General features: G+C 45.0%; 64 protein-coding genes and 2 pseudogenes (2 of these 66 cut by a window edge). 11 read left to right on the top strand and 55 right to left on the bottom strand.

Annotated features, from left to right (window positions below; genetic code table 11):
- The 30 genes and pseudogenes from LJF29_RS08225 to LJF29_RS08075 all read right to left on the bottom strand — a co-directional run.
- On the bottom strand, positions 1-1323 hold the 5' portion of the coding sequence (locus LJF29_RS08225; protein WP_420709690.1) for a terminase. Its footprint begins 792 nt before the window's first position; only the first 1323 of its 2115 coding nucleotides appear in the window; the start codon lies at positions 1321-1323; the stop codon falls past the left edge of the window.
- Between the two features lie 2 nt (positions 1324-1325).
- Positions 1326-1598: a hypothetical protein gene (locus LJF29_RS08215; protein WP_010333913.1), complete on the bottom strand. Its 273-nt coding sequence runs from the start codon at positions 1596-1598 to the stop codon at positions 1326-1328.
- Entirely contained in the window at positions 1595-2173 is a 579-nt protein-coding gene (locus LJF29_RS08210; protein WP_229147965.1) for a YmfQ family protein, read from the bottom strand. The genes LJF29_RS08215 and LJF29_RS08210 overlap by 4 nt, the downstream gene beginning before the upstream one ends.
- On the bottom strand, positions 2157-3203 hold the full coding sequence (locus LJF29_RS08205; RefSeq protein WP_229147963.1) for a baseplate J/gp47 family protein: 1047 nt from the start codon (positions 3201-3203) through the stop codon (positions 2157-2159). Before LJF29_RS08205 ends, LJF29_RS08210 begins: the two co-directional genes overlap by 17 nt.
- On the bottom strand, positions 3196-3621 hold the full coding sequence (locus LJF29_RS08200; protein ID WP_229147961.1) for a DUF2634 domain-containing protein: 426 nt from the start codon (positions 3619-3621) through the stop codon (positions 3196-3198). The genes LJF29_RS08205 and LJF29_RS08200 overlap by 8 nt, the downstream gene beginning before the upstream one ends.
- Positions 3622-3678: 57 nt before the next feature.
- Positions 3679-3945, bottom strand: a complete 267-nt coding sequence (locus LJF29_RS08195; RefSeq protein ID WP_010333909.1) for a DUF2577 family protein — start codon at positions 3943-3945, stop codon at positions 3679-3681.
- A complete protein-coding gene (locus tag LJF29_RS08190) occupies positions 3945-4922 on the bottom strand; it encodes an XkdQ/YqbQ family protein (protein WP_229147960.1) in 978 nt (325 codons plus the stop codon). Before LJF29_RS08190 ends, LJF29_RS08195 begins: the two co-directional genes overlap by 1 nt.
- Before the next feature lie 15 nt (positions 4923-4937).
- A complete protein-coding gene (locus LJF29_RS08185) occupies positions 4938-5597 on the bottom strand; it encodes a LysM peptidoglycan-binding domain-containing protein (protein WP_229147958.1) in 660 nt (219 codons plus the stop codon).
- Complete coding sequence (locus tag LJF29_RS08180) at positions 5590-9903, bottom strand: transglycosylase SLT domain-containing protein (protein ID WP_229147957.1); 4314 nt, start codon at positions 9901-9903, stop codon at positions 5590-5592. Before LJF29_RS08180 ends, LJF29_RS08185 begins: the two co-directional genes overlap by 8 nt.
- Positions 9904-9913: 10 nt before the next feature.
- Entirely contained in the window at positions 9914-10051 is a 138-nt protein-coding gene (locus tag LJF29_RS08175; protein ID WP_072566146.1) for a hypothetical protein, read from the bottom strand.
- A 41-nt stretch (positions 10052-10092) separates the two neighbouring features.
- Positions 10093-10539 (bottom strand): phage tail assembly chaperone, encoded by a 447-nt coding sequence (locus LJF29_RS08170; RefSeq protein WP_003327445.1) that lies wholly within the window; start codon positions 10537-10539, stop codon positions 10093-10095.
- Positions 10540-10628: 89 nt separating this feature from the next.
- Positions 10629-11072 (bottom strand): phage tail tube protein, encoded by a 444-nt coding sequence (locus LJF29_RS08165; RefSeq protein ID WP_003220592.1) that lies wholly within the window; start codon positions 11070-11072, stop codon positions 10629-10631.
- Position 11073: 1 nt separating this feature from the next.
- A complete protein-coding gene (locus LJF29_RS08160; protein WP_229147956.1) occupies positions 11074-12474 on the bottom strand; it encodes a phage tail sheath family protein in 1401 nt (466 codons plus the stop codon).
- Positions 12474-12686 carry a hypothetical protein gene (locus tag LJF29_RS08155; protein WP_168747505.1) on the bottom strand — a complete coding sequence of 71 codons (213 nt, stop codon included), beginning with the start codon at positions 12684-12686 and terminating at the stop codon, positions 12474-12476. The genes LJF29_RS08160 and LJF29_RS08155 overlap by 1 nt, the downstream gene beginning before the upstream one ends.
- A 2-nt stretch (positions 12687-12688) precedes the next feature.
- Positions 12689-13129 (bottom strand): phage tail terminator family protein, encoded by a 441-nt coding sequence (locus LJF29_RS08150; RefSeq protein ID WP_010333903.1) that lies wholly within the window; start codon positions 13127-13129, stop codon positions 12689-12691.
- Between the two features lie 12 nt (positions 13130-13141).
- Positions 13142-13630: an HK97 gp10 family phage protein gene (locus LJF29_RS08145; protein WP_229147954.1), complete on the bottom strand. Its 489-nt coding sequence runs from the start codon at positions 13628-13630 to the stop codon at positions 13142-13144.
- Entirely contained in the window at positions 13627-13983 is a 357-nt protein-coding gene (locus LJF29_RS08140) for a YqbH/XkdH family protein (RefSeq protein ID WP_010333901.1), read from the bottom strand. The genes LJF29_RS08145 and LJF29_RS08140 overlap by 4 nt, the downstream gene beginning before the upstream one ends.
- The gene (locus tag LJF29_RS08135; RefSeq protein WP_229147953.1) at positions 13980-14363 is read right to left on the bottom strand and encodes a DUF3199 family protein; all 384 of its coding nucleotides are present in this window, start codon (positions 14361-14363) and stop codon (positions 13980-13982) included. The genes LJF29_RS08140 and LJF29_RS08135 overlap by 4 nt, the downstream gene beginning before the upstream one ends.
- Positions 14364-14386: 23 nt before the next feature.
- A pseudogene (locus tag LJF29_RS08130) lies at positions 14387-15325 on the bottom strand (phage major capsid protein); the annotation flags it as partial.
- Positions 15326-15346: 21 nt separating this feature from the next.
- Positions 15347-16174 carry an XkdF-like putative serine protease domain-containing protein gene (locus tag LJF29_RS08125; protein WP_010333898.1) on the bottom strand — a complete coding sequence of 276 codons (828 nt, stop codon included), beginning with the start codon at positions 16172-16174 and terminating at the stop codon, positions 15347-15349.
- 19 nt (positions 16175-16193) lie between these two features.
- Positions 16194-17684, bottom strand: coding sequence for a phage portal protein (locus tag LJF29_RS08120; protein ID WP_229147951.1), 1491 nt, complete (start codon positions 17682-17684; stop codon positions 16194-16196).
- Positions 17685-18986, bottom strand: a complete 1302-nt coding sequence (locus LJF29_RS08115) for a PBSX family phage terminase large subunit (RefSeq protein ID WP_168747501.1) — start codon at positions 18984-18986, stop codon at positions 17685-17687. It lies immediately after the preceding gene.
- The gene (locus LJF29_RS08110) at positions 18983-19774 is read right to left on the bottom strand and encodes a terminase small subunit (protein ID WP_229147948.1); all 792 of its coding nucleotides are present in this window, start codon (positions 19772-19774) and stop codon (positions 18983-18985) included. Before LJF29_RS08110 ends, LJF29_RS08115 begins: the two co-directional genes overlap by 4 nt.
- A gap of 116 nt (positions 19775-19890) precedes the next feature.
- On the bottom strand, positions 19891-20400 hold the full coding sequence (locus tag LJF29_RS08105; protein ID WP_229147944.1) for a sigma-70 family RNA polymerase sigma factor: 510 nt from the start codon (positions 20398-20400) through the stop codon (positions 19891-19893).
- A gap of 117 nt (positions 20401-20517) precedes the next feature.
- Positions 20518-20724, bottom strand: a complete 207-nt coding sequence (locus LJF29_RS08100; RefSeq protein ID WP_229147943.1) for an XtrA/YqaO family protein — start codon at positions 20722-20724, stop codon at positions 20518-20520.
- Complete coding sequence (locus LJF29_RS08095) at positions 20711-21061, bottom strand: phage portal protein (RefSeq protein ID WP_267496007.1); 351 nt, start codon at positions 21059-21061, stop codon at positions 20711-20713. The genes LJF29_RS08100 and LJF29_RS08095 overlap by 14 nt, the downstream gene beginning before the upstream one ends.
- A gap of 93 nt (positions 21062-21154) precedes the next feature.
- Positions 21155-21322: a hypothetical protein gene (locus tag LJF29_RS08090; RefSeq protein ID WP_168747496.1), complete on the bottom strand. Its 168-nt coding sequence runs from the start codon at positions 21320-21322 to the stop codon at positions 21155-21157.
- Positions 21322-22122 carry an ATP-binding protein gene (locus tag LJF29_RS08085; RefSeq protein WP_229147940.1) on the bottom strand — a complete coding sequence of 267 codons (801 nt, stop codon included), beginning with the start codon at positions 22120-22122 and terminating at the stop codon, positions 21322-21324. Before LJF29_RS08085 ends, LJF29_RS08090 begins: the two co-directional genes overlap by 1 nt.
- Entirely contained in the window at positions 22022-22858 is an 837-nt protein-coding gene (locus LJF29_RS08080) for a phage portal protein (RefSeq protein WP_229147938.1), read from the bottom strand. Before LJF29_RS08080 ends, LJF29_RS08085 begins: the two co-directional genes overlap by 101 nt.
- A complete protein-coding gene (locus tag LJF29_RS08075; RefSeq protein WP_229147937.1) occupies positions 22845-23024 on the bottom strand; it encodes a hypothetical protein in 180 nt (59 codons plus the stop codon). Before LJF29_RS08075 ends, LJF29_RS08080 begins: the two co-directional genes overlap by 14 nt.
- Positions 23025-23202: 178 nt before the next feature.
- Between LJF29_RS08075 and xre the strand changes: the two genes are divergently transcribed.
- Together xre and LJF29_RS08065 are read left to right on the top strand one after the other, a co-directional pair.
- The gene (gene xre, locus LJF29_RS08070; protein WP_229147935.1) at positions 23203-23544 is read left to right on the top strand and encodes an HTH-type transcriptional regulator Xre; all 342 of its coding nucleotides are present in this window, start codon (positions 23203-23205) and stop codon (positions 23542-23544) included.
- A 163-nt stretch (positions 23545-23707) separates the two neighbouring features.
- Positions 23708-24304, top strand: coding sequence for an ImmA/IrrE family metallo-endopeptidase (locus tag LJF29_RS08065; protein WP_229147932.1), 597 nt, complete (start codon positions 23708-23710; stop codon positions 24302-24304).
- 44 nt (positions 24305-24348) lie between these two features.
- Here the strand turns inward: LJF29_RS08065 and LJF29_RS08060 are convergent, their stop codons facing one another.
- Positions 24349-25185 carry a manganese catalase family protein gene (locus tag LJF29_RS08060; protein ID WP_010333883.1) on the bottom strand — a complete coding sequence of 279 codons (837 nt, stop codon included), beginning with the start codon at positions 25183-25185 and terminating at the stop codon, positions 24349-24351.
- Positions 25186-25252: 67 nt separating this feature from the next.
- Positions 25253-25864, bottom strand: coding sequence for a poly-gamma-glutamate hydrolase family protein (locus LJF29_RS08055; protein ID WP_229147927.1), 612 nt, complete (start codon positions 25862-25864; stop codon positions 25253-25255).
- A gap of 502 nt (positions 25865-26366) precedes the next feature.
- Between LJF29_RS08055 and LJF29_RS08050 the strand changes: the two genes are divergently transcribed.
- The gene (locus tag LJF29_RS08050) at positions 26367-26594 is read left to right on the top strand and encodes a hypothetical protein (RefSeq protein ID WP_024121050.1); all 228 of its coding nucleotides are present in this window, start codon (positions 26367-26369) and stop codon (positions 26592-26594) included.
- A gap of 243 nt (positions 26595-26837) precedes the next feature.
- On the opposite strand, the gene LJF29_RS08045 is transcribed toward LJF29_RS08050, so the two are convergent.
- The gene (locus LJF29_RS08045) at positions 26838-27782 is read right to left on the bottom strand and encodes an N-acetylmuramoyl-L-alanine amidase (RefSeq protein ID WP_229147926.1); all 945 of its coding nucleotides are present in this window, start codon (positions 27780-27782) and stop codon (positions 26838-26840) included.
- An 80-nt stretch (positions 27783-27862) separates the two neighbouring features.
- Here LJF29_RS08045 and LJF29_RS08040 point away from each other — a divergent pair.
- Positions 27863-28015, top strand: a pseudogene (locus tag LJF29_RS08040) (YciI family protein); the annotation flags it as partial.
- Positions 28016-28056: 41 nt separating this feature from the next.
- Here the strand turns inward: LJF29_RS08040 and phrA are convergent.
- Positions 28057-28191: a phosphatase RapA inhibitor PhrA gene (gene phrA / locus LJF29_RS08035; RefSeq protein WP_010333880.1), complete on the bottom strand. Its 135-nt coding sequence runs from the start codon at positions 28189-28191 to the stop codon at positions 28057-28059.
- Positions 28181-29317 (bottom strand): response regulator aspartate phosphatase RapA, encoded by a 1137-nt coding sequence (gene rapA, locus LJF29_RS08030; protein WP_079288553.1) that lies wholly within the window; start codon positions 29315-29317, stop codon positions 28181-28183. Before rapA ends, phrA begins: the two co-directional genes overlap by 11 nt.
- 202 nt (positions 29318-29519) lie before the next feature.
- On the opposite strand from rapA, the gene LJF29_RS08025 reads away from it, so the two are divergent.
- Together LJF29_RS08025 and LJF29_RS08020 are read left to right on the top strand one after the other, a co-directional pair.
- Positions 29520-29984 carry a DinB family protein gene (locus LJF29_RS08025; protein WP_229147925.1) on the top strand — a complete coding sequence of 155 codons (465 nt, stop codon included), beginning with the start codon at positions 29520-29522 and terminating at the stop codon, positions 29982-29984.
- A gap of 342 nt (positions 29985-30326) precedes the next feature.
- Positions 30327-31091: a sulfite exporter TauE/SafE family protein gene (locus tag LJF29_RS08020; protein ID WP_044156273.1), complete on the top strand. Its 765-nt coding sequence runs from the start codon at positions 30327-30329 to the stop codon at positions 31089-31091.
- Positions 31092-31128: 37 nt separating this feature from the next.
- Here the strand turns inward: LJF29_RS08020 and LJF29_RS08015 are convergent, their stop codons facing one another.
- From LJF29_RS08015 to LJF29_RS07955, 13 genes are all read right to left on the bottom strand, one after another.
- A complete protein-coding gene (locus tag LJF29_RS08015) occupies positions 31129-32622 on the bottom strand; it encodes a UxaA family hydrolase (protein WP_229147923.1) in 1494 nt (497 codons plus the stop codon).
- Positions 32619-34058 carry a tagaturonate reductase gene (locus LJF29_RS08010; RefSeq protein WP_229147922.1) on the bottom strand — a complete coding sequence of 480 codons (1440 nt, stop codon included), beginning with the start codon at positions 34056-34058 and terminating at the stop codon, positions 32619-32621. The genes LJF29_RS08015 and LJF29_RS08010 overlap by 4 nt, the downstream gene beginning before the upstream one ends.
- Positions 34059-34136: 78 nt before the next feature.
- Positions 34137-35138: a LacI family DNA-binding transcriptional regulator gene (locus LJF29_RS08005; protein ID WP_229147920.1), complete on the bottom strand. Its 1002-nt coding sequence runs from the start codon at positions 35136-35138 to the stop codon at positions 34137-34139.
- 87 nt (positions 35139-35225) lie between these two features.
- Positions 35226-36494, bottom strand: coding sequence for an MFS transporter (locus tag LJF29_RS08000; RefSeq protein WP_229147919.1), 1269 nt, complete (start codon positions 36492-36494; stop codon positions 35226-35228).
- A 45-nt stretch (positions 36495-36539) separates the two neighbouring features.
- Entirely contained in the window at positions 36540-37376 is an 837-nt protein-coding gene (locus tag LJF29_RS07995; protein WP_229147915.1) for an SDR family oxidoreductase, read from the bottom strand.
- Positions 37373-38452: a mannonate dehydratase gene (gene uxuA, locus LJF29_RS07990; protein WP_229147913.1), complete on the bottom strand. Its 1080-nt coding sequence runs from the start codon at positions 38450-38452 to the stop codon at positions 37373-37375. The genes LJF29_RS07995 and uxuA overlap by 4 nt, the downstream gene beginning before the upstream one ends.
- A gap of 23 nt (positions 38453-38475) precedes the next feature.
- Complete coding sequence (locus LJF29_RS07985; protein WP_229147912.1) at positions 38476-39495, bottom strand: zinc-binding alcohol dehydrogenase family protein; 1020 nt, start codon at positions 39493-39495, stop codon at positions 38476-38478.
- A gap of 4 nt (positions 39496-39499) precedes the next feature.
- Entirely contained in the window at positions 39500-40513 is a 1014-nt protein-coding gene (gene allD / locus LJF29_RS07980) for an ureidoglycolate dehydrogenase (RefSeq protein ID WP_229147911.1), read from the bottom strand.
- A gap of 100 nt (positions 40514-40613) precedes the next feature.
- Positions 40614-41993: an MFS transporter gene (locus LJF29_RS07975; protein WP_029441212.1), complete on the bottom strand. Its 1380-nt coding sequence runs from the start codon at positions 41991-41993 to the stop codon at positions 40614-40616.
- 78 nt (positions 41994-42071) lie between these two features.
- Entirely contained in the window at positions 42072-43493 is a 1422-nt protein-coding gene (gene uxaC, locus LJF29_RS07970; RefSeq protein WP_229147909.1) for a glucuronate isomerase, read from the bottom strand.
- A 197-nt stretch (positions 43494-43690) separates the two neighbouring features.
- The gene (locus tag LJF29_RS07965; RefSeq protein WP_229147908.1) at positions 43691-44869 is read right to left on the bottom strand and encodes an NAD(P)/FAD-dependent oxidoreductase; all 1179 of its coding nucleotides are present in this window, start codon (positions 44867-44869) and stop codon (positions 43691-43693) included.
- A gap of 39 nt (positions 44870-44908) precedes the next feature.
- Positions 44909-45325 carry a DUF1641 domain-containing protein gene (locus LJF29_RS07960; protein ID WP_010333866.1) on the bottom strand — a complete coding sequence of 139 codons (417 nt, stop codon included), beginning with the start codon at positions 45323-45325 and terminating at the stop codon, positions 44909-44911.
- Positions 45326-45681: 356 nt separating this feature from the next.
- Complete coding sequence (locus tag LJF29_RS07955) at positions 45682-46212, bottom strand: cupin domain-containing protein (RefSeq protein WP_420709689.1); 531 nt, start codon at positions 46210-46212, stop codon at positions 45682-45684.
- 128 nt (positions 46213-46340) lie between these two features.
- On the opposite strand from LJF29_RS07955, the gene LJF29_RS07950 reads away from it, so the two are divergent.
- The 3 genes from LJF29_RS07950 (at position 46341) to LJF29_RS07940 (ending at position 48939) form a co-directional block, all read left to right on the top strand.
- Positions 46341-47312 carry a multidrug resistance efflux transporter family protein gene (locus LJF29_RS07950; protein ID WP_229147905.1) on the top strand — a complete coding sequence of 324 codons (972 nt, stop codon included), beginning with the start codon at positions 46341-46343 and terminating at the stop codon, positions 47310-47312.
- A 122-nt stretch (positions 47313-47434) separates the two neighbouring features.
- A complete protein-coding gene (locus tag LJF29_RS07945; protein ID WP_229147903.1) occupies positions 47435-48187 on the top strand; it encodes a phosphate ABC transporter ATP-binding protein in 753 nt (250 codons plus the stop codon).
- Entirely contained in the window at positions 48187-48939 is a 753-nt protein-coding gene (locus LJF29_RS07940; protein WP_229147901.1) for an ABC transporter permease, read from the top strand. Before LJF29_RS07945 ends, LJF29_RS07940 begins: the two co-directional genes overlap by 1 nt.
- Positions 48940-48981: 42 nt before the next feature.
- On the opposite strand, the gene LJF29_RS07935 is transcribed toward LJF29_RS07940, so the two are convergent.
- Positions 48982-49794, bottom strand: a complete 813-nt coding sequence (locus LJF29_RS07935) for a uroporphyrinogen-III synthase (RefSeq protein WP_229147900.1) — start codon at positions 49792-49794, stop codon at positions 48982-48984.
- A 181-nt stretch (positions 49795-49975) separates the two neighbouring features.
- Between LJF29_RS07935 and LJF29_RS07930 the strand changes: the two genes are divergently transcribed.
- Entirely contained in the window at positions 49976-50161 is a 186-nt protein-coding gene (locus LJF29_RS07930) for a hypothetical protein (protein ID WP_010333860.1), read from the top strand.
- A 37-nt stretch (positions 50162-50198) separates the two neighbouring features.
- Here LJF29_RS07930 and LJF29_RS07925 read toward each other — a convergent pair whose 3' ends face one another.
- On the bottom strand, positions 50199-51377 hold the full coding sequence (locus tag LJF29_RS07925) for a macrolide family glycosyltransferase (protein ID WP_229147899.1): 1179 nt from the start codon (positions 51375-51377) through the stop codon (positions 50199-50201).
- A 22-nt stretch (positions 51378-51399) separates the two neighbouring features.
- Positions 51400-52590 carry a cytochrome P450 gene (locus tag LJF29_RS07920; RefSeq protein ID WP_229147897.1) on the bottom strand — a complete coding sequence of 397 codons (1191 nt, stop codon included), beginning with the start codon at positions 52588-52590 and terminating at the stop codon, positions 51400-51402.
- A 364-nt stretch (positions 52591-52954) separates the two neighbouring features.
- Here LJF29_RS07920 and LJF29_RS07915 point away from each other — a divergent pair, with 364 nt between their 5' ends.
- Positions 52955-53233 carry a hypothetical protein gene (locus LJF29_RS07915; RefSeq protein ID WP_010333857.1) on the top strand — a complete coding sequence of 93 codons (279 nt, stop codon included), beginning with the start codon at positions 52955-52957 and terminating at the stop codon, positions 53231-53233.
- A gap of 30 nt (positions 53234-53263) precedes the next feature.
- On the opposite strand, the gene LJF29_RS07910 is transcribed toward LJF29_RS07915, so the two are convergent.
- The 4 genes from LJF29_RS07910 to fdhF all read right to left on the bottom strand — a co-directional run.
- On the bottom strand, positions 53264-53890 hold the full coding sequence (locus LJF29_RS07910; protein WP_229147890.1) for an NUDIX hydrolase: 627 nt from the start codon (positions 53888-53890) through the stop codon (positions 53264-53266).
- 72 nt (positions 53891-53962) lie between these two features.
- On the bottom strand, positions 53963-54604 hold the full coding sequence (locus LJF29_RS07905) for a DUF4352 domain-containing protein (RefSeq protein ID WP_229147889.1): 642 nt from the start codon (positions 54602-54604) through the stop codon (positions 53963-53965).
- Positions 54605-54801: 197 nt separating this feature from the next.
- Positions 54802-55362 carry a DUF1641 domain-containing protein gene (locus tag LJF29_RS07900; protein ID WP_010333854.1) on the bottom strand — a complete coding sequence of 187 codons (561 nt, stop codon included), beginning with the start codon at positions 55360-55362 and terminating at the stop codon, positions 54802-54804.
- Positions 55355-56314: the end of a formate dehydrogenase subunit alpha gene (gene fdhF, locus LJF29_RS07895; RefSeq protein ID WP_229147888.1), read on the bottom strand. The gene runs 1998 nt beyond the window's last position; the window shows 960 of its 2958 coding nt (coding positions 1999-2958); its start codon lies beyond the right edge, outside the window — the gene reads right to left on this strand; the stop codon is at positions 55355-55357. The genes LJF29_RS07900 and fdhF overlap by 8 nt, the downstream gene beginning before the upstream one ends.

Here is a 56314-nt window from a genome sequence, read left to right as displayed (position 1 = left end):
TACTGCTTTATCTGCCTTACTTTGTGACCCGATCTCACTTTCAACTTTATTCCACCCTTGCCATCCTAAATTACCATCAACATAGTTAGTAAACATGTTATTCTTATAATCAATAGCGACTACGTACCCAAAAGTTCCATTCCCATTACTATCAGTAGCTGTAAAATGAAAAAATCCTCTTGTAGATAATGCAGAAGGTGCATTAGTCGGTTTTCCAGTAGAATAAAAAGTTCCAAACTTCTTCCCCGTTTGAACAATTTTACTAAGAAAATCATCTGCGTCGCCTATTGAAACTAGAACCCCGCCCGCATCGTTCGTAATTTTAGACAATTGACCAGCATTCCATTTGTTCCGTTCCTCTGTCGTAATATGAGCTGTTGAGTCCATGGCATGATTAGAAACTTTAGACTGTGCTCCCACAGTTGTTTCTAGTTCTATCCACTCAGACCAATTCCCTCCGGATATTGTCTTTCGATAAGTTTTATTTGTATTATCAAAAGCAATAATCTGACCGTAATCCCCGGCAACATTGATTGTCCATATGCCCCTGACCGAAGTACCTGGACCATTTAACGTTTTTGACATCGAGGTGAAATGAACCATACCAGTGTTCTTCGGAACAATTTCATGGAAATCATCTGTTTCGCTTAAGTTTATCTTTGCTTGACCGTTATCTGCTGTTACTTTAAAAAGTTGGCTATTATTCCAATTGTCTTTTTCTGCTTGTGTAACGTGTATGTCCGACTTCCCCGCATGAACATTAACTTTCTCTTGCGCTCCTTCTGTATTCTCCAATTCAACCCAATCTGACCACTTATTATTAGCCAGCGATTTACGAAACGTTTTATTATCATAAGTCATTACTATTACGTGCCCATATGATTTGCCCACACTACACGTCCAGAATCCTCGTCCTCCACTCGGTGGAGCATTAGCTGCTGATTTATCATATGAGAAATACGTCAATGTCGGGTAATTTTGAAGCTCAGTGTGAAAATCAGTCGTTAAGTTAAACATCGGCTGACCATTGTCATCAGATATTTTTGACAACTGCGCACCATTCCATTTCATTCGCTCATCTTCTGTAATATGCCGCACCTGATTTTGCTCATGTTCATCAAAATCCGTCTTGGACGCCTGCTGTACATTATCCACATTCCCCAGCCCGACTTGCGCCTTTGTTGTGTTGTGGGGGTTGTTCATATCGTTTTTGTGGGCGGCCAGGTCGGTATGGGCGTCTTTTATGCCTTTTTCCCAGCGGTTGACGTCATCTTCGTTAATGGGATCGTCCGGAAGCCAGTCTGTTTTTTCTTCGTATGCCATGTTTACACCACCTCAAAGGTAAATCTGAAATCAAGTGTTCTGTTTTCGCTGACGTCCAGGTCTGTTTTTCTTTCTGTAATGACATTGCCCAGTTCGTCAAAAATTTGTACCGTTTCGATATGTTTAATATCTTCCTCACGTTTTGTCAGAACAGTCACTTTTGCACCGTCAATGGTGAGCTCCACTATTTCTGTTTCTTGGCCGTTAAGCAGCACGTGATGAATCCTGCTTTTCAGATCGGCAGCTGTGCGTTCTCTGTATATGGTTGAAATCAAGTTAAGACCACCTCATTATTGTTAAGGGTGACAGAATAACCGACCTTCAGCTCACTGGCTGTTCGGTATCTTCGATGATTCAGGATGACTGTGTCCTTTATTTTGAGCGTCTCATTTAATCCGCCTCTGAGCGTATACGCCAGATGTGCCGGCTTCATATTTTCCAATGCTTCGATCAGCTCATTCATGTGCTGGAGATCATCAATATTGATGTCTACATTAAAGCGGTATTCACCGGGCAGCAGGCGGACTTGTGCCGACGGGTTTTTTAAGAAACGATTCACCGCTTGCTCAATGGCCCGGTATGTGATTGGCGGAATGTTCGACATTTTTGAAATGAGCCTCAATCGCCTGATTTCATCGGTGTCTCCCGATTCCCGCGGCACGTTTAAAATCTTTTCCCAGCGGCTGAGCCCCCATGTTGCTGTTGGCACAAATAACTGGTCTGTCAGATCAAATATGCTGTTATTTTGTTGTTCAAACTCAGGCGCCTCCGCTTTCAGCAGCTCCGACATTTCTTTAAGGCTAGTGAGAAACGGAGGCAGATACGCTGTCATGTCATCTTGTTTGCTCAATGATCTTCACCTGCCCAAGCTTAGGAATTTCCACGTCGCTCAGCACTAAATTTTCGGAAGTGCCGTTGATTTTAATATTGGAATAATCACTGACAGCCGGCGAATTATAGACGATATTATTAATTTGAGAAAGGCGGATGACATTGTCTTCGAACGCCATTTTCTTAAAGAGATTTAAAACGCCCTTCTCAATTTCTGACTTCACTTCATCAATTGAGTGATTGATCTCTGGCAGCACCTCGGCAGAAATCTCAACTTCCTTCCAGACCGCGCTTTCCACTGTGACAACGGCTCCGATTGGCGCCTGCCCCTCGCCCTGACCGGGCTCAGGGTCAATATAGTCTTTCACTTTTTGAATTAAGATTTCAGAAGCCGGCTCAAGGTTGGCATTCGTGACGACAATTTTAACCGTCCCGTCTCCGTTCCAAAGCGGAAAGATCTTCGCCTTCCCTACTCCGTCCACTTCTTCAGCCCATTCTTTGTAATGCATTTTGTTAGCGCTGACAGCCTCGCGACGAACCCTCGTAAAATATCGTTCTCTTAAACTATCGTCTCCTTCTTCTTCACGCCCTGGAATTAGAATTTCTTTGACAATCGCTTTTTCCAATCCCGGGATAGTATCCAGTGACAACAGATTGCGTCCGGTCAAATTGGCGTTTCCTGCTTCTCCCGGCGTTTCACAGACCAGCGTCCCGTCTCCTGTATATTGAAAATAAAGATTATCCACGTAGAAGCGGGAGCCTTCAGGAATTCTGACACCAGCTGTGAACTCTCCTGCTCTCACTGCCTTTGTTGCAGCTGTCCGTTCAATCCCCGCTTCCGCAGCGCGCCGGTCCAAAAACTCTCCTTGCGCGGTATCAGAAAACACAAGCTCGAGCACGGTGTCCAGCCATATATACGACTTCGCAAGCTCGGCTGCCGCCGGGGCTAATGCGTTATAAATGACGCTGCCTTCTCTTGTGTCAATGTCCGCGGAGATGCTGTTCAGCATACGCTCCATTATCTCTTCAAAGGTCTGATTTTCAAACATCTGCGCCAATCGCCTCCTCAATCTCAAGCGATCCTTCATCTGTCTCGACTACAAAGGAAACATGAAACGCATCGCCTTTTTTTTCTATCTCAAAATCTGTTACAGCGGAAATCCGGTCATCATAAACAAGTGCCTCTTCTATGAGCCTTGGAATCTCCATTTTTTTGTAGGCATCAGTCGTCTCATGATCTGTAAGCACGTCCTGCAGCTCATTTCCGACATTATGGCTGTATACGGAATACGCGTATCGTTCAGTTTGTAAGGCGATATACACAAACTGTCTGATTGCTTCAAGCCCGGTAATCAGCTCATTTGTAATTCTTCCGTTTTCAAAATCTATTTTGTATGTTTTAGAGGTTTCAATGACTTCGCTGTCATCTTCGATATCCTTAAACTCCACTTCTGGTGTCAGGGCCATGATGCCCACTCCTTTTTACAAGCTAAATAAAAACCCCTTCATGCCGAAGCGGTTTGTCTATACTTTATCTAAAATAAAAAACGATTGCCCGCCAGTCAGAGCCGCGGTCATGACGCGATCCCCCGGCTCGAGTGCATCGTCTCCTCCGGACTGCATCCGTTTTGGGATGATGAGGGCGTCAGCCGGTATGATCAGTTTGCTGTTTTCTTTTAATTTGATTTCAACAGGAGAAACAGAAACCACCTCAGCGGGGAGCAGCTCCACCGGAGATTCAGCATCAACCGCACCGACGGCCAAATGTTTAATGGCTTCACTCAGTCTCATCAGGAAACCCCTTCCGGCATCGTATTCTTTTCGACTACATCAATGGTCATCGTATGTTTCGTTCCTTTAAACTCGTGCCGATCTGTATCTACCCAGTAGGTTTTCTTAATCCCGGCCTCCGGAATGGAAATATAAACAGGCAAGCCGCTCTGCACTTCTGGAATGCCGACTGCCTGAATATTTTTCAGTTCTTTTTTTACGCCCTTTTTTTCGGCGAGGCGTACGTCAGCTCTCTGCTGAAGCTGCGCCTGGTTAATATCGTCTGTTACAGTCTCCGTATATTGAAGCACGCCGTATTTGTTTAAGCCTGAACTGTCCTTCGCAGACGCTTTATACGTCTTATTGTCCTTCTGCCGACGGAGCACCACCCGTGTTGCCGTGTCGTTTATAGACGTGCTGTATTGGTAGCCCGTAATATTGACTCCGGTTTCCAGCACCCATACCTCTGCCGGATCTGGCCAAGCGCGCAGGCCGAGCTTTCCTTTTTCCGAATACAGCTGATAATTCCGTCCTGTCTGGCTTTTCGTCTGTTTCAACGCTTTTAAGATGATGTCATACAGGGTCGTATCATTTTTAATGACAAGGCTTTTGATCGTATGGCCTGTGTTCGCAATCGAGGCTGTCGGTATCTGAAAATCATTGGCAATCCTCCTGATCATCTGGTCAGCACGCTGGTTGGAAAACACGTACACATCCTGATTTTTGACCAGATATTGCAGCATATCGTAAGCACTGAAGGCAAGCGTATGTTCATCAGGCGTTCGGGCGAAGACGGTCCCGCGGAAAAGCTCTTTTCCCTTCCACTTAAACAAGACGGTATCTCCTTCTGTGACGCTGTAATACGTTTGGTCGCCCTGTTTGATGACGATGGTCGCTTCTATGGAGCGCGGCGCCTGAAAGCGGTGCCCCTCCAGCGATACGCTTTCCGCTACCAGCTCAAGCCATTCTGTATCTTTAATGACAAACAATTCTATCATCATACATCACCTGTCTCATTGCGGTATCTTTAATTTTTGGCCGGGAAAAATCCAGTGGCCCGGCTGCCTGATATTTCGTTTGCTTCGTTTAATCATGGCTGTTTTATTGGCATTCCAAATTTTGCGCCATTGCGTGCTGTTCCCGTAAAATCTGCCGGCAATGTCCCAAAGCGTGTCCCCCTTTTTCACTGTATAGGTTTTCGGAGACGCCTTCGACGGGCGTTTTGCCTTTGTTTTTTTCTTCTGCTTGATTTTTCGGGGTGATGCGGTTTTGTATTCTTTTAATTGAATATCAAACGAGCGATCACCGATATCCTGCTGACCTTCGCTATAGGAAAAACCTTCAATGCTGCAAGTCAGATTCACTTTAGTTCCCGTAATCAAAAACTGGACCGGTTTTTTGGCCTTCATCCATTTTTCAATTCTTGTTATCGCATTTTCTGGCGACGGGAAGTTTTGATATTCTGCTATCGGACTGTATTTCTTCGGAAAAAACGAAGAGAACGAAATTTCTTTCGCTCCCTGTTCGTCAATAAATGTAAGGTCACCAAACTTGGCTACTTTAACCGTCTCATTCTGAACCGTATTTGAAATATTCAGCTGGTCGGGAAGAACGGGGAGCCGCAGCTTGTCCTTCCCTTGTGAAATCCAAAATTCATATACGGATTTAGTCAAACGCAACGACTCCCTTCGTTCCAATATTGATATCCTTTTGCAGTTCGTCTATTAGCGCCTGCTTGATTTTCGCTGCAAGGGTTTCGGCGTCTTGTCCATTATGGAAGTGCTGGTCACCGTTAAATTGAATATATATCTCTTTTGATCCCGAAACTGCTGCCGTTGGCCGGCTAGCTGAAGTAACAGCGGAAACTTGTCCTGATGAAAGCTCAGACTGCTGAGTTTGTGATGGATCTGTTACTTCCATTCCTAAAGCTTGGGCTGCTCTCTGAAGGAGGTAGCGGCCGCGAATCCCCCGCTCCTCCGGAATGATCCATTCCCGCTTGTTTCCTTCACCGACACGGGCAATTTGTTCTTTTGTGATCAGTCCGCCGTTGGCATATCCAACATACGGTCCGCCACGTCTCAAGCTTTTAATACCAGGCACATTGTCAATTGAGCCGTATCTGCTTTTAATGTAGCCGATCGCTGCAGCAGCGTTGTGAATCGGGTTTCTAATGTTACCCATGCCCGGCGCTTTATGTGCATTAAAAGTGGTCGGGACTGTCTGCATGAGCCCTTGGGATGGATTTCCCGCCTTCGCATTGCTATCCCACAGGTTAATAGAATTCGGGTTGCCCCCTGATTCATACTGTGCAATCGTCATTAATCCCGAGAGCCAGCTCAATGGTGTTTTTGTGGCCATCATTGCAGCCATAAGCCACTGTTTCACATTTCCTCCCACTGCTCCCATTCCGGAATAAGCAGCAGCCAGTGAACCGGCTTGCTTTTCAGCGTATTTTTTCACATCGACAGAATCCAGGCCTTTTACAACACCAACAGAGGCAAAGCGGCCAAGACTCATCATAACTCGAGAAGGCGAATGAATATCCAGCTCTTCACGGAATGCCTTCTCAACTTTTTTGGCCAGTTCCTTGGCAGCCTCATGGACTTCACTTGCTTTTGAAGTCATACCTGATACAAAATTCCCGATCATACCGGTTCCCCAGCCGTTTGATGATTCTTTAGATCGCAAAAACGGCTTATTCACATGTGTATTTACATATTGATCAGTACCGGTTTGGGAACTATTTTGTCCTGAAGCAAACCCTTTGATTGTACCGCTTCCCCATGATGAAGATTTGTTTACAGTAGCTTGGAACGGTGTTTTGACTTTTGATTGTAAAAAGCCGTCTGTTCCGGTTGCTGTGCCATTCTGACCATTGGCATAACCATTGACCACTTGTTTTCCGTAATTCGGAGAGTAGGAAATCAAATTTTTCATAGGCTGGCCAACATTTTTTTGTTTCCAAGCGTCCATAGAAATTACATTATCGCCAATACCTTGATCGAAGCCTTGTGTGAACCGTTGGCCTAAAGAAGCTGCCTGTTCATTAAGACTCGATGTATCAACAGTAGGAGATACAGTAGCGGAAACTGTTGCTCCGCCGGCTAATGGTGAAACAGCAGTTTCTCCACCTGCAGATGAAGCAGAAGCCATGTCGTCAACAACGCTCATTCCCAGTTTAGAAGCAGCCTGAGAAAGAAGCATTTTACCACGGCCTTTGTTGTTATCAACTGGGATCACAAACTCTTTACCCGCTTCACCAATCCATGAAATGGTTGGTTTCGTAATATAGCCGCCCGTCGCGTTCGTTTCAGTTTCAAGAACGCTTTTTTGTTTAGGAAAAATACTTGTTGGCGCTGATGACTGCGACTGAACAAGACCAGCAATTCCTCCGCTAGCGCTAGAATTTTTACCAGATGAAGACTTACTGGATTTCTTTGTTGTTAATCCAGTAGCTTCCTCACCTCTTCCTATAAGATTGCCTATGAGCTCCCCTCCGGCGTCAGCTAATCCTTTTAGCTTAATGACCCACCAGAAGGTATCTTCAAACTTTGTCTTAATTCCGTCAGCGATATCACCTAATGGCTCACCAACATTTTTACGGAACCAAGTTTCAACGCCTTCCCATGCGTCTTTAACTGCTGTTATAGCTGACTCAAATTTTTCCGAAATAGATTTTTTGGCATCTTCCACTTTTGAGACAATTGGATCCCAAACATTTTCACTAAACCATGTCGAAACTGCACTCCATGTGTCAGAAATCCACGTCCATGCTTCGTTAATCTTTGTCCAGATCCAGTTTGCTGCATTAGTGACAGCATCACTTACCGGTGTCCACACATTTTCCATAAACCAAGTTGAGACTGTAGACCATAATTCGGAGATAAATGTCCATGCTTCATTAAGCTTTGTCCATACCCACGTGGCGGCAGCCGTCACCGCATTACTTAGTGGATTCCACACATTATCCATGAACCAAGTGGAGACAGTGGACCATAATTCGGAAATAAATGTCCACGCTTCATTAATTTTCGTCCATATCCACAATGCCGCTGTAGTCACAGCATCACTTACGGGCGTCCACACATTATCCATGAACCAAGTGGAGACAGTGGACCATGTGTCTGAGATCCAAGTCCAAGCGTCATTTATTTTTGTCCAAATCCAATCAGCAGCATCCGTGACACCGTCAACTAATGGATTCCAGACATTATCCATAAACCAAGTTGAAACAATATTCCAGAGAGCTTGGATGCCATCCCAAGCAAATAAAAAGGCACCTACCACTAAATTTATGATCGGAACTGCCGTGTTATAAATAGGTGTCCATACGTTATCCACAAACCAGGATGACACGTCATTCCAGGTATCAGTCAGCCATTTCTTAGCATCCTCGAATTTTTCAGTGATCTTATCAATCTTATCGCCAGCCCAATCACTAACAGGGGTCCAGACATTATCCGTAAACCAATCCGAGAAATCAGACCAAGTATCGCTTATCCAATCGACAGCATTTTTTGCACCGTCAACAATTCCATCCCATGCTTTCGAAGCGCCACCATCATCAAACCATTTGCCAATGGATGATCCTATATCAGAACCCCCAATACCACCTGCGATACTGCCGACAACTCCGCCGGCAGCAGTGCCGACAACAGGAACAACAGAACCGATGGCTGCCCCTGCGGCTCCTCCTGCAGCAGCTCCGCCAAGATTCCCCGCAAAAGAACCGACTTTCTCACCCGCATTTTCTTTGTTCATCCCGAGTAAATCGGTTGCAGCTAATGCAGTTCCCACAAGAGGGATACCTTTCGCAAATTTCCCCAAACCTTTTAAAGGCGTTAAAACTTTCCCCCATTTTGATGAGTCGGTGGCAGCGGATCTCATGCTTCCGAGCCAATTTCTGAACTTAGAACCAGAATTTCTTCCGCTTGTGGCATTTTCTCCTGATGCACCGCTCTGACGTCTTCGTAATACCTCGCCTGGAACTCTCAGTGTTCGTCCTGAAGTCCCTGCACTTGTCGGACTTTTTCTTTTTTTATATCTTTTGTTGGCTTTGCTTTCAGAGCTACTACCTCCGCACCCACAGCAGCAGCAACAGCATCTCTGCCCAGTGTTGCGTTTATCAACTTTCTCATTACTCTGCGTATTCCCAGGCGCATGATCTGGGGTATTTTCTTCATTATCATTCTTTTTCAACCAAGGAATTTTTTCAAATAACGAGTCAAGTATCGTTTCTATCACTTTATCTTTAAAAGCTGTTCCGAAGTCTTCTAATGTTTGCATAAACCAATTCTTTTTTTCTTCCGGTTTCTTCTCGTTGATCTTATCAGCAGCTAATTTTTCTTTAGCGATAATATTAACTGTATATGTTTTTTCAAAATGGCTTAAAAGGGCTGTAATTCGATTAACAGTTTTTGTTATTTCATCAACCACTTTTAATTTAACTGTATACGTTTTTTCAAAATGGCTTAAAAGGGCTGTAATTCGATTAACGGTTTTTGTTATTTCATCAATCACTTTTAATTTAACTGAATACCCATTTTTAAGGTTCTTTTGCAAATATCCCAATATTCGTTTTGTAGCTGGGGTGATTTGATCATTGACGAAAAGACCGACTGAAAACTGATTATCGCTCAACATTTTTCTTATTTTTTTATAAGCATCTGTTACATGTTCAATTAAACTTACATTAATGTTTCTTTCTTTCGGGAGCCGTTTTAGCCTATGCTCAATAACATCAAGTCCGGCAGTAGCCTGGTCATCAAGAACTACTTTAACTTCAAGTGATTTTGCAAATTTTAAAACAATATAGTCATTGATCTTTCTCAATTTGTAAAAGGCTTGGTCCTCTGCCTTAATACTGATTTTGATTTGTCGATTAATGGTTTTCACCTTTTTTTCGACCATTTGAAACCCTTTATGAATTCGTTTTAACTTTTTAGAAACTTTATCTTCCAGGTCAAAACGAGCTGTCAATTTAGCGATATTATGTACCTCCTTTCCTCGATTCTTTTTCCATTAATTCAAGCTTATATCCAATCAGTCCATACAAAAGCGCCTTAAAGTTTCTGGGCGCTTCATACAGTTCTAATAAATCCGATGGAGAATAATGAAGCTCGTGCATCGCATAGTAGAGATACACGGCTTCTTTATGCCCATCCTTGATTAGTTTTTTACTTCTTCTTCCAGATCCTCTAATTCATCTTCGAAACCATTAATCTCAATCGCTTTGTTGAGCCAGTTTGCGTATTCGCCTCCAACTGAAAGGACGCGTTTCGCAACTTCTACCGGGTCGGCCGTTTTGTAAGCTTCTCGAAGCTCTTTTGAACGGAAGTCCGGATAAACGGTTGATTCAACTGCGATTCGGGCATAAAAGCGCTGGCTGTCTAAATCTTTTACACGGCCTCTGCCTTTGACATTTTTATAAGTTGTTGTTTCTTTCTCTAATTCATCAATGCGCTCCGTCGTGATCGCTTTAAATATAAATGGTACGATGTCCCCTTTTTTATCAACAAAACGCTTAGAGATCGGCACTTTGATTTCTTCGGCTTCGATTGTTTTTCCCGGCATAAAAAAGGAAAGATCATATACGTTTTCGTTCTTCTCGCTCATGTAAAAAACTCCCTTATCTTTAAATTGATTTCATCATTAAAAAACAGACCTTTCTGAGAAAGGTCTGCGTATGGCTTGTTCAGTTTTAATTAAAACGTGTCAGAAAGCTTTTCAGGCACGTCGAAGTCTTCAAATGTAAACGGAACTTCTTCCTCTAACGCTTCTGAATCAACATCGAGGCTGGCGATTTTGGCGGAGTCGAAGTTAACATCGTAAAGTGTGACTCGTTCTGTGCCTCTTCCGGAGGACTTATCATCCAGCACAGCTTGCAGCGTAAAGTAAGGATCACTGCCTTTTTTGACGTAGTCCATCATCAGAATGACAAATTTTGATGTGACTTTGTAGAATGTCGCTGTGCCTGTTCCGTTTGCGCCTGTTGTTTTATGGCCTGTCATGCGGCGGCCCATAATGTTTACTTCAGACTTGTTTTTCTCCACATTTGCTTCAAATGTTTTGATATGCGCCATTTCTTCTCCATCGAGAAATAAGCGTCCTTCTTTACCTGAAATCGTGTTTTGCGCTTTTAATGCCATATTAGTTTACCTCCACATTAAAGTAGAATTTTTCTGCTGCGTCGACAGGCTGTACAGCCAGGTCAATCAAGAAGCCGTCACGATCCTCATTCATTGAAATTGTGATATCTTCATCAGAATCAAAACCGGTAATGCCGCCCGCATCCTGAAGCGTTGTCATGTATTGCGTAATCATCGTTTTCACATACTGAAGTCCGTCTTCAGACGCCGGAATATCGCTTCCGCTGCCTTTTCTTGATTTAATTAAGGCTTTCAGCTCGCGTGTTAAATCGTTATTGACGGCGTCTAAGACACGGACGATTTTGTTTTTAGCAAACTTCTTGTTTTTCTCAGCCGTAAACGTGACAAGTGAGTTAATGTCTTTTTCAACGCTTACCGATTTATCACGGGCGTCAAATGTGAATAAAAATTCGCCTTTGCCTAAGCGTTCCACAATCGTGTCGTGGTCAAGGCGGTTTAAGACATCAACGGCTCCTTCATACTCCACAAATGTCAGCGATTGGTTAAAGGTTGCTCCCGCACTTGCGCCTGCTACCCAAGCTGTTGCTTTGTCCGGTGTCACTTCTGTTCCGTCTTCCAGCAGCACACCTTCTGTCACGTTGATGATGCCTTCATAGTCACCGCTGTAGTTAGCTGTAACCCCTTGGACTTTTTGCCCTTGGCCGTCACGCAGACGCTTAATGAATGCGGCAAAGGTCGCCTTCAGCTGATCTCCTTCTGCAACCGGCAAAGCGATGACATCAAAGCTCTCCGTTTCAGCCGCAGCCAAGAAATCGGTATATTCTGAGTTGACCGGGGCTTTATCTGTACCGCCGGATAAACGGATTCCCGCAGATGCGTTCAGCGTCTCGGCAGCCGTGTCTCCCTCTGATCCAGTCAGCGGAATTGAAGAGGAAAGATCTCCTGTTCCGGTAAATGTCACATAGCCGTTCGCTGTTAACTCTTCAGCTTTTTTGACAGTCTGTTTATCCACTTCTGATTCATCCATATACGTTGTGACATCAAATGCCGCTGCATCCAGTACATTTTCATTGATGCGGATGATGATGTCATTCCCTTTTGATCCGCCGTATAAAGCAGTCGCTTTAACGCCTTCGGCAATATCGGCAGATGCTCTGACGCCTTCAGTGAGACGGTACATCAATACCGTTTTCGCGTTTTTCTTCGCTTCACGCAACAGCAATAAAGATGGATCGTCGATGCTGAGACCCACTTTTTTGTTTAAATCCTCCACGCTTGAAATGGAGACGAATGTTTTCGCTTCGCCCCAGCTTGATGCAACCGGAAGTGCGACCGTCCCCCGTTCACCAAGTGACACCCGTTCCTGTGCCGTCGTTTTAAAATTGAAATAAATGCCTGCACGTTCCTTTTCTGTTCCTGCTGTAAATGTTCCGCCATTCATTATTGCATGACCTCCTTAGTTAAAAATGTTTGTATCAATTGACTGGCCTCTGATTTCGCCAGACGTGTTTTGTCCACGCCAAATAAAGCCCCCTGAAGGATCTCCGGCTTAACGCCGAACAGCTCCTTTGCGTGCTTGATCAAATCCGCTGTATCAAAAAGAGCTTCCCGGCTCTCTGTATGTACAGCCTTCGCTTGTTTCTGCTTTGCCACCGCTACTTCACCCCGCTGTTCATGTCGATATCCTGTAAGACAGGCTGTTCTGTTTTGTGATAATAATATCGGCTGCTCCACCTGATCACCATGACCGCCTCGCCCCTGTCTCCTACCCTCGTCTCGATTCGGGTGATGCGAACCATATCCCCCGTCTTCTCACCGGATTCACTGAGCAGCGGAACCATATTTCTCGCTTCTCTGATGGCATCCGCGAGCCTGTCCGCTTCATCCAGCGCCTGCACGGAGTCAAGATGAAACAGCTTCACATTGAGACTGTAGGTTTTTTTAAATGTGGAGACCGTATCTGTTTCTTCAAAAACAGATGGCGCAGGGACATATAAAGACGGCACTTGAAACTGATCAGGCAGCTGGCTTTCATAAATGGGAACAGACCACTGGCTGTACAAAAAAGCCATGATCGATCCTGTTTCGCTGTTCATCCCGCTCCTCCTTTACATCTTTTTCAGCCACTGGCGCAATTTATGTTCCATTGATGTTGCAAATAGCTTTTCATATAGAAGCAGTGCATGCTCCCAATAGCCCGTACCGGGTATCCATTTTTTCTTAAGTGCCATGCCTGTGGAAGAAGCCGGATCATAGATAAACCGCGAGCCTTGAAAATGCCCCGGCACCCATCTCACATCGTCTCCTTTTGACGTCCAGTGTCCGTCATTGAGAAAAGAGGCATATTCAAGCTGGGTCCCGACCTCAAGTGAGAGTCCGCCGCTTTGTACCATCCAGAGGTTGTCCTCTGAGCCTTTCTGAAAGGAGCTGAGCAGTTTTTCTGTATCTATCGTTTGCGCGCTGAGGAGTTCAGATTGTACGATCTCCAGAAAATCTTGCCCGCACTCTTCAAGCCACCGGGAAGCCTCGCGGGAAAAACCGCCGGATGCCGCTTCTTTTAACGATGCGTTCAGCTGTTTAAGTCCCGCTATCTTCATAGACTTTCATCCCTGACAGCGATGACTTCCCAATGATGGTGTCTGATCTTTTTTGGCAGCTTCAGAATATAGCTGTTGTGTTGCCAAATGATTTTGTCGTTCATACGGATATCCGAAGACCCTGGAAAATGGACAAGAAAGCTGTGGTACACGGTTTGATCAGGCTCTTCCTGAATCAGCTGCTGCGTTTTTTCTGTAAAGTAGCAGGGGACATTTTCTTCATCGGGTGTATCCGGATATGAAAATACCGGCTGAAGCTTGTCCGCCGGAATCCCGAATCGTCCCGCCAGCGGCGACTGCGCTGTTTCATGATAAATATCACAGCGATGGATCAGCATCTGCTGATAGCTCATAACGACCGCACCTTCAATCTGGCGGACTCCGGAACATAATCCGGTTGGATAAACTCTTCCAGCAAATGATACACATCGGGCTTTTGAATACCGGCTTCACCGGAAACCGTGTAGGAGTAATCCCCCATTTTCTCAGACTGATAGCTTGATGCCGCTGATTCGTCGCTGTTTACTAGCGCAAAGTATTGGGCGAGCTTCAGCAAAGCTAATTTTGCCTTTTCAGGAAGCGGATCGTAGACGCTGTCTGTAAAGCTGTGCCCTGTAATGAGGGCAGCTTCCGATTCCGCCTCGATGATATCCTGCGCCAGCAGTTCTTCCGGCCTGTTTTTCACCTGTTCATAGACCGAATAAGAAACGATGTCAGTCGGTTCGATGAGCATATAAGCTGGCCACCCCATTTCTATTATTCTTTTACGTTAATTAATTTAGCGCAGGCATCCTCTTCCTCGAATTTGCTGTCCAGCTTGGCTGTTAAGACAATGATGAACTTACGGGAGCGGATATCCTTGTCGACTTCGATTCGAATATTGCGCGAAAAGCCGAGAATGATATTTTTCGGATGTGTCAGAATGATATCAGACGCATCATATTGCGCGTCTCCCTCTCCGACTGCGTACGGCTGGATATTGGATACCCCTTTTACCGGTACGCCGAATGCTGTGGACAAGCCGCCTTGAACAGCCTGGTCCCCAAGATTTGTCTGACGGTCCGCCACGCGGTCCTTCCATTCAATTTCTAAGCCGTGAGAGGTATAGAATCTGAATTCCTGAGGGATGCGCAAATATTTTGGCGGAACAGCCTTTAAGCCTTTTTTAAATGTCGCTCTGGACAGTTCTTCACCGTTCATATCGACGATGTGGGACACTGCTTGTTTACGGATCCCGTCAAGCTGCGCCAGGTATGGATCTTTTGATGCGGTATCTCCGTTTACGATCAGCTCTTCAATATCAACTGCCGCCCGCTCTGCTAAAATTTGCATGATCGTTTGCTGCAGTCCGCCTTTTTCGATATTGTTTTCGAGCGTGTCGTACGTAATGTTAATTTCCGCAATGACTTCCTTTGTGTTCAGCTGGACAGTGCTGGTCGTCGGAACCGTCAGCTCGTCTGTTGTCAGCGCCTTTCCTTCTTGAGCTGCACGTAAGATACGCTGGCCGAAGCCGATTTTCTCAAATTTTTGTGAATCGTTTTCCATTTGAATCACGCGGGATTCACTGAAAATGGTCGGCGTGTTTTGCACCATGCGGATAAAAGCTGATGCTTGTGCAGGGTTCATGAGCCCGCCGCTTTTTAAAGCAGAAAGCGACATTTCCGCTTTCCGAATGATCTCTTGATTTCTCAATTGATTTCCTCCTCTTTGACTGGTTTACAGCAGTCCGCTCCAGATTGTTTTTTTGACTTGCTCTGTATTGCCGGCCGCATCGTCCGCCGTCTGTTTAGAGGCTCCCCGAGCTTTTTCCAGGGCTTCAATGCGTTCGATCAGCGGGGCAATCATGTCCTCAACGAGCTTCTTCAGGCGCTCGTCATCTCCCGTCTGCTCCGGTTTTTCCTCTGTTTCTGTGTTTTTTTCAATGGTCTCCAGCCGTTTGAGCAACGGATACAGCGCATGCTCGATTGATTCCCTCATGTCTTCTTTCCTCATGTCTTCAGTCTCCTTTCCTGTTTTGTCGGCCAGCAGCTGCTTGAACACGCTTAAGAATCCGGCTTTTTCAACCGGTTCTTCTTCATGTACATCCGCAGTGCCCGCCATGCTGTAGCCGGTGATGATGCCGGCTTTGATCTGTTCCCACACCTCATCTGACGCTCTTGTCACAAGCACCCACGAGCCCTTTGTAATCCGTTTTGTTCCGATGATAAAATCATCGGGCGCAACATAGGATTCAACGACCACGCCTGTGCCGCCTTCAAAGCTGTGATTAATATCAATCTCCCGCGCGTCTGCAAGAAAGCCATGCGCCGCTTTTTCAATTTCTTCTGCGGTCATATAGTCGCCGTGGGCATCTGGAACATCAGGCTCATACACAATTCCGTATACAAGCTTTTGTTCATCCTGCTCGCTTTTCGTAAACAGCCGAACCTTTTTTTCAAATGACGGAGGTTCGGCTGACTTCGTAAAGAAAAATTCTGTCTGGTTTGCCGCCTTGTCCACATAGCTGACAAAGCTGATTTTGGCATTTTTCAATTCCCGCGCCACCTGCTTGATTCACCTCCCTTCAGGACGTTTTGATATCTTCGATGCTGTCCTTCAGCTCCTGCATAAGTGCTGTCAGATTCGTCTTTTCAGCATCCTGTCCGGCAGGGCGTTTGTAAACGTCCTCAGGCCACTCCTCAAGCGTTTTGCCGAGCACCCGTCCGGCAAGGTCTCGTAAATCATTTGGCGAAACGGCTCCAGCCGTAATAAAAGGACCGAGCACTTTCGCAATCTCAAGCGGATCACGAAAGTCCGGTCCTTTTAATGTCAGCCTCACATCATGAAGATTCAGCTCCGGCAAAAGCAGTGTGTTCAATTTGTTGACAAGCGTTTTCCGCTCTGGCTGAAACACCTGCTCCTCCGTAATTTTTCTCGCTGTATCAGCCGTAGCCCGGTTGTATTCCTGAGCTTCTCCCGTATAAAGCGGGGGCAGACGGAAAGCAGAGCGCAGCTTATTTCTGCTTTTTTCATCATATTCAAGAAACAAGGCGTCGTTTTGCAGGATTTCCGCAAGAGATTTGATCTCCACAGAAACCGGCGTGATATCTTCACCGCCGTGTAGATCCTTCTCCTTCGCGATGCCTTCCGCCTCAATCAAAAGAAATTTATGGGCGTTTTCCACACCTTCAAGGTCATTCATGTACGCCTGCAGCTCCCGGTAAGACGCTTCAGACAGCATCCCGTTTTCCACTGTAATCGCAGCGGGTACGTGACGCCCCTGCTTAAAGTACATAAAATTGAGCTCTTCCGCTTTCCGGGCGCCGTATAAATTGACGATATTGCCTACCCAGCGGGGCACGCCGTATACGCCGCTTCCGATTTTAAGATGGATCACTTCATTTGCTTGGTGCTTTTCAGCCAGTGTGCTGACATATTCGCCCGTGCGCATGTCCATTTTTCGAGGATCGCCGTATTCTTTGAAAAATACTTTTTTTCCATTGATCATCTGGACAAATTTCCGAAACCGTTTCTGCCTTTTGATTCTCTTCACTTTTCCGTTTTCTTCATACATAAAAGATACTTCGACAGGCTCGCCGGCTCCGCATACGCGCATATATTTCACATCCAAATATTCAATGCCGGCCGGTTTTCCCATCCCGTCGCGAAGCACTTCCATAAAGCCATTTCCGGTTTTTTCCCTGTCCTCGATGGCATAGCCTAAAATCATTTCAGCAGATTCATCAAAGTGAAGGCATTTGTAAAAGGCTTCAAGTCTGGCCCAGTCTTTTTCCGCCTTTTTCTTTTTCTCCTGGTCGACATCCGTGGCATTGACATCAAACGTGTACTCCACATCAAAACCAAAACCAGTAATATTCACTCTGTACGCATCAATGCATTGCTGAAGAATGGTTGAGTATTCAGCAATTGTTTTGAGCTCGGTGATATTGTAGGGCGGAGCGATGATATCCTCTCCGTACAAATCAGAAAAGTCGTCTTCATAAATTTGCTTTGTCTGAGGAGCAGATGCATTGGCTTTTAAAACGGTTGCTCTGACTGTTTGATTGTGCGGCATTTATGACCTTCTCCTTTCTCGGTTCGGACGGATTCGTTTTTGCGCTGTCTCCTTCACATCTGCGACCTCATAATCATCAAGCGCATACCAAATGGCAGAAAGCGTATGCGGATCGATCGTGAATTCATCCTCAATCAGCGCACCGTTTTTATCTTTGGCATACGTCAGTGTCTTGAGCTCATAGATGACATTTTCACAGCGGTCCGAACAGAAAATTTTTTTGAAGCGTTTGACCTTTTTGGTATATTGAAGCCTGGAGCCGGGAAACTTTCTGGCTCCGACCATCCGAAACCCCTGCTGGCGGAAATATTGAATGCTTTTCGGCTCAGCGGAGTCGGCTTTGATCATTTCCTGTGTTTCAAGCAATTCCCGCAGCTCCTCAGCCGTCCTGTCATCTGTCATTTTGTTTTTATAATACTCCCAATAAATGTAGAGATATTTCTTATCAGGATCGACGGCGAGACGGACAACAGCATTGTAGGATTCTTCAAAACCAAAATCCATGCCCGTGCGAAGGATTGGCTGGCTGATGGCCGCAATATGCTCTTCGATAAGGTCGTGCGGGAGCACCTCAAACTGCGGCAGCACCCTGATTCCATTAACGCCGAACCTTCCTTTTCGGGCAATTCGGTAAAGGTCTGGATCATACTCCCTCAGTCCGTCAAGCTGCCTGATATAGCTTTCCGGGAGAAAGAGGTTGTCGTTTGCCGTGGAATGATGATAATACGTATCTCCCCTGACAAGTGTCCGCTTTTCGTAAAGCTCGCTGTCATCCAGCACAAACCGCTGATTGCGTTCATCCCGAAAAAAATGCCGGTATGTCCAATTGGAGGTGCCGACGGGATTGGTGGTGCAAATCATGTGCAGCTTCAGCTCAGGGTGGCGCAGACGGCCGATTAATTCCTTAAAGCCTTCATACTTCACCTCAGAGCACTCTTCAATCCATATTAATGAAATGTTGTGAACAGATTTCAGCTTCGCCGGGTTGTCCATTCCTTTGAACATGATCCGGCTGCCGTTTTGAAACCGCAGCTGAAGCGGGGAAGAAAGTGCTGCGGCTGCCTTCGTGAGACCAAGCTCTTCAATCACCTCTTCAAATAAAGCGAAGGTCGAATCCCGGTGGGTATCGAACACCTCGCGGACGACGAGCGCCGTCCGCTTTTCCTTCAGCAGCTTTAATACGATTTTCAATGCGGTATGATAGCTTTTAGATGAGCCGTAGCCGCCGACGAGAAACTGGTACGTCTGCTCCCAATTGAACACGTAATCTTCAAAATGAGGATTGATTTCTTTTACGATCATGCCTTGTCCTCTTTTCGTTTGATCATGATTTCAATTGGCTCGCGGCCGTCATCAGTTTTATCCGCTTTTTGTTTCGCGAGCTTTAACTTCTCATTTTCTATTTTTTGCTTAAATTGATCCGGAAACAAATCAAAGTATAATGACAGCTTTTCAAGTGCTTTCATCTTATCGGCAAGCTTAATGGCGATGCCTTCCTTGCCGAGCTTTGCCTCCGTGACAATGGTGCCGTCAACAAGACCGGAGTCTTTGACATCGACAAAGCTGACTTCCTTCATGATCGGGTTATCATCTTCATCAAACAGCGGCCCTGACTTCCCGACGGCCTGCACCTCTTTTTTGCCAAAGGTCACATAATCCGTGATATCGGCGAACGCGATTTTGACATATACCTGCAAAACGTCCATCGCTTCAATAAACACTTCATTCACCATTTCTTTTTTTATCCGCCTGATTTCAGCAGCAACCTTTTCATTCTTTAACAGCCGGCAACCCGTCACATGGGCGCTGTCCGGAGAATAGCCCGCCTTGATCGCTGATTGTGTCGCATTGAAGCTTTTTACGTAGTACAAGCAGAACAGCCGCTGCCGTTCATTTAATTCATCGTTTTCTATGCGGCGCTGCTTATGTCCGTTTTCAGAAAACAAGGCTTCTTTCCATCTGTCCTGTTTTTTCCAAATGCTGATTGTTTTCGCTGAAACACCGATTGCTTCTGCGATGGCCCGGTTTGTGATATTTCCCTGATGGTGCTGATAGATTGCTAATGCTTGTTTTCTTTGTTGTGTTTTCATGCTACGGCATCACCGCCACCTCCAGCATAGATTTCTATTCATAAAAGCGGCCGGTAATGCCGGCCGCTTATGTGTCATGCTCTTTTCACTTATAGGTGGCAAACGTATGACAAGCTTCAGGCAAGTGATCGGTTCATTTCCTCCTGCTGTCTCTGCATCTTTAATAGAGCCCGTTTGATTGTCGTCTGCACAGTTGATTTTTTGACGCCAAGAAGATCAGCAATGCGTTCATAAGAAAAGCATTCTACCTTATGCAGCAAAAACATTTCTTTCTCCCTGTCCGTTAAAAGGGATAAGGCTTCACGGATTCTGTCCTTGTCTTCCTCAGATACCTGTCCGTCCGGCTCAAACATCATATTGCCAGAAAATGATTCTATGATTCTTGGATCTTTGATCATCAGCCGCTGATACGCATCACGCCGGTCAATCGCCCGTCTGATGCCGGGCTGTCTTCCTTTTTCAAGCCATTCTGTTACATATTCGAGGTCTGTGATGATGTTTCTGATAATCTTTTTATCCTTCATGTCTTCAGCTGAGAGCACTGATTCATCTGCTTCAGCGAGCGGTTTATAAAGTGTTCTTGTTTGTTTTAATGTGCGTTTATATTCAAATAATAAGTCTTGCATTCTATGATTCCTCCTCATTTGTGCAATAAAAAAAGCGGACACCAATCAACGCACAAATGCTGTGCATGTTGATCAGTGTCCGCAGGCTTTCCGTCTTGGACGTATTCTTTTTTCGCTTTAGTTTAATTTGTAGCCGATTTCAAATTCTACTCGGGCAAGGTCTCCCTTTCTCGTTTCAACAAGCGTTTTCCCGTGCTCTGGAGCTTCTGTGATCCAGGCTTCATGCTTTATGCCGTCGACTATAATAACGCGGATTTTCCCATCCTCAAGCTGGCTGTCGAGCGTGATGGAATCAATATTTACGAGTTTTTCAGGATTGATCATATGTCTTTTCCTTCCTTTCGGGTTCAGCGCTTTTGTTAGCTTTTTCTAATACCTTTATGATGTGCTCCTTGGAATGAGCGGAATTCCCGTTCAGAAAATCCAGCGCCGCTTTAGCCGCTTCCTTCAGCTCAGGTGCGGCTGCCATCAAGTTGGCATTGCTTATTTGCGAAAAAGAGCTGAGGTCAAATACAGCGGCGATCAGCCGGCCGTTTGAATAAGGGAATCTCTCTTTTTCTTCTTCACTGTAAGCAGAATAGATATAAATTGGCTTCGTATCTCCGCATGCGACAGCACGCCACGGCGCAGGACTCATTTCAAATTGTTTTGTTTCTTGCATCTGCTTCACTTCCCGTCATCCTTGTACCATTGTTCGATGTTTTTTTCTGTTCGCTTCGCCCGAAACAGCAAAGCGAAAAGGGCAGCCAACTGTTTAATCACGGGCATTCAGCCCCGCTTTTCCGGCTGTCAGCATTTGTTCCAGCCTTTGAATAACCGGCGTTAAATCATTGCCGGACCGGCAGTTCGGACATGGATGAAAAACCGCTCCGATCCCGGTATGTTCAACAATTACTTTCTTTGCATGACAGAGCTTGCACATTATCTGATGCCCTCCAATCTATGATTCAGGTCATACGCTGTTCCTTTGATAATCACTAAATAATCACTGCACATTTCATAGATTCTCGTGCCGATCGCTTCATCAACCCGGACAAGCGTTTCAATCGTAAGCTCGCTTGAAAGCAGAATCGGTTTATGATTTAAGTAGCGGTAGTTCAAAACGGAATACATTTGTTCCAGCTGCCAATCAGTGGCGCGCGGTTTGCCGTTTACCGGTTTAAAGAGATCATCAATGAACAGCACGTCTGCCTGCTTTATCCGGTTCAGCTTAGCTTCTAAAAGGTCAAAATCATTTTTTAAATCAGTAAAGCCTTCGACGAATGGAAAATAAATGACCGGCACATGGCGCTTTCTCATCAAGTCATTAGCCGCAGCAGTAAGAAGGTGTGTTTTCCCGGAACCGGGCTGACCCAAAAGGGCGATGCTGTTTTTCCGGCTGTCCTTGATGTGTTCATAATCCGCCACAAACTCTTTGGCGCATTCAAACGCGTCCTTGACGGCCTGTGGCTTCCCTTGGGTGCGGAATTCATGAAAGCCAAGCTGTCTGAAGGCAGGGGTAATTTCACTGGCGCCCAGCAGCCGTTTCACTTTTCGTTCTGCCATACAGCTGCACATTGTCCATACTTCCAGACCGTCTTGCCGGCTGAGATATCCCCCCTGATCCTTGCATCTCTGGCAATCATACCGGCTTGCGTCTGATGCGGCCGGTTTGTCCGCCAGTAATGGACGTCTCCCTTTTCTCAGCTCGTCTAAAATCTGCTCGATTGTATGTTTTGTCATTACTTTCATTCCTCTCATGTTGTATTGCAACGGTCTTTTTGGCTTGCTGCGCGAAAAATCGGTCTTCGATGAATTTCGAACAGTAGCGAAAGGCCTTTATCGTTTCAGAAGCAGCTGTTCGCCGGTTTTCAAAAGCTTGAAAACATTCCTCAAGCCATTTGATTGTTTGCGTAACAGGAACGCCGATGGCGACAATACGGGCGATGGCTTGATAATCTCTGGAGGAAGGATACACGGTGCGTCCTTCTTGAGCCGACCGTAATTGTGTAAACCGCTTCGCAATGTGATCCACTGCATCATCAGCAGCAGTATATGTTTTTGTTTTATCTATATTAGAGCGGTCTTCTTTGTCCTGTGCCAGCGGCGAAAATGACCGCTCTTTATCGCTGCGTTGCTCCGTTTTGTCCGATCTGAAGCTGAATTTTTTGGAATGCTTCACAGAAATCATGAGTCCGTATGGCGCGCGGGCAGCCTTTATGTATCCATGGCTTTCAAGAAGCTCCAGCCATCTTCTGACTGTTTTTTCACTAACACCGAATACGGCTGCCATCTCTCTTGCTTTTAATGGCTTATGGCCGAGCACAATTCCCCAGTTCACGCCGTCCTTTTCAATTTCTTTTGTCGTTGAGCTGATAAACCAGAGAAACAGCCACAGAGCCGACCCTATTTTGTCATAATGTTCTGAATTCAACAGTCCTGAATACATCGGAAAAGGATAGCTTTTATCCCCTTTCATTGCGTTTCACCTCTTCTTTTAACAGCAAGTACGCTTGAAATTGTTCTCGATTTTCAAAATGGAATACCGGAAGGCCGCATGCCGTAAAAGAAATGGAGCCGCCGGATTGTCCGAGATGGCGCTGATCTATCGGATTTTCACTAAAAACGATTTGAATCGGATGCATGTGATCACTCTCCCGATTTGTTTTTGATACAATTCGTATCAACTGTTACCAAGTATAAACGATACATTCTGTATCATCAAGTTATTTTTGATACTTTTTTTATCATAACTTTATTTTGATACAGATTGTATCTATAATCGTAAGTAACTTAGGGAGTTAAAAAAAGAGAGGTCATAGTATGATAGGCAGCAGATTGAAGAGTCTCAGAGGGAAAAGGACACAGGAAGAAATCGCATCTCACATCGGTGTATCGCGCGCACGCTATTCTCATTATGAAAATGGGCGAAGCGAACCTGATTACGACACACTGCAAAAGCTGGCTGATTACTTCCAAGTGACAACGGATTACTTATTAACAGGAAAAGAAAAAAAATCTGACGATGATATGTTTTCTGATCCGGACTTGCAGCTCGCATACCGGGATATGCAGGATTTTTCCCCGGAAAGCAAGCAGCAGGCCATCGAATTTATCAACTATTTGAAAGAAAAAGAAAAGTACCGGAAACCGAAAAACAAGTAAATATTTTTTCTGTTCTCTAAAACATATAAAAAATAGACCGATATAAAGAAAAAAGTGTTTATTTTTTAAAGAAAAGGGAAAGATTTCAACACACTTTTTTAGTCCTAAACGGGCTTTTCTTTCTCGCTACAAATAGAACATACGTTCGAAAGGGAGTATTCAATTGGGCGATTACTTATCACATCTGGAGGAATACGTAAAAAATTTATACAGCCGGCTGGGCATCACCTCTCCCCATCACATTGACATGCTGAAAATCGCAAACGACCTTGATATATGGGTTCATTTCGAGGAGATGGGAAGCATGATGGTAAAATACGACGGCATGTACAGTATCATATTGAACCAAAAAAAGTCCCAGGAAGAGCAATGGGAGGATTTTGGCCATGAACTGTGCCACGTATTAAAGCATGCAGGCAATCATTTTCAGATGAACAAGCTCTTCAGGGAGCTGCAGGAATTCCAGGCGAACCAATTTATGTACCACTTCTGTGTGCCAACCTTTATGCTGTTGCAGATGGAACTGCCGCAATGGAGAAGTCAGGCTCTTGCAACCATTGCGACGGTATTCCGGGTGACAAAGGACTTTGCTGAGAAAAGACTTGAAATGTTTGAACGGCGTAAAGCAGGTATTCAATTTCAGAAGAGGCTTGCTTATTTATTATCACATAAGCGGCCAAATGCGTACGAGGAAGGCGATCAGCAGCACTTGCACGTCGCTGAAGAAAAGGCGTTGTATCAAATCGGCAAATACAGCTGATCAAAAACGGGCTGGGGACATTTGCCCTCAGCCCGGCATAGATATTAATATTTCGACATCGGAGGCATGGTATTCTGCAGCCACATTGGCGCTGGTTTAAGATGAGGCGCAGATGCGAACGCAATCGGAGCCGGGATATACCTGAACTCGCCCCGGCCATCAAAGGCTTCGCCATGAGCCCACCTTCCCTGTGAGCTTTCATCCCCTCTGGAAAAGTTAAACAGGTCATAGGATACTTCCTGCTTTTCTAGCTCACGCGGAAATGTCGTGGGAACGACAATATCCCGTTCTCTTTCTTCCAGCTCTTTAATCGCTGCATACCACATATTTTGATGATAAGTATCCCTCGCAATCAAAAATGACAGCATATCTCTTACCCCGGGATCATCAGTCATGGCATAGAGCCGCGTCACCTGAAGGCGCCCCTGGGCTTCCGCATTTAAGTTTGCGCGGAAATCCGCCAGCAGATTTCCGCTTGAGATAATGTATTTTGCATTCCATGGATAACCCTCACTATCTGATGCCATCGCACCTAAGCCGGACACAATAGCGTGCTGAGGGTTCATCCCTGACATCACTGCTGCAATAGCGGGGTTGCTTTTATAAGCATTTTCCTGTACATCAGCGGGAGCACCATCCAGAAGCCTGGAAATCATTGTAGCCAACATTTCCACATGTCCGATCTCTTCCGTCCCCACATCACATAGCAAATCTTTATACTTGGCATCTGCCCTGCAGTTAAAACCCTGAAACAAATATTGCATCATCACGCTAATTTCACCAAATTGGCCGCCCAGCACCTCTTGAAGCTTTTTCGCATAAACAGGATCCGGACGGGAAGGCTTTGCCTGATATTGAAGCTCTTTAATATGATAAAACATGAGTTCATTCCTCCCTACGCATTCACACATTCACAGCGTATGAAGGAATAGGCAGTTATTGCAGGTCCTACTTGCTATTTCCATAAAAACCAAGCTTAACGGCATTCACATATTGAGAAAAAAGCTTGTTTTCTATGTACCGTCCTTTACGGCAGCCAAAATTGTGAAACAACGCGCTCCGCTGCGCCGTACTCAGTTCCAGCTGCAGTCCCATCTCCCTTTTTGTCCGATTGACGATGTTTTGCGGATGGACACCTGCCAGCCGGTCTTTTTCATTGACCAGTTCCGCACTGAACCCCGCCTCATTCAGCAACTCACAAATGGCTGCTGCTTTTCTCCGATCCGCGCCTCCGACCAATGTATGCGGCTTTTTCAGATCACGGTAGCCGTGAAAGGCCAGTGCGAATCGGTGGGCGTTTACTTTTTCTAAGGCAAGCGGTTCATCAAAACGAGTGCTTGTCAAGTGAAGCGAACGGTTATTGCGCTGCTTCAATCCTTCAAAAATATAAATGGAACATTGATCAGCAAATGCCCGCACCAGTTCGCTGACGCCCGGCTCAATTCTTCCGCCGTGAGGACCAAGAACAATATGCTCGCTCCCGCTGTTCTCTTCATAAATAATCCGGTACTCCGATTCAGACGCAGAAAGGGATATAAAACTGTCATACATATCTTTCATGCTAAGCGCTCTCCTTTATCAGTCAGCACCAGTTTACGCTACTCATCTATGAATGAAAACCTTTTTATCGTATTTACATTTCAGGAGATAGATGGAAGGGATTTATTGGTAGATTGACTCTACAGCTGAGGCGAAAGAAAAGTTAGCTCTTCTTTTACTAGAGAAGAAAAAATGCGGCGTTTACATTGGAGTGTGATTCTTACACACGTCTTATACGGTCGATCAACAGGTGGATTACTCGGCAAAAAACAATCGTACACAAGCATATCAAGTTACAAGGCGGAAAACATGTTTACTCAAACGAGGCTAAACTATTATTACGTTTATTCAGCAGATTTTCTATTTTATGTCTTCATGCTTGCCAAATCTTTTAACAAACTGATGTAAGCTGGCACGCTATCTATTTAAAACAGCCTTTTTTTAATGACGAATACATATGACCATACCATCTCTTTTTGAATTCATATAATAAAACTGATCAAACATTAAAGGAGGAGTAAGCATGGGTTATTATAAAAAATATAAAGAAGAGTATTACACTTACAAAAAGAAGTATTACAAGAAGTATTATGACCATGATAAAAAGTATTATGATGATCATGAGAAAGATTATGACTGCGATAAAAAGTACTATGACCATGACAAAAAATATTATGACCACGGCAAAAAGTGTTATGATCATGACAAGCATGACTATGACTACAAAGTAGAATATAAAAAGTATTACTAAACCTTTACCTTTCTATTTCTTTTCCCCGGTGATCACCGGGTCTTTTTATTTTCTATTTTATTGCTTGAAGGTTTTGCTTTTTTAGATTTCTTATTAACTTCATGCCTTGCAAATTGTTAATAACTCTTAACATCCTTTTGTGGCGCGGCGCTCTCCTGCTGTGCCAAATCAAAAGCTTCTCGCTGCCGTTTGTATGTAAGGGAAAAAAGGAAGCTCTATTCAATTGAAGCTTCCTTTTTTTCATTATAGTTTTTGTTCAATTTTAGCTTTCGTTTTCGGCCCGTAAATGCCGTCTGCCGTTAATCCGCTGACAGATTGAAAGCGCTTGACAGCATTTGCTGTTTTTGGCCCATATACACCGTCCACCCCATGATTCTTCGCCCCTTTATCAGGATAAAAATATAGAGCTGCCAGTGCAGTTTGCACCTGCTTTACTTTTGTGCCTTTTGTCAGCGGGCTCGTTACTTTGATTATCCCGGATGGCAGCGGGTATGAGGATGGGGCATGGCTTTTAGAAGAAGCGGTCCCGGAAAGCTTGATCTCCTGTCCGACTTTAATGAGATTTGGATCAGTAATGTGATTGAAGCTTTGCAGTGTTTTCACACTCACACCATGTGATGCTGCAATGCCGGACAGCGTATCTCCTTTTTTTACATAATACACTTGCGCAGAAGATGAAGCTTTTTTCGCTGATACGCCACCGTTTAATTCCTTTTCAATTGCCGCCTTGACTTGCTCCCAGCGCCCCTCTGATAAAATGCGGTGCGGACAGTATTTACCGTTCCAGTCTTGGTGCTTTTTGACACGGTCAATTCCCCAGCCCCGCTCCTTCAAAAGCTGTGCCACAAAAGAGATCGCCAATGCCTCGGCTGCCTCGTACTTTGGGCCTCCCGATTTGCTGTAGCAAATTTCAACGCCGATCGACTTGCGGTTGCCTGTACCGTTTGTGCCGTCACCAGTATGCCAAGCGTTACGGTTAAGCGGCAGTCCTTGAATCACCTCTTTATCGTCAACCGCGAAATGAAAGCTTGTCGAGCTGGTGTTCCCGATCATGTAGCTGATTTCATTGGCAGCGGACGCGTCGTTGGCCGTGTTGTGAATGGTAATGTATTCAGCGGACATCGCATTCGGGCATTTCAGCGCGTACTTCGCCTCAGAAACCAAATTTTTCTTCACTTGAATGCTCACCTATCATCTCTCCTTTTTCTTTTTTCATTAATAGGTGGCATTCGTAGGACGTAAATATTGTGTCTTCCGTCACCTTCGCGCTTAATAATTTAGGCCCATTCAGCGACGCTACAGGCGGAGTTTTCGTCATCAAAGCTGGCTCACTGAAGAGGCGCCCGAAATCGGACAAGCTGATCCATTGGTGTCCAGCGGGCCCTCTAAAGCTGGCCATTAAGGAATGGAAGCTAAAATAAAAAAGACCCTTCCGCAACCGGAGGGGTTTTTTTCGTTATCATCATGTTTGATTACGTGCTGCAATATGAAATGTTTTTCCCTCTGTATCCGCTGTTTCTCCTGCATGGACCATCTCCTGAGTAAAGCTGAACACGACCGCAACGATTAACAAACCTGACATCCATTTAGATTTCATATAAACAATCTCCTCTCTGGATTTGTTTTTGTGCGTGCACCATTTTCTCATAAAAGGAAAGTGCTTTTTCAGGCTGTCCGTTTTCTATATAGAATTGGGCAGCATCATGCGCCAGCTCTTCAATGTAAGGATACAGCATATGTTCTTCGAGAAATTGAAAGGTGTGTGAGACTGATTCTGTGTCAATGTTTTTTCCGTATAACGCATGTAAAAATTGAAAAAGCTCCACGAATAATTCATCGCTATACTGACGGGCGATTTCCAATCCTTCACGATATTGCTTTTGCGCCTCGGCATCATTTTTTTGTTTATACAGAACTTGTGTTAATGAGTAGATAGAATGCGGAAGATTATCGAACTTTTCCGACTTGCAAATAGAAACAGATTTCTCAAAGTATTCGGCTGCCTTTTGCAGTTCACCCATTTTCTCGTAACAGTTTCCGAGATTGTAAAGGGCCGAACTGATCAGGCGGGGATTGCCTTCTTTCTTTGCAAGATCTAAAGCCAGTTCTAAATGGGGCAATGCTCTTTCTGGATACTGCATATCATCATAATTACCTGCAATAACGAATTCACATTGGATTCTGCGGACAGTGTACGTTTCATACATCTGATACGTTTCTAATGCCTGAACGGCATAGCTCATAGAGACATACGTCTGCTTTAAATTGTAAAAGATCTCAGCCATTTTAAAAGCAAATTCAGCTTTTTCAATGTCGTCTGACACAAGGGCAAGGTTCTTTTCTGCCCTCTTATAGTACATCATGGCACTGACAAACATTTTCTGCTTAAATTCATACATCCCGCGAAAAAAGTTAAAGTAGTACTCGAGCAGTCCTGTCAGCTTGTACTGATTCCCTTCGATGTCTTCTAATAATTCTGAAAACTCTAGCTGTGAGGTGTCCTCTCCAAAAGGCTTAATGTAATCCAGCATAACACGGTGCCTAAATTCCATTAGAGAATAATACAGCAGCAAATCTTGATCTTCTTCCATATCCTCGATTTCTCTTTCTACTTCGAGCTTGACCCGTTCTGCTTCAGCTACGTGAAACTGCCGGATATGGGTATACCATTCATTAATTTTAAGCCCGACATAAGAGGACGGAATAGTCTGCTTCATCCTCAATTAATCCCCCCTTTTATATACCCGAGATATGTCATATTTTATCATATTTACAAGAAAAAGAAGAACGCAAAAAGACCGCAATTGTCGAATTTCGGCTAACCGCAAGAATATACAATCACTTCTTAGCATATTGCTTGTTAATTTATGCCCATTGATATAGGATTTCATTGCACCATTTATTTTGAATATGGAGGAGATTCTATTGACCCAATCCACTCAAATTGTGAGTCACTTTTTGTCACATCGCAATGTGACGATTGAGCTGACAGAAAAAATCAGCAAAAATCATTACAGCTACAAACCGACGGAAACATCAATGTCAGCAGAAGAGCTGGTCAAGCACATCCTGACGACTTTCCATCTGTTCGCAAATGTCATTAAAGAAGGCAATGCCTCACCTTTTCAAAACAAGCAGGAAGAAACGGAAATGGATCTCAATGTTTTGGCTAAAACGTATACAGAAAAAACGGCTGCCATCCTTGAACAGCTGACTGAGGAACACCTTAACAGAGAAATTGATTTGACAGCTGCTTTCGGAAGAAAAGTCACTGGAAGCGCATTGCTTCAGCTCGCGCTGGAGCATGAAATTCACCATAAAGGCAACTTGTTTGTTTATGTAAGAGAAATGGGTCATACAGAGCTGCCGTTTTATCAGCAGCGTATGTAACCTAAAAAAAAGATACCTGACCTAAAGGTATCTTTTTTTATTGCCTTCGTTTCCTACCGCATCCAATACACACCTCGATTCCGAGTGACAGCCGGTATTGGCACATAGCTGGCTGAATGGTTGACCTAATTCAACCAAATACCGACCCGAATGACCTGTTTTAACCGGTCAAACTTACTCCCATCTCGTCCTGACACTCATTATAGGGCAAATGAATAAAGATATTGAGCATACAAAAATCAAAGAAGCATACGTACAAATATTCAAAAAATTTAATTGATTAAAGCGACCTAATCATATATAATCTGATAAAAATAGTCGGGTTTTCAGGAGGCCTTTATCATGAGTGTTAGCATCATTTTGATGGGTTTGTTAGTCGGTGTCTTAGTCGGATTGACAGGTGTAGGCGGAGCTGCGCTTTTAACTCCTCTTTTAATAGTGCTTGGAATCAATCCTTCCATAGCGGTCGGCACGGACCTTGTCTATAACTCAATCACCAAGCTGTTTGGCGTTGCGTCCCATTGGCGGCAGAAAACAATCAATTTTAAATTGGTAAAATACTTAGCCATCGGCAGTATTCCGAGTGCTTCTATAGCCATTGGCATACTTCATTTGTTCCCCGCCTTCCACCAGCATCAGGAAGAGATTATTAAACACGCTCTTGGTTATGTTCTGACCCTAGTTGCCATTTCGATCATCGTCCGCCTGTTTCTGGACAAAAAACTTCGCCCGAACCGCTGGCAGCTGATGCCGCTAGAAGATAAGCGAATGCTTACGATTCTTATCGGTGTCGTGTTTGGATTTATCGTCGGCTTAACATCGATCGGTTCCGGCTCGTTGTTTGCGATTGCTATGCTGTACTTATTTAAAATGAAAACATCCGACATTGTCGGAACCGATATTGCGCATGCTTTTCTGCTCGTTACTGCGGCAGGTATTTTAAACGCAAGCTTCGGGAGCGTTGATTATTTGTTAGCGGCCAATTTGCTTATCGGTTCCATTCCGGGGGTGCTGGTTGGCAGTCATCTCTCACCTAGATTTTCACCCCGTCCGCTGCAATTTATTATGGCATCCATTATCTTAATCAGCGGACTAAAGCTGATTTAATCAAGAAAGGCTATCCTTTACAGGATAGCCTTTCTTGTTATAGCGTCACACCCGATTTAAAAATAGCAAGCTCTCTGAAGTCATTTTTTTCGTGATTCACAAGCTCTCCGCTTGCAACCTTCGTGATATAATCGATAAACTCTCGAAGCACAAATTCCTCATGAACATCATCCTCTGCTAAGAGACCTGCGTTAAAATCAATCCAGTGCGGCTTCGTCTCGTACAGCTGTGTATTCGTCGCCACCTTTACTGTTGGAACAAAAGTGCCGAACGGCGTGCCTCGCCCCGTTGTAAACAGGACAATGTGGCAGCCCGCCGCAGCCAATGCGGAGGAAGCGATTAAATCATTGCCTGGCGCGCTCAAAAGCGTCAGTCCGTTTGTCTTAAGCACTTCTCCGTATTTTAATACATCTGAGACAGGAGAAATCCCCGCTTTTTGCGTGCAGCCCAGCGATTTATCCTCAAGGGTGGAAATGCCGCCTGCTTTGTTGCCTGGCGAAGGGTTTTCGTACACCGGCTGATCATGTTGTATAAAATATTGTTTAAAATCATTGATTAAATCGACAATCCTATGGAATACCTCTTCATTGGCAGCCCGCTGCATCAGCAGCGTTTCCGCACCGAACATCTCCGGTACCTCCGTCAGAACCGTGCTGCCCCCTTGCGCGATGATATAATCAGAAAACCGTCCGAGCAATGGGTTCGCTGTGATGCCGGAAAAACCGTCAGATCCCCCGCATTTCAACCCTATTTTCAGTTCAGAAAGCGGGATGTCTTCCCGTTTATCCCCCTTGGCGGCTTCATGGATGTCCTTCAGCAATGCGACACCTGCCTCCATTTCGTCTGTCACCGACTGGGATTCGAGAAACTTCACCCGATCCTTGTTGACATCCTGAAGCGCTTTTTCCATGGCTGCCAGCTCGTTATTTTCACAGCCGAGCCCCAGCACCAAGACACCGCCGGCATTTGGATGGCGAATGGCGTTCAGCAGGATTTGCCTAGTATTTTCATGATCATCGCCAAGCTGTGAGCATCCGTATTGATGTTTTAACACTAACACATTGTCAAACGGGGCAATATCCCCCGTTTCTCTGACAAACCGCTGAAGCATTTTTTCGGCAATTCCATTGACACAGCCGACGGTTGGCACGATCCATAATTCATTGCGGACACCGGCATTTCCGTTTTCTCTTCTATATCCTTTAAATGTCCGGTTCTCATGCGTGTATGGATTTTGTTCAAATCTCGGTGTATAACTGTACGTTTGAATATCAGATAAATTTGTTTTTGTATTATGAACATGAATATGCTCTCCAATAAAAATATCTTTTAACGCATGCCCGATCGGAAACCCGTATTTGATGATGCTGTCGTTTTCCTTTATATGCTGCAATGCAATCTTATGCCCTCTTTTAATATCATCTTTTACTTCAATCATCACGCCGCCCGCATTCAGCCGCTCTCCCTTATGAATATCACGCAGAGCAAGCAAAACATTATCCTGTCTATGAATCTTTATAAATGATTTCACAGCACTCTCCCCCTTTGCAGACAGCATTGTTCAAGAGCCCGCTCCATTCCCAGTTCATGAATATGATTCAAGTACTCAGCGACTCTCTCAGTCAGCTTCGGAATCTCATTCAGATTTGCTCCCCACAGCCATTGTTCTCCTAATAAGGCTGAAGCGATACGAAGCATATCTCCGGTCTCCTGATTCCAAACCTCTTGGAAAAATCGAAGAACAGCCGGGTCATCCTGCATTTCCCTATTCCGATAACTATACAGAAGCGCGCTGAATGAAAACACTAAACGTGCAGGAAGCTGTCCCTTCTGTTCAACATATTCCTGAAGGGTCGGCAGGTTTCTCGTTTTGAATTTTGACACTGAATTCAGTGCGATGCTTTCTACATAATGTTTGATGTACGGGTTTTTAAAGCGATTCAGCACATCCTCCGCATATTGAGTAAGCCCTTCCATTTTCAAAACAGGAAGTATTTCATCATGAATCAGTTCCTCAACAAAGCGCCCCACTGCCGGATGTTCAACTGAATCACACACCGTTTTCAAACCGTATAAAGAAGCCACTGGCGTCATTGCCGTATGCGCGCCATTTAAAATTCTCACTTTTTTCGTCCGATATGGGGTCAGATCACTGACAATCTTTGTATGGAGACCGGCTGCCGCAAAGGGCAATTCTTCTCCAATCCAATTCGGCCCTTCAATCACCCATAAATAATACTGTTCTCCCACAACAACCAGTTCATCTTGATAGCCTAATTCCGCAGTGATCTCATCAATGCTGTCTACAGGATAACCGGGAACAATGCGGTCTACTAAACTATGACAAAACGTGTTGGCATTCTGAATCCATTGCGTAAACCTCTCTTCCAGCTCCCATAGATCAGCATAATGCAGAACCGCTTCCTTTAGCTTTTGCCCGTTATTTTCAATCAGCTCACATGGAATCAAGACACACCCTTTTGTCTCGTCTCCGGCAAAAGCCTGGTAGCGAAAGTACAGAAAAGCTGTTAATTTCCCTGGAAATGTTTTTTGCGGCCTATCCTCTAAGCGGTCTTCTTTCTCACAAACAATACCAGCTTCGGTCGTATTAGAAATGATAAAACGCAGCTCTTCGCTTGAAGCCAGCTTTTTGAACTCGTCATAGTCGGAAAACAGATCAATCCCGCGGCTGATTGAATTGATAATCGTCTTTTCGTTTACCGCTTCCCCATCCTTCATTCCCTGTAAAAAAAGAGTATACAAGCCATCCTGGTCATTTAATCTATTGATTTTCTCTGAGCCTCTCGGCTGTACAACTGCGACACTTCCATTGAAATCAGTATGCCGATTCAATTGTTCAATTTGCCAATCGACAAACGCCCGCAGAAAATTCCCTTCCCCAAATTGGAGAATCCTTTCTGGATACTGTGTATAGCCTTCGTACAATTTTTTATTCAGCTTTTGCACCGTCATTGCCTCCCTTTCAGATATATGCACACGTTAACATTTTTCTGTATAAAGAATGCCCGCTGGAAAAACGGGGCATCATGTCGTGACATTTTTTACAGAGTCACGCACCATAAACTCTGTGTTTTCAAAGATTTTTTCTGCTTTTGTATCAGGTGTGCTGATCAGCGCCAATAATTTTTTTGCACCGAGCACGCTGATTTTCTCGACAGGACGTTTCACTGTTGAAAGCCTTGGTGTAATATATTGCGAAAAACCAATATCATCAAATCCGATGACAGATATATCATCAGGCACGCGCATCCCCTTGGCAAATATGGCATTCATTGCTCCGATCGCCATGTCATCATTCGAACAAAAGACAGCGGTTGGCGTGTTCGGAAGCGCCAGCAGACGTTCCATCGCCTGAAAGCCGCTCTCCATATCGTATTGCCCTTTTATACTGTATTCCTGTTTAATCGGGATATGATGGCGAATCAGCGCCGCTAAGTAGCCTTCCTTTCGCTGCTGAGAGGATTTAAATCCTTCGATTCCCTCAATGATTGCGATGTCTTGATGTCCGTTTTTAATCAAGTATTCTACAGCTTCCTGAGAACCTTCCTTGTCATTGGACAATATGTTGGTAATGCCCCTGTCATCGATATCCCGGTTCAGCACGACGAGCGGGATCTTTTTTTCCTGAATATGATAAATAAAAGAATTATCAATATCACTTTGACTCATTAAAATAATGCCGTCATATCTCATTGGTGTTACAGAATCATAGCTTTTTAGATCATCAATGCCGCGCACATACAGGTTGTACTCCTCGCTGATCGCCTGGTTTACGCCTTTTATGGTATCAGCGAAAAAACTGTGTGAGGTTCCGTTTGTGATGCTTGTAAAGAAAAGCCCGATCGTATGGGATTTTTGCATTGCAAGGCTTTTCGCATTCACATTCGGTGTATAGTTGAGCTGGGATGCAAGCTCCAATATTTTTTTCTTCGTGTGTTCTTTAATATAAGGGCTGTTATTGAGTGCTCTGGAAACGGTTGTATGGGATACGTTTGCAAGTTTTGCGATATCTTTAATGGTTACCATCTATTTCCCTTCCTTATCATACCGGCTGCGATTAGTTATTACATATTGTATCATCAAACACACCGCCTCTCCCACCATATTTCCAGATTAATAAGAAACCGTATCATCAGCATGCGTTCCGGCAGTGCTGCCGATGATCGGCCGCACAAAACGGATGACAGCCAGCGAAGCGAATACAGCCAGCCCTCCGGCTAGTAAAAATGCGCCAGAAAAAGTACCTGTCCGGTCAACAATAAAGCCGGTCAAAGCGGGACCGATGATGCCTGCGGTGTTGGCGAGAAAATGCATGAATCCGCCAACAGAACCGACATTCTTTTGATCGACTACATCCTGAATAACAGCCCAGTAGATCGCACCCGTCAAATATAAAAAGAAGACGGACAGAGCCACGAGCGTAACAGCGCTTACAGTTGTGGTGACAAGCCCAGCCAAACCAATCAATACCGCGGAAGAAAACAAACACGTGACAAGCACGACTTTACGCGAAAACAGCACGCCTTTCCGGACTGTTTTTTTGTATACATAATCAGAAACAAATCCCCCGGCTGCCAGGCCGATAAATCCTAAAATCCACGGAATGACTGTGATGACACTCATTGACCCAACACTTAATCCCCGCTCCTCGACAAGATAGCTCGGAAACCACGTCAAAAAGAAGAAGAGGATGTAGTTGTAAGCGAAAAAAGCAAACGCCGTGAACAAGACTGTTTTTTGTTTCAGATAAAAGGTCAGCGGAATTTTCTCCTCGGGAGCGGCTTCAACTTTCATCGCAGGTGCATTGCCCATTGGCCTAGCCGGCTTTTCTTTTACGAATTTTAACCAGAGAAATGCCCAAATCAATCCGATGATCATGATCAGAACGAAGGAAACCTTCCAGCTGAATGCAACGGCGATCATGCCGACAATTGGGCCGGAAATGGCTCCGCCAAGGGGCGTTCCGCTATTTGTGACTCCGACAACAGACGCCCGCTGAGTCGGCGGGAACCAGTTATTGACCATTTTATTGATGGTCGCCGAAAGCGGCCCTTCCCCCATTCCAAACAAAATTCGTATGATCAGCAGGCTGACAAAGCCAAAAGCCAAAGCAACTGCTCCGCTGAACAACGACCAAACGACCATGGCCACAAATAAGGTCAGTTTTGCTCCATAGCGGTCAGATGCCACACCGCCAAGAAAATTGAAAACGGCATATCCAATCGAAAAACTGCTGAAAATCAAGCCCATTTGTGTAGCGGACAGTGTGAGATCATCCTGAATGAATGGAGCTGCAATGGACAATGCCGAACGGTCTAGATAGTTAATTACACCAGCCAGGAACAAAAAAAGGATGACTGGAAGCTTATCTTTTGAAAACATCTCAACCTCACCCCTATGTTGGTTCAGTATCTGTAGCTGCTTTCGTCACACTCCTGAATAAGCCATAAACCCTCCATCGACAGGAACGGTAATGCCGGTGACAAAGCCTGAATAGGAATCATCCGCCAGCCAAAGAAGCGTGCCGAGCAGGTCCTCTGGTTTTCCAAAGCGCTTCATCGGTGTTCCCGCAATAATCTTTTTAGAGCGGTCTGTAAAGCTTCCATCCTTATTGATCAGCAGATCGTGATTTTGTTTTGTCAGAAAAAAGCCTGGTGCGATTCCGTTAATCCGCAGTCCGGTTTCCGCAAAATGAACAGCCAGCCACATTGTGAAGTTATTGATTGATGCCTTGGCCGCACTGTACGCCGGGACCTTCGTCATAGGTGAATAAGCACTCATTGATGAGATATTTACAATGGCCGGTGAGTCTGCCTTCAGCAGTTCCTTTCCAAACACTTGGGTAGCCAGAAATGCCCCAGTGAAGTTGGTTGAGAAAACAGTTGAAAATCCGTTTTCATCCATGTCAAAGAATGATTGCCCTTCTCCCTCGTCATCATATGTCTCCACATCAGTAATCGCAGCGGGATGATTTCCTCCTGCTCCGTTAATTAACAGGTTGACAGCGCCAAATCGGCCAAGAATTTCAGTCTTCGCCTTCTCAAGCGACGTCCTGTCCAGCACATCAGCAGAAACGGAATATGCCGTACCGCCAGCTTCTGTAATGTCCCGCACAACCTCTTGGCCTGTTTCAGCTGACCGGTTCAGTATCGCCACCTTCATACCATGGCGGGCAAGCTCCCGGGCCATTGCCGAGCAGAGCACACCGCTACCGCCTGTGATAACAGCAACTTTACCTGCCAGCCGATGATGAAGAGGAATCATAATTCCACCTCTTTTTTCGCCATTGATTCGTACGCGTCCCACAGTCCGTTCAAATACATAATGCCTAAAGCGCGATCATATAAGCCGTAGCCTGGACGGCATTGCTCTCCCCAAATATGGCGACCGTGATCCGGCCTGACATATCCGTTGTAACCCTGCTTGTGCAGTTCTGCCATAACCCCTTGAATATTAATCGAACCGTCCTTTGTCAGATGAGATGTTTCAATAAAATCGCCATTTTCAAAGATCTTCACATTGCGGATGTGTGAAAATGGAGCGAGTCCGGCATATGTTTTAGCAATTTCCATCATGTCATTGGCGGGATTGGCTCCCATTGAACCGGTACATAAGGTGATGCAGTTAGAAGGTGAATCTGATATGGCCCGCAGCTTCTCATAGCTTGCCTCTCCTGTGATAATACGCGGCAATCCGAAAATCGGCCAAGGCGGGTCATCCGGATGAATGGCCATTTGAATGCCGTGCGCTTCAGCAACCGGCAGAATTTCCTTCAAAAAGAACGATAAATTGTTCCAGAGCTGTTTTTCATCGACCGCCCTGTAGGCCTCAAACAGTTCTTTGATCTGAGCCATTTTTTCAGGCTCCCACCCCGGGAGTGTCAGGTCAGACGCGTCTTCCACCGTCCGGATCAGCTCTTCAGGCTCCAGGCTCTCTACTTTTACTTTTTCAAAAAACAGAGCGGTTGAGCCGTCTTCCAGCGGACAGAACATGTCGGTGCGCGTCCAGTCGAAAATCGGCATAAAATTGTAGCAAATCACTTTCACGCCAAAAGCAGACAGATTGCGGATGGTCTGCTTATAATGTTCAATGTACCGGCCGCGTTCTTCGCTGCCCAGTTTAATCGCTTCATGAACGTTCACGCTTTCGACAACCTCCGCATGAAAACCATGGGATTGTATATATTCCGTCTCGGCTTTGATTTCTTCTATTTCCCACACTTCCCCGACAGGTTTATGATGGAGGGCCCAGACGATGCCTTTCACCCCGGGAATTTGTTTCACATGTTCAAGTGTGACTGTATCATTGCCTCGTCCATACCATCGAAATGTCAAATTCATCCTGCACCTCCGAATTGAGCCTTTTAATCAAATGTGATCACTGCCTTCCGCACCTGGTCGGGATGCTCCTTGATAAATTGAAACGCGTGATGGACATCATCAACTGAAAACGTATGGGTGACGAGCCCGTTATGCGCTAACCGGCCTTCATTCAGCAGCTTTACAACCTTCGGAAACTGATTTGTCTGGAGTCTTGAGCCGGTAATCGTGACTTCTTTTTTTGTAATGGGGAGCTGAGGAATATGTGACGCTCTCTCATCAAATCCAAGCACCACCACACGCCCTGCCGGAGAAACGACATCAACAGAAAGCTCAAAAGTCGCAGGGAGACAGACTGCATCAATGACTACATTGGCTCCTTCACCTCCCGTCCATTCCCGAACCCGCTCAGCCGCATGTTCTGTTTGAACATTCACAACAGCGTCCGCACCGTTCTCAGTGGCAAATGCCAGCCGCTCATTATTTAAGTCGGTTATCATGACGGAAGCACCCGCAAGCTTTGCCATTTTTAACACACAAATGCCGATAGGACCCGCTCCCTGAATCAGAACGCGATCGCCCTTTTCTACCTGTCCACGCCAAACGGCTTGGGCACCTATCGAATAAGGCTCGGCCATCACTGCCTCCTCCCAGGGCAGCTCTTTTGAAACGACGTGAAGCTGCTTTTCAGGAAGCACAACATATTCCCGCATCCCGCCATCTTCATGAACGCCAAACACAGAAAGCTTCGCGCAAACATTCGGCCGGCCTTTACGGCAGGCATAACAGTTTCCGCAATAAGAAATCGGTTCAATCACAACATGGTCGCCGACTTTCAGGCCTTTAACATTCGCACCAACCTCCTCCACCTCTCCCGTTACCTCGTGTCCGATTACTCTCGGAAGGGTCGCAAGCGGATTCGTGCCATGATAAATATGCATATCAGAACCGCAAATTCCGACTCGTTTTACTTTGACGAGCACCTCATCAGCCTTTGAAAGAACAGGCTTTTTCATGTCTGCTGTCACCAAATCATACGCTTTTCGCACTTGAACCGCTTTCATTTTCTCACCTGCTTTTTAAAAATTCATACACGCTCCGAGCAATTGAAATCCCGTGCTTCCTGTTTCTTTCCTCATGCAGCTGCTCCAATTCGCCAGGCACATAGACGCGCTCGACTCCTCTAGCCGGAGGTGATTGCTGCAGTTCATCAAGCATGGCGTCCATCTGCTCTAAAAACATATCTTGTCCGGTAAAATAGGACGGATGGATCGCGCAAACATAATGTCCAAGCTTCCTATTTTGATCAAGATCGCCGTACATTTTAGCGATATGCGGCCCAAAAGCCGCTCCAGCCAGCAAGCCTGAAAACACATCCACCACAACAGATAGCCCGTAGCCTTTAGGACCTCCGAAGGTTGAAAGTGAGACGACCTTGTGAGGGTCTGTTACCGTCTCTCCGCTTTCATCGACTCCCCACCCTTCTGGTATTTGTGTGCCCTCTTCACGCGCCTGCAGAATCTTTCCAAATGCCACTTTTGACGTCGCCATATCTAGGATAAACGGTTTTTTATGCTTTGCCGGCACCCCATAAGCAATTGGATTCGTGCCTAAAAAAGGAGACCTCCCGCCAAACGGGACTACAATACTGTCAGTATGAGACATAGCGATTCCGATCAGTTTTTTCTCAGCCGCTTTTTGCACAAAATAACTTAACGCTCCGCAATGGCTGCTGTTTGTCGCAGTGACCATGCCAACACCATTTTTCATTGCCATTTCAATGGCATGAGCCATCGCCTTATCGGCAATCACATGGCCGAACCCGTCATCACCGTCCAGCACTCCTGTCACCGGACCCGTTTCGTTAAAAACGGGACGCGCTTTTGGATTGATGCCTCCAGCCCTGAGCCTGTTCACATAATGTTCTGTTCGCAAAACACCATGAGAATTTACATTGCGTAAATCAGCGTGTACGAGCACGTCTGCCACTTTTTCGGCATCTCGTTCATTCAAATTGGCGCCGATCAGCTTTTGCTGAACCAGTTCCTTCGCTTCTTCAGCGGAAATCGTTACCGTATTCAATAAAGAGCCTCCTTTCCTTCAGTTTCATCACTTAGCGAAAACCCTTACAAATTATTTTTACTTGCAAACTATTCAAAATATTCTATATAGGATTGTTTGATCAGTTTCTATGCTGAAGCTCCTCGACAATCTGGGCATGCTGCTGATCTGTTAGTTTATAAAGAAAACCGATAATAATCATAGCTAATGCCAAAGCAATGGCGGGATACAGAAGAAGAAGCGCTTTAATGCCGATCAGCGCCTGTGCCGTCTGGGCTACGTTCGGCATATATCCGACAAGTCCCAATCCGATCCCCGAGAGAAATCCAGACAATGACTGGGCAAGCTTCCGGGAGAAGTTAAAGAGGGAATACGTCGTTGCTTCTTTCCGCTCACCGGATTTCCACTCGCCATAGTCAATGATATCTGAGACAAGCGCCCACGTAATGCCATTGGGAATACTGATTCCGATAAACGCGATGCTTGCAAGGATGGTAAACACATATACATTTGAAGGAAGCATAAAGTTGATCAGGTCCGCGGCAACGCTGATGCCGAAACCGATCATTGCGGTTTGTTTCTTTCCAAACATCTTGACGAGCTTTGGCAGAAACACGACGCCCAAAAAGGAAGAACCAATAATGATAAAGTTCATATAAGCCATCAGTTCGACATTGCCTAGGTTATATTGTGCGAAGTATACGAGCATTGCGGATTTAATGTTGTATGCGGAAATCGAAAAAATGGTCATCAGGACAAGGGTTAGCAGCGGTTTGTTCGTTATAAACGTTTTGACGACAGATGAAAATGTTAATTTCTCTTTTGGCGCTTCCGCAATAACAATACGTTCCTTGCAGTTGCGATAGCAAATATAAAACCAAAGCACACCGAGAACAGCAAACAATCCCATGACCACCGGGTAGCCTACCTTCGGGTTATCAAACTTGACGAGCAGCGGCATGACGGCCACGCTTGTGATAAACAAAGCCCCGAGTGAGCCGATTTGGCGAAAAGTAGAGATAGATGTCCGATCTTCGGTATTTTGAGTCATCGCTGCTCCTAATGAGCCGTAGGGAATGTTTACAAATGAATAGCCCACGCCCCACAGCATATAGGATGCATACGCATAAATCAGCTTGCCTGTCGTTGATACATTCGGGGACAGAAAAATAAGAACAGTAAGCACAGCAAGAACAATACTGCCGATTAATAAATAAGGCCTGAATTTCCCCCGCCTGCCGATATTTTTGCGATAATCAATTGATGAGCCGACAATCGGATCTGTAATCGCCGCAAACAGCTTGCTGACTAAAAAAATGCCCCCCGCCATTGCAGCCGGAATTCCCGCTACATCAGTGAAATACTTCAATAAATAAATCTGACCGAGATCAAACATAAAACCGTTGCCAAAATCACCAAAACCATAGGAAATTTTCTCCTTCAGCGGTAGCCTCTTCTCCGTTTCAATCGACACAACCTTATTTTCCAGTTCTGCTCGCATCTTCCACCTCTGTGTCTTAAGAATTTTCGATGAGATATCCGCTCAGTATGACCCAGGCTATTCTGAGCGGAACCTCTTTTATACGTTTGCCTTCTCTTCTTGAAATTGAAAATATTGTTTCGCATTGTGATAGCAAATGCCTTGTACGATACCGCCAAGAAGCTCCATATCTTTCGGCACTTCACCGTTTTCAGCCCATTCGCCGATCAGATTGCAGACAATCCGTCTGAAGTACTCATGGCGTGTATACGACAAAAAGCTTCTGGAATCAGTCAGCATGCCGATAAAACGGCTGAAAAGCCCGACATTTGACAACGCTTTCATTTGGTCAAGCATCCCATCCTTGGAATCGTTAAACCACCATGCTGTGCCGAATTGTATTTTCCCAGGCGTGATGCCGTCTTGAAAGCTATTGATCATGCTGGCAATGACATAGTTATCATTTGGATTGAGCGAATATAAAATCGTTTTCGGCAGCTGGTTTTTCATTTCAACGGAGTTCAGCAGCCTGTACAAAGGCTTCGCAATTTCTTCGTCATTCATAGAATCATAGCCTGTATCCGGTCCCAATTTCTTCATCATTTTCGTATTCGTATTTCTGAGTGCATTGATATGAAACTGCATCGCCCAGTCAAGCTCAGCATACAATCCGCAAAGAAATTGAAGCGTATATGTCTTGAATTTCTTCTCATCTTCGCAAGAAACCTGTTCCCCGTTTAATCTTGCGGTAAAAATGAGGCCCGCTTCCTCTTTGTCCGTTTCGGCATACACCATTGAATCAATCGCATGATCAGATACTCTGCCGCCGACTGAATGGAAGAAACGCACTCGTTCTTCAAGAGCCTTCAAAAACTCATCATAGGTTGTAATCGACAGTGACGCAGCCCTTTCAAGCGCCTGCACCCAATCCGGGAAGCCTTCGCGATTGATTTCCAGCCCTTTATCCGGCCGAAATCCCGGCAGCACACTGACAGGAAAATCTTTTTCCTCTTTTAATAAGAGGTGGTATTTGAGAGAATCGACAGGGTCATCGGTTGTGCATACTACTTTCACATTGGATTTCACAATGAAATCCCTTGCCCCGAAGCCTTCTCCTTGGAGCAGTTCATTCGTCCGTTTCCATATAGCCTGCGCGGATTTCTCATTTAAAATCTCATAAATTCCAAAAAAACGCTGCAGCTCTAAATGAGTCCAATTGTAGAGCGGATTGCCGATCGCCATCGGCACGGTTTTCGCCCAAGCCATAAATTTCTCCTCATCAGTCGCATCGCCTGTAATGTATGTCTCATCAATCCCATTGGCTCTCATGATGCGCCATTTGTAATGGTCTCCATACAGCCAGGCTTCTGTGATGTTTTGAAATCTCTTATTTTCATAGATTTCTTTCGGGCTTAAGTGGCAGTGGTAATCAATAATCGGCATGTCTTTCGCATAATGATGATAAAGGTTGACAGCGGTTTCATTTTTCAGCAAAAAATTTTCGCCCATAAAGGGTTCCATGTCCTCACCGTCTTTCATTCTATTTCAAAATGTTAACGTTAACATTTTGATATGATTTTATTTTACCTTTATATTCCTCTGGGATCAATCTCTTTTTTGAAAATGAAATGTTACCGTTAGCAAACTAAATAAAAAAGACATTGCCGGAAAGCATCCCGAAAGGAACGCTTTGGCAATGTCTGAACCACAACAAAGGATTAGTAAGCCAGGCTGAATAGTCCTTTAATGTGTGTTAAGTAGCGAACGTTACTTGCTTCTTTCATCAAGGAAGCAGGAAGACCTTTAAGCGGTGTAGAATTAGCACCAATGATGGCAACCGCATCTTTGCGTCCAAGACTTGCAAGTGTACCAGAGTTTACTGGCTGGAATGTTTCAAGTGTTTTTCCTTCTAAGTAAGCGAATAGGTTGTAACCGATCAGCTCACCCATTTGCCATGCGATTTGTGCAGTTGGCGGAAATGGACGGCCGTCTGGACCAAAGTAAACTGCGCTGTCTCCAGCAACGAATACATCCTCATGTGATGTAGATTGCAGGAAGTCATTTACTGTCGCACGTCCGCGGTTCACTTCAAGGCCTGATTCACCTACTAATGGGTTACCTTGTACGCCGCCAGTCCAAACAAATGTGTTGGCAACCACTTTTGATCCGTCTTTCAGATCAATTACGTTTCCTTCTACATTTGTAACAGGAAGGCCTGTTAAGAACTCAACGCCGCGTTTTTCAAGACTTGCAGTAGCACGTTCGATAAGATCATCCGGAAGAACAGGAAGGATTTTCGGACCTGCTTCAACCAGTTTCAATTTGATTTCTTTATGATCTACGCCGTATTTTTTCGCAAGGTTCGGCATGATGTCAGCAAGCTCACCGACAAGCTCAACGCCTGTTAAGCCGCCTCCGCCGATAAGGATTGTTGCATCTGCTTCGTTTTTCGTTTTAGAGTACTCACGCACACGGTCTTCAACATGTTTGAAGACTTTGTTCGCATCAGCAGCAGATTTAAGAACCATGCTGTTCTCTTTAAGTCCTGGGATGCCGAAGTAAGCAGTGACAGAACCAAGGCCTACTACTAGCGCATCGTAAGTTAATGTAGAACCGTCAGCAAGCGCAACCTCTTTTTTATCAACAGAGAAAGAGCTGACTTCCGCGATTTTAAGATCAATGTCTTTGCCTTTGAAAAGTTTTTCTAACGGCATTGCAACCGCTTTTTCAGACACGTTGCCTGCTGCAAGACGGTGTAATTCCGTAATGATTTGGTGAGTTGGGTATTTGTTTACCACTGTCACGCGTGCTTGTTCTTTTGTGTAGTGTTTGCGAACTGTTAAAGCAGAAAGAACACCGCCATAACCAGCGCCTAAAATGACAATATGTTTTGACATCGTATATCCTCCGTCCTTTATATCAATTTGAATCTGAGATTATTTTTGTTTTTCGTTCATGATTTCAAGGTAGCTGTTAGCAAAACGGAACAGCTTTTGAGCTTGAGGATCTTTCAGCATGCGCAACAGGCCGAAAAGTCCAATCGTTTCGTTGCTAGCATCCGCGCGGTCTTTCGCTTCGATTGCAGTCGCAGCCACTTCTTTTGCTGTTTCTTTTACAGGCTCAAGAATTTCAGTGATCGCACCGACTGTATCGCTTTTCAATACTTCGTCAGTCGCAACAGACTGAGCGAAATCATAAGACTTCGTTAAAATATTCACTAACTCAGTCAGCTTTGGAAGCTGGTCAACTAAAACAGTCAGTGATTCTTGAACTTCTGGCTTTAACAGCTGATCAATAAGATCTTGCTGGCTTTGGCTGACAGACGCATTTGTTTGATCGATTGTTTCTGGCATATCCAATTCTCCTTTACTATAAGCAGTATGCTGATTTTTTGGAAAGGGTAGTGCCTCTCCCTGATCTCATGTTTGAAAGCATGAGAAGAAGGATTGTGAATTCGTGCACAATCATTCGCAAAAATAAATGTTTACTACCCAGTTTTTCATCTTGCCATATTCAGTATTATTTTTATCTCAAAAATAAACCATTGAATAAGTCAAAATCCTTTACTCTCTCTGAAAATAGCAAACATAAAAAACTCCAATTTGATTACCTTCTATATGATAACACTTTTTGAACAAAATTTGAACGTGAATTGCTTCGATTATGAAATTAATTTATATGGTGCCCGTGTCATAACATTTCTTCAGCACTAGTTATTGACAATCCAACAATTTTCTCCCCTGCGACTTACCCATATGTCCAATAGAGGTTCTCTTTTTCCTGTAACTGGATCCAATGCCGGAAGTACTGCTTGCTCTATATTCTCTATTGCAGCCGCTCTTTCATCCGGCTTTCCCGTCTTTATATCATACCGAGAACCTTCTGGATAAGCGCCGATCACGGTAAAATCCGGGCTCGCGCTTAGCTTTTTATGTCCGACGCCGGCTGGAATGACCGCTGCGTCGCCCGTTTTGATAGGAATAGCAGCTCCATTTTCTCCTCCAAATTGAATAACAGCCTCCCCTCGGACTGCGATTAGGACTTCATGCGTGTTGCTATGATAATGATGGTACGGAAAAACACTGCCCGACCAGCTGTTTAGCCAGCCATGCCGGTTGACGATCCGCTCTGCCAGTTCAGCACGTCCCATAAAAACACTTTTATAGATAACGAGCGGAAAATCAGGGTGATTTGGAATCCTTCCGTCATCCTGAAAAAAGTACGTTTCTGTTTCCATCATTTCGCCTCCCTATTTCTGTCTTCCACATCTATTGATCTGTAAAACATCATTATTTTCTCACAATTCCGTTGATCTGTATCATCCCGGGTAGTATAGTATAAAAAAATAATGCCAGAATGAGGGATTTGATGAAAGCAATTGTAATCGGAATATTGGCTTCTCTCTTTTTCGCCGTTACCTTTATTTTAAACAGGGCGATGGAATTATCCGGAGGCAGCTGGCTTTGGAGCGCCTCGTTACGCTTTATATTTATGGTTCCGTTTTTATGTCTGATTGTCATAATGAAAGGGAAGTTCGTTCCTCTTTTACAAGAAATGCGGAAAAAGCCGTTATTTTGGATAAAGTGGAGCTTTGTCGGCTTTGTGCTTTTTTATGCGCCAATCACGTTTGCCGCCGCATTCGGGCCGGGCTGGCTCGTAGCCGGAACATGGCAAATTACCATTGTAGCCGGTGTGCTGCTGTCTCCATTTTTCTATGAGAAAAAAGACACGCCTGGAAGCACTATGCTCGTTCGGCAAAAAATTCCCTTTGTTTCACTGGGCACTTCCGTCGTCATTCTGATTGGGGCAGCGCTGATTCAGCTCCAGCATGCAGAATCGCTTTCCGGAAAAATGCTGCTCTTCAGCGTGCTGCCGGTTGTCATCGCGGCTTTCGCCTACCCGCTGGGAAACCGGAGAATGCTTGAGCAATACGGAGGCAGGCTTGATACATTTCAGCGCGTGCTGGGAATGACCCTTGCAAGCCTTCCATTCTGGCTTGTATTGGCAGCTTACGGCTGGTGGTCAGATGGCCTTCCGACAGCGGGGCAAACCGTTCAATCCTTTATCGTTGCCGTCAGCTCAGGCATCATTGCGACCGTTTTATTTTTCTGGGCAACGGATATGGTAAGGGATAACCCGCAAAAGCTCGCTGCTGTTGAAGCAACACAATCCGGGGAAGTGATATTCGCTTTGCTTGGTGAAATAATCCTGCTGTCAGGAGTTTTCCCTTCCATTTTATCGTTTACCGGCTTAATGATCATTATTGCCGGAATGGTGCTACATACCTTCGCTTCCCAACAAAAACCCAAAAAGAAAACGCAGTCAAATCTGACTGCATAGCAACGGCTGGAGAATGGGCGAAAACCCGTTCTCCTTTCTTTTTTAACTCCTTCCAAAAGAGACCTGTTTCACGTTATATTTATGTAGAGTCTAAGCCCACTTAACTGAAAGGTGATATTTTAATGGAAGCAAACAATCAAAAAGACGATATACCAGCGATCTCATTCACATCTGTGCGAAAAAGCTATGAACAAGAGGGACAAACCTATGACGTATTGAAGGCTGTCACCGGAGACATTCAACAGGGAGCAATCGTGGCCGTTTTGGGCCCTTCCGGTTCAGGTAAAAGCACACTGCTGTCCATGTGTAATTTGATGAAAACACCGGATCACGGTGAAGTGAAGATTTACGGAAAGGAAGTCAGAGACTGGAATGTGAATAAACTAAGGCGGACTGCCGCACTCGCCTTTCAATCCGCTCCCGTCCTTGACGGAACGGTGCGTGACAATTTGAGTCTGGTACAGAAGCTGCATCAAACCCAGCTTTACTCTCCTGAAGAGCTCGCTTCACTGACAGGCCTGTCTCCAGAGCTGTTAGACAGGAGCGCCAAGGATTTATCCGGCGGACAGCGGCAAAGGCTCTCACTTGCCAGAACACTCGCAAACCCTTCCTCCATCCTATTATTGGACGAAATTACATCTGCCCTGGACCCTGTTTCTGCTCTGGAGATTGAAGAGCTAATCAAAAAGCAGCATCAAGAGAAAAAACTGACGGTGATGTGGGTGACCCATAACATGGAGCAGGCGAAACGAGTAGCCGATACCATTTGGTTTATGGCTGATGGCCGGCTGTTGGAAATCGCGGAGACAGACACATTTTTCTCGCGTCCTCAGCATGAAGCAGCCCGTGAATTTTTGAAGGGAGGCACACGGTAATGGATTACCTTTCTCTCTCATTAACCATGATCTTTGTGCTGATTGCCTTGTTTTTATCAAAATCCTTTAAAGCCGGCGTTGAAAAAGATATGATAATCGCAACGATCCGGGCGGCGGTACAGCTGCTTGTGATCGGTTATGTGCTGTCGCTGATATTTCATGGAGACCACCCTGTGTTTATCCTGCTGATGGTGCTGTTAATGCTGGGTGTGGCGGCTCAAAACGTCGTCAAACGAAAGAAAATGAAAATCGGTTCTTTTTGGAAGGTGTTTCTGGCCTTAGCGATTGTAGAAATCGTCACCCAAGGCATTCTTCTGGCGCTTCACATCATCCCGCTTACCGCACGGTATGTCATCCCGATCAGCGGAATGGTCATCGGAAATTCAATGGTGCTCGCGAGCCTTTTTTTAAACCGGCTCAGCTCCGAGGCCGGGGTGCGTAAAGAAGAAATTCAATTGATTTTGTCGCTTGGGGGCACACCAAAACAATCCATACAGCACATCCTGACTTCCGCTATGAAAATGAGTATGATCCCAACGCTAGAAAGCCAGAAAACACTTGGGCTTGTCCAGCTTCCCGGCATGATGACCGGCCAAATCTTAGCGGGCGCCGATCCGATTCAGGCGGTTCGCTTTCAGCTTTTGATTGTTTTTACAACGATGGCGTCCGCCGCGCTGACATGTGTGATCTTAAGCGTGCTGACATACCCGTCATTATTCACCGCGCATCAGCAATTAAAGGAAAATGGATAACGACAAAGCCGCTTCCCATTTGGAAAGCGGCTTTTGTACTGGTTATTCCTTTTCTTCATAATACTTGGACAGCTCAATAATCATCGCGCCCATCCGCTCAATCTCCGGTGCAAGCAGCCTTGTGATGCCTTCTTCCCGCAGCGCTTCAGCAGTCACTTTTCCGACAGCCGCTGCGATGACACGCTCTTCGAATACAGCCTTCACTTCATTGATAAAGCCGCGCTCCTTGGCAAAATCAAACAGAGAACGAACCTGAATCGCCGTGGTAAAACAAACAGCATCCAATTCACCATTCAGCAGTTCTCGGCATAACTGTTCCACCGTTTCCTTCTCTGGCGGGATATGCTGATATGGAAGGATCGGCAAAACTGAAGCTCCTTTTTCTTTCAAAAATGCTATAAGGGCGGGTGCATTTTCTCCGTGAAGCTGCACCATTACTTTTTTTCCTGAAAAATCGTAAGGCTCCAAGGACCGGATCAATCCGCTGGTTGTCCCATCTTCATCAGAAGCCTCTGCTGTGATTCCGAGCTTTTTTAACGCAGACAATGTTTTGTACCCTCGGCATGCCGCTTTAGCCTGGCGAATCGCCAGCAGGAACTCGTCCTTTAAGCCGATTTTCTCTGCCATCTTCACAAGCGTCTCCGTACCGATGCCTGTCGTAAAGATCACCCAGTCGGCTTTTTCTTCCGCAAATTTGCACAGCTCCGGCTCCACCTGTTCCTCTGCCAAATATACCGTTCCTTGGAGAGAACGGACGACAGGAATTCCGCCCTGTTTTTCAATGATTGTGCTGATTTCTTCCGTTTTCCGAGAACCGCCGATCGCAACGCGTTTTCCATGTAAACCTTTCCCCATATCCGTTCCTCTCCTCTTTGCCAGCTTAGGCTTTATATGTATATAACCTTTAATAAAGCTATTGTGTCGCAAATCAAAGGAGAAATCAAGATGAACCAAATGCCTCTCATTACCCGTTGAATACACCGGGTGCATGCTATAATATAAACAATAGACACGTTTTTTTAACGGAGGATCGATCATGGAAACAAAAGAAGAATACGAAACAAAAGGCTACGACACATCGGTAATTTACGAATTCAACGAATATCCGGACGTCCACAGCGGGCGCTGCGACAATTGTGACTACACACTGTTCAAAAGCTCCGTAAAAGGCGGAAAGTTTTTGAGAGAATGCCGTAGATGCGGGATGAAAAAAAACATTTAAACAGAAAACCGAAATCAAATTGATTTCGGTTTTTATGTTACTGCGGTACAGCGGATTTTTTTATAAACGCTTCAATCTCAGCTGCCGCACGCTCCGCTCCGCCTGCTTCTTTTACATCCTTTTGCATATTCTTGACGCGGCTGAGCACCTCTTGATCACCGGATACCGCCTGAACCGCTTCCTGAAGCCTGGAAACAGTCACTTCTTCTTTCGGCAAATAAACGCCAAGGCCTAATTCATCGACACGCTTTGCAGTGAGCTCCTGCTCATACATTTGCGGAATGACGACGAGCGGCACACCGGCATTCATCGCCTCCATCGTACTGTTCATCCCGCCATGAGAAATAAACAAATCGGCTTTCGCCAATACCTCAAGCTGCGGCACGCTTTGGCGAATGGTAAAGTTAGCAGGGATCTCATCCAGGCTTTCAGGATCAATCGTTTTCCCGACAGACATAATCACTTGCCATGAAGAATTCCGAAATGCCTCGATGCACATCTTGTAAAATTCCGGCCATGCGTTAAACGCCGTTCCCAATGAAATCAGCATAAGCGGGCCATCACCCTTTTCAATTTCCAAACTTTCTTGTTCCGTCCGTTTCCCAAGGGATGGGCCGACAAAACAGAAACGGTCATCGAACGTCTCATGCTGAATCTGAAAAGACTTCGGCATAAAGACAATATTTAATGCTTCCGGCACAGCTAACTGTTCAAATGAAACAGCCGGCAATTGCTCTTGCTCCAAATAGGCTTTAAATTCAGCCTCTGCTTCTTTCATTTTTAACAGCATGTCTTCACTTCCGAGCTGAAAGGATTCATTTTGGGCATATGAGGAACAAAGCTTGATGACCGGTATATGAAGCTTGTCAGCAAACAATTTTCCCGCTAGCGCAATAAAATCATAGATAATCAGATCAGGATGATCATTCTGATATAAATCCTCAAGCTGCGGAAGAATGCTAAGTGATTCTTTTAAGAGACTGATCGGCGTCTCATTTTTTTCTATCATCTCCCTGATTTGCTTAGGATCAATATTCAAGGATGTATGATAGATCAATGCTTCTGCACCGGCTTGCTGAACACTGGCGGCGAATTCCTCAGTCGTCGCATATGTGACACGATGCCCTTTCTCACAAAGCTTCTCCACTAATGCAAGCGTAGGATTGACATGCCCGTACGCCGGGATGTTGATAATCGAAATATGGTGCTTTTTCATGAATCTCCAGTCTCCTTATCTATTAAATTTTCACTCGGAAGCTTTTTAATCCGTATATCACACTGTTTTTAATCGGAGTGATACTGACGCATTCCATATGAGGAAAAGCAGAAATCAAGGATGTTAACGCGATCTTTGCTTCAAGACGGGCAAGCGGAGCCCCGAGACAAAAATGAATGCCGTGGCCAAACGCAATATGCGGATTGGGATGGCGGTGAATATCAAACATGTGCGCCCTGTCAAACTTCGCTTCATCACGATTTGCTGATGCCACAAAAGCCAGAACCATATCACCTTTTTTCATCTGATGGCCCCCGATCTCCGTATCCCGCTTGGCAATGCGCCTCAAAACAGGTGCGGGCGCTCTGAAACGCAGAGCTTCCTCCACCGCCTGAGGCACCAGCTCTGGATGCCGCCGCAATTCGTCATAGGCACCCGGCGTGTCTAAAATGCTGTACATCGCGTTTGAAATCAAGTTCGTTGTCGTTTCGTTTCCCGCCACCAGCAGCAATGTACAAAACGGAATCAGCTCTTCTCCGGAAAGCTTGTCGCCGGTTTCTTCCGCTTTAATTAAAATGGAGATGATGTCTTGTTCCGGTTTCTTCCGTTTTTCTTCTATGATGCCGGCAAAAAACGCGGCCAGTTCTTCCTCGCACTTGTTTCGCTCTTCCAGAAAGACTTTCTCCGCCTCCTCACTTCCATCCCTTGGTGTGCTCACCAATATATCAGACCATGTCTTAAATGCATCCATATGCTCTGAAGGCACGCCTAAAAGCTCGGATATCACAATGACAGGAAGCGGATATGAGAAATCCTGAACCAAATCAAACTCGCTTCGTTCCTGAAATTTTTGGATCAGTTCATCTGTGATTTCCTGAATTCTCGGTTCCCATTGCTTCATCACGCGCGGTGTGAACGCTTTATTCACAACAGAACGGATTTGCGTATGCCTTGGCAGGTCCATATTAATGATTGAATTACCGATAGAACTTGTCTGCTCCGGCATATAACTGGAGAAAAGCTCTTTATCCCCAATGACTTTTTTGACATCATCATAAAGAAAAACGCTCCACACTTCATTTTCTTCATCAAAGGAAACAGGCGCTTCCTTTCTCATCGATTCGTACCACGGAAACGGATGATAAGCATCCTGGTTATTTTTTCCGTTCATCAATGCACGTTGCAAAGCTTGTCGCCGATTTACCACATTCATGCGTTTCCCCTCCTCATAAAAGAAAAGATTCAGCAATTGACGAACTTCACCACCTCCTGCTATCGAAAAAAAGAGGGACATCCATTTTGTCGTCTGAAACAGCAGGCATCATATAATCCCCCTCGAATGTTGTCCATCTTACCATAATCTTTCAATTTTTTTCTATTACACACACCCGATTTGGTTCACAATGTGACCTTAGGCATGCTCATCGATCTTAGATACGGAATCAATAGCTTATGAAAAGCTCACATGTCGTCCTCATCCGCAACGTAAGCACTACTCTAAAAGATGACTTTTCCATTATGTAATCCAAGCGAAAGATATGATTAAATAGAAGGTAAAATGGTGAAGGAGAGAACAAATGACAGCACAGATCAACCGCAAGAAACTCGTTGTCGGCATCGTACTTTCACTTGCATTTGTATTGTTTGTGTTCTCTTTTTCTGAGAGACATTCAAAGCCGCTCGTTGAGGGATCAAAACAGGAAAACTGGCATACTGTCGTTGACAAAGCCTCTGTCGACATATATGGAAGCCGTTTAGTTGAAGAAAGCAAACTAAAACAAAGGCTCGGCCATAAACAAGCTGATTCGGTACTAACCCTTCTGAAGCTTGCCAGCCAAAAACATATTGTCTTGTAAAACAAAAAAGAGCCTCCGGCTCTTTTTTGTTTAATCAAATACAATTTTCTTATCCGGATGACGCTGAAAGTCAAAAAGCATGCTGAGCTGTGACTGAGTGTTTCGTTTCGGAGAAAGCGGCGGGAGCCTGTCTTCCGGAAAAAAAGCGGCATGATTCGTCTCAATCCCGGTTTTCTGCTGCCCGCCCGTTATGCTGCATTCAATGAAGATCTTATAGTAATGATAAGGCTGAGGGGGGTGAGGATGCTTATGGCTGTCCAGTACGGCCAGTAATCGAGAAGGCACTGTATCGTACCCCGACTCTTCTTTGATTTCCTTGATCACATTTTCAGCGGGCGATAAACCAATTTCGCAAAACCCGCCCGGAAGTGACCACAGCTCGTCATGCTTCTCCCGGACAAGCAATATGCAATTCTCTCGAAATACCGCGCCGCGAACATCTGCCTTCGGTGTCGGGTAGCCTTTCTCGCCTTTCCATAAATCAGTGATGACTTCAATGTCCTTCTTCGAGTAATCCGCCATCATCTCTGAGCTGAGCTTCATCAGCTCTTCGTACCTTTCCCTGTCATACACATCCTTGGAAAAAGCAAGCCCCGACTGTGCGATCGCCTGAATCCGCTGGGCCCGTTCAAGCCACTTGGTTTGCACGTTTATCACTCGTCCCTTCGCGTTATTTGTCACTATAAAAAAGCACGTTTCTCCCTTGATGAAAACGTGCTTTTTTTAATGTTAATTATCTAATTTTATCAAATAATCTATATTGTATTTTGCGCTTTCTTCAATTCTATCACTTCTAGTATCTATTAAAAAAGGGTTATACACCAATGTGTAATTTTTCTGTTCCCCTTTAGGTATTACATAACTAACTACTCCTGTCACCTTTTTTCCTGACGCCAGATTTCCCCCCAAAAACATTCTTCCTTTATCTTCCAACGAAATAACAGAACGAACTGATTTATTCTTCTTGTCTTTCAGATCTAATCCGAATCGGTTGTATTCCATTGAACCTTTTCCCACGTATTCCAGGGTCACTTCTATAATTAACCGCTCTTCATTACCTTTTACTGTTTTTATTTTATCAGATTCTTTTCCACCTAAATCTCCATATTTGCCATTCTGATCACGATCCACTTTATTCACCGTGAAATTAATATCATTTACTTTAATTGTTTCCCCTATTTTATGTATTTGATCATCTTTTTTAATCTTCGGCTCACCGCCTTTTTTCAGTTCCTTATCAAGTTCCTTTTCAAGCTCTTCTTGCGTTTTTTCCTTCGGTTTTTCCTTCTCTGACGCATTACTCGATTGGCTGCACGCTGAAAGCGCAAACCCGATCGTCAGTACAAATAATAGTAATAAGACTTTTCTCATGACTGTTCCCCCATCTAAAGTAATCGTTTTCTATTATAATCATATTTTTCCTTTTCTTAACAGGTAAGAAAGTAGCAAATTTATCTACATCATTCATTACAAAGTCACTTCTTTCTAGTATTTGAACATTTTTCACTAGTCCATTAGACCTTTTCATCAAAAAACCCGAGCTGGCAGCAGCCGGCTCGGGTGGGTGGTCAATCTCGCTTATCCATTCCCCTTTTCTCTCGGGGTTCCTGATGATGTTTTTGATGCTCCGGAGGCTGAGTTGTACGTTCCAGCTCCTTTGTATCTTGTCCCATTCCTTTTAAAAAGGAGAACAGCAGCGTTACCGCTTTGTTGATTTCCGGATCTTTGAGCGACCGGAGAAGATCAAAATAACCTGTTTTTTCTTGGCTGTCTTTCTGTTCTACCGCGTTCGCCACACCGGCATTCACTTTCAAAATGAGCGGCTCCAGCTGTTTGACATCCAGCATGCCAAGCGTTCCAAACAGGAGAAGCAGGTTTTTAAGCATATTGGCCGTTTCCTCTGTATCTGCCTTTTTCACTAGGATGTCAAGGACTTTATCACCTTGGCCAAAAAGCCCCCTGAGCAAGGGCAGCACGCCCCGTTCGTTCATATGCCCAAGCATATGAAGTGTCTCCAGAATGGCTTCTTTGTTGTCGACTAAGGCATCTTCGATTTCTTCTAAATCACGTTTGCGCTGATCTTCTTCGGTCACCTGTACTTTCTGAATGCGTTTAATCGCTTTAGCCATTGTGCCCAAGCCCCCTTTTCACTGCGTCGCCAGGGAAAATGTAATCCTTCCGCGCCCATTTCTTATGAACCTGTACACCAATTTGCGGCTGCGGGTTTCCGTTGCGGTGATTGATTTTAGGCAGCGGATTGATTCCATCCTGCTTCAAGATTTCCATCTTCGCTGATGTTTCTTTGTAAGCAGGCGTGTCGGTATCCTTGTCTGCGTGGCTGCCTGTTAACAGGTTAATCGCCGCTTCCCCAGAATCGTTCATTGGCAGATACACTTCCTTCCCTTTGACACGATCGGTGATCAGGCATTTCACCTTCACATTTCCAAAAGGCGATGTGAGTCTGACAAGGGTCCCGTCCTGAATCCCCCGTTCTGCCGCAAGCTCTGGAGAAATTTCTAAGAATACATGCGGCGTTTTTTCAGAAATGCCTTTTGATTTATACGTCAGGTTTCCTTCGTGGAAATGCTCCAAGAGCCTGCCGTTATTTACATGGATATCATATTCTTCACCGAACTCCTCGGGCTCAGTCCATTGAACCGGATAAAGAATCGCTTTGCCGTCCGGGAAAGGAAAACGCTCTGTAAAAAGTAAAGGCGAATCCTTCCCATCAGCACGTACAGGCCATTGCAGGGAATTGTAGCCCTCAAGACGTTCATAGGTTACTCCTGCATAAATTGGTGACAGCATTGCGGCTTCTTCCATTATGTCGGAAGGATGCTCATAATTCCAATTGGCCCCGAGCTTATTCGCTATCTCCATAATAATCTGCCAGTCCGGCTTTGATTCACCCAGAGGTTCAAATACCTGGTATAAACGCTGAATACGGCGTTCAGTATTTGTAAAGGTTCCTTCTTTTTCAAGGCTCGGGCTCGCAGGAAGAACAACATCTGCAAATTCTGCCGTCCGAGAAAGAAAAATGTCCTGCACAACAAAGAAATCAAGCTTTTCATATGCGGCGTG

Origin of the sequence: Bacillus sp. LBG-1-113 (assembly GCF_020708615.1) — a bacterium.
GTDB classification, from domain to species: Bacteria; Bacillota; Bacilli; order Bacillales; family Bacillaceae; genus Bacillus; species Bacillus mojavensis.
This window is presented reverse-complemented; position numbering and strand designations above follow the sequence as displayed.

What these genes read in the sequence shown, in the direction of transcription:
- LJF29_RS08105 (WP_229147944.1), bottom strand. Translation starts at nt 20,400, where the DNA reads ATGCAAGACTTATTATTTGAATATAAACGCACATTAAAACAAACAAGA.
- LJF29_RS08055 (WP_229147927.1), bottom strand. Translation starts at nt 25,864, where the DNA reads ATGAAAGATATGTATGACAGTTTTATATCCCTTTCTGCGTCTGAATCG.
- LJF29_RS07985 (WP_229147912.1), bottom strand. Translation starts at nt 39,495, where the DNA reads ATGAAAGCGGTTCAAGTGCGAAAAGCGTATGATTTGGTGACAGCAGAC.
- LJF29_RS07915 (WP_010333857.1), top strand. Translation starts at nt 52,955, where the DNA reads ATGACAGCACAGATCAACCGCAAGAAACTCGTTGTCGGCATCGTACTT.
- LJF29_RS08005 (WP_229147920.1), bottom strand. Translation starts at nt 35,138, where the DNA reads ATGGTAACCATTAAAGATATCGCAAAACTTGCAAACGTATCCCATACA.
- LJF29_RS08160 (WP_229147956.1), bottom strand. Translation starts at nt 12,474, where the DNA reads ATGAATGGCGGAACATTTACAGCAGGAACAGAAAAGGAACGTGCAGGC.
- uxaC (WP_229147909.1), bottom strand. Translation starts at nt 43,493, where the DNA reads ATGGAACCCTTTATGGGCGAAAATTTTTTGCTGAAAAATGAAACCGCT.
- LJF29_RS07935 (WP_229147900.1), bottom strand. Translation starts at nt 49,794, where the DNA reads ATGGGGAAAGGTTTACATGGAAAACGCGTTGCGATCGGCGGTTCTCGG.
- LJF29_RS07950 (WP_229147905.1), top strand. Translation starts at nt 46,341, where the DNA reads ATGAAAGCAATTGTAATCGGAATATTGGCTTCTCTCTTTTTCGCCGTT.
- LJF29_RS08000 (WP_229147919.1), bottom strand. Translation starts at nt 36,494, where the DNA reads ATGTTTTCAAAAGATAAGCTTCCAGTCATCCTTTTTTTGTTCCTGGCT.
- LJF29_RS08195 (WP_010333909.1), bottom strand. Translation starts at nt 3,945, where the DNA reads ATGAGACTGAGTGAAGCCATTAAACATTTGGCCGTCGGTGCGGTTGAT.
- LJF29_RS08110 (WP_229147948.1), bottom strand. Translation starts at nt 19,774, where the DNA reads ATGAAAACACAACAAAGAAAACAAGCATTAGCAATCTATCAGCACCAT.
- LJF29_RS08090 (WP_168747496.1), bottom strand. Translation starts at nt 21,322, where the DNA reads ATGTGCAAGCTCTGTCATGCAAAGAAAGTAATTGTTGAACATACCGGG.
- LJF29_RS07945 (WP_229147903.1), top strand. Translation starts at nt 47,435, where the DNA reads ATGGAAGCAAACAATCAAAAAGACGATATACCAGCGATCTCATTCACA.
- LJF29_RS08205 (WP_229147963.1), bottom strand. Translation starts at nt 3,203, where the DNA reads ATGTTTGAAAATCAGACCTTTGAAGAGATAATGGAGCGTATGCTGAAC.
- LJF29_RS08145 (WP_229147954.1), bottom strand. Translation starts at nt 13,630, where the DNA reads ATGAAGATAGCGGGACTTAAACAGCTGAACGCATCGTTAAAAGAAGCG.
- LJF29_RS08165 (WP_003220592.1), bottom strand. Translation starts at nt 11,072, where the DNA reads ATGGCATTAAAAGCGCAAAACACGATTTCAGGTAAAGAAGGACGCTTA.
- LJF29_RS08075 (WP_229147937.1), bottom strand. Translation starts at nt 23,024, where the DNA reads ATGCATCCGATTCAAATCGTTTTTAGTGAAAATCCGATAGATCAGCGC.
- LJF29_RS07940 (WP_229147901.1), top strand. Translation starts at nt 48,187, where the DNA reads ATGGATTACCTTTCTCTCTCATTAACCATGATCTTTGTGCTGATTGCC.
- LJF29_RS07920 (WP_229147897.1), bottom strand. Translation starts at nt 52,590, where the DNA reads ATGAATGTGGTAAATCGGCGACAAGCTTTGCAACGTGCATTGATGAAC.
- LJF29_RS08170 (WP_003327445.1), bottom strand. Translation starts at nt 10,539, where the DNA reads ATGAGCGAGAAGAACGAAAACGTATATGATCTTTCCTTTTTTATGCCG.
- LJF29_RS08060 (WP_010333883.1), bottom strand. Translation starts at nt 25,185, where the DNA reads ATGTTTTATCATATTAAAGAGCTTCAATATCAGGCAAAGCCTTCCCGT.
- LJF29_RS08190 (WP_229147960.1), bottom strand. Translation starts at nt 4,922, where the DNA reads ATGATAGAATTGTTTGTCATTAAAGATACAGAATGGCTTGAGCTGGTA.
- LJF29_RS08175 (WP_072566146.1), bottom strand. Translation starts at nt 10,051, where the DNA reads ATGCACGAGCTTCATTATTCTCCATCGGATTTATTAGAACTGTATGAA.
- LJF29_RS07965 (WP_229147908.1), bottom strand. Translation starts at nt 44,869, where the DNA reads ATGTCAAAACATATTGTCATTTTAGGCGCTGGTTATGGCGGTGTTCTT.
- LJF29_RS08100 (WP_229147943.1), bottom strand. Translation starts at nt 20,724, where the DNA reads ATGATCAATCCTGAAAAACTCGTAAATATTGATTCCATCACGCTCGAC.
- xre (WP_229147935.1), top strand. Translation starts at nt 23,203, where the DNA reads ATGATAGGCAGCAGATTGAAGAGTCTCAGAGGGAAAAGGACACAGGAA.
- LJF29_RS07930 (WP_010333860.1), top strand. Translation starts at nt 49,976, where the DNA reads ATGGAAACAAAAGAAGAATACGAAACAAAAGGCTACGACACATCGGTA.
- LJF29_RS08135 (WP_229147953.1), bottom strand. Translation starts at nt 14,363, where the DNA reads ATGCTCATCGAACCGACTGACATCGTTTCTTATTCGGTCTATGAACAG.
- LJF29_RS08150 (WP_010333903.1), bottom strand. Translation starts at nt 13,129, where the DNA reads ATGAACAGCGAAACAGGATCGATCATGGCTTTTTTGTACAGCCAGTGG.
- LJF29_RS08140 (WP_010333901.1), bottom strand. Translation starts at nt 13,983, where the DNA reads ATGAGCTATCAGCAGATGCTGATCCATCGCTGTGATATTTATCATGAA.
- LJF29_RS08020 (WP_044156273.1), top strand. Translation starts at nt 30,327, where the DNA reads ATGAGTGTTAGCATCATTTTGATGGGTTTGTTAGTCGGTGTCTTAGTC.
- LJF29_RS08095 (WP_267496007.1), bottom strand. Translation starts at nt 21,061, where the DNA reads ATGCAAGAAACAAAACAATTTGAAATGAGTCCTGCGCCGTGGCGTGCT.
- LJF29_RS07960 (WP_010333866.1), bottom strand. Translation starts at nt 45,325, where the DNA reads ATGCCAGAAACAATCGATCAAACAAATGCGTCTGTCAGCCAAAGCCAG.
- LJF29_RS07905 (WP_229147889.1), bottom strand. Translation starts at nt 54,604, where the DNA reads ATGAGAAAAGTCTTATTACTATTATTTGTACTGACGATCGGGTTTGCG.
- LJF29_RS08120 (WP_229147951.1), bottom strand. Translation starts at nt 17,684, where the DNA reads ATGCCGCACAATCAAACAGTCAGAGCAACCGTTTTAAAAGCCAATGCA.
- LJF29_RS07975 (WP_029441212.1), bottom strand. Translation starts at nt 41,993, where the DNA reads ATGCGAGCAGAACTGGAAAATAAGGTTGTGTCGATTGAAACGGAGAAG.
- LJF29_RS08115 (WP_168747501.1), bottom strand. Translation starts at nt 18,986, where the DNA reads ATGATCGTAAAAGAAATCAATCCTCATTTTGAAGATTACGTGTTCAAT.
- LJF29_RS07900 (WP_010333854.1), bottom strand. Translation starts at nt 55,362, where the DNA reads ATGGCTAAAGCGATTAAACGCATTCAGAAAGTACAGGTGACCGAAGAA.
- phrA (WP_010333880.1), bottom strand. Translation starts at nt 28,191, where the DNA reads ATGAAATCTAAATGGATGTCAGGTTTGTTAATCGTTGCGGTCGTGTTC.
- uxuA (WP_229147913.1), bottom strand. Translation starts at nt 38,452, where the DNA reads ATGAATTTGACATTTCGATGGTATGGACGAGGCAATGATACAGTCACA.
- LJF29_RS08200 (WP_229147961.1), bottom strand. Translation starts at nt 3,621, where the DNA reads ATGGCCCTGACACCAGAAGTGGAGTTTAAGGATATCGAAGATGACAGC.
- LJF29_RS07925 (WP_229147899.1), bottom strand. Translation starts at nt 51,377, where the DNA reads ATGAAAAAGCACCATATTTCGATTATCAACATCCCGGCGTACGGGCAT.
- LJF29_RS07995 (WP_229147915.1), bottom strand. Translation starts at nt 37,376, where the DNA reads ATGATTCCTCTTCATCATCGGCTGGCAGGTAAAGTTGCTGTTATCACA.
- LJF29_RS07955 (WP_420709689.1), bottom strand. Translation starts at nt 46,212, where the DNA reads ATGATGGAAACAGAAACGTACTTTTTTCAGGATGACGGAAGGATTCCA.
- LJF29_RS08085 (WP_229147940.1), bottom strand. Translation starts at nt 22,122, where the DNA reads ATGACAAAACATACAATCGAGCAGATTTTAGACGAGCTGAGAAAAGGG.
- LJF29_RS08080 (WP_229147938.1), bottom strand. Translation starts at nt 22,858, where the DNA reads ATGAAAGGGGATAAAAGCTATCCTTTTCCGATGTATTCAGGACTGTTG.
- LJF29_RS08050 (WP_024121050.1), top strand. Translation starts at nt 26,367, where the DNA reads ATGGGTTATTATAAAAAATATAAAGAAGAGTATTACACTTACAAAAAG.